Genomic DNA, 57,671 nt, shown 5'->3' on the forward strand with positions numbered 1-57,671 from the left:
AGTGCCGCCTGCAATACCAATAATAAGCATAATTGTTCTAAAAGCCCCCTAGTTTATAAGCCCATCAATTCCAGTATTGTATCACAGAGAAGCATGAAAAACATCCGGACGGCTGCTGAGATTATTTAGGATGCCAAATGCTTTCTTGTTCCTGCTGTAGAGGGACTTGAATACTTCGAAATAGATGTCATAGGTAGCTTTATTCCGTGGGTTTGGCTTGTAAGTTGCTTGGACAGTCACCAAACTTTTGGCTTCATGTATACTTGGGATCATACCTAGTCCAACAGCTGTGACAAGAGCTGCACCTATGGCGCCGGCATTTTGAGGGCTTTCCACCGTCTCAATTTCTCGTCCGAGAATATCAGCAAGAATCTGGCAGGTGAGAGGAGCTAATGCGCCGCCCCCAACAAAGCGGATCGTCTTGGACGTCTTGATTTTCCGGTCCTGTGATTCTAGCTGCCACCTGAGATGGTAACAGATTCCTTCGAGCACTGCATGAATCAGCTCGGTCTTGCCTGTATCAATGCTGATGTTGAAAAATAGTCCCCGAGCGTTCGAATCCTCAAACGGGCAGCGATTCCCGTGCAGCCATGGTGTGAAAATGACGCCGTTACTTCCGGCAGGCACGTCTTTGATCGCATGCATCATGTAGTCATACAAGCTCCGGTACATTGTCTCCTGGGTTTCGGAGATTTGTTTTTTCTCCAGATAGATTCCGATCTCATCCAAGGCAAGATGATTCTTGACCCACTCCAAACATTTGCCTGCTGTCTCAAGCTCACAGAAATAATGATAACGGTCAGGGATGGCTCCTACGATTGATGCAATCATATTGGTTGTATCAATTAACTGCCGGTTGACGACAGTGGAAACCCAGCCCGAGGTACCAAGGTAGATATGGGTGTCTCCTTCAGCTACAGCGCCAGCTCCAACACCAATCAGCGCAGCATCTCCACCTCCGCCAAATACCGGTGTCCCTACCGAGAGTCCAAGTTCAGCAGCGGCTTGTGTGGACAAAGTTCCAACCTGTTCAGTTGACTTTATGACCCTTGGGAAATGATTGATCTCGACGCCAAACATTTTACACATTTGCTTACTGAACGTCTTTCTTCCTTTTCTCGAATCATATAACAAGGTTGCATAGGCACTATCTTCCGTCATAACGAATTCACCCGTGCATTTATAGAGGAGATACTCCTTTACATCCAGCCACTTGTACACCTTGCGGAACAACTCTGGTTCATTACGCTTTACCCAGGTATACTTCCAGACGGGGTCCTTCACACTAGCCGGGACAGCACGTGTAATTGCAAGCGACCTGGCAAGCTTAAAGACGTTAACGCCTGCTATCTTCATGCCGTGCATGATACCTTCTCGATGCTCTTTGGCTGCACGGGTATCCATATAACTCATCGCTTTGCGAATGGGCTGACCTTCACGATCAACGAGGATCATCCCTTGCATCTGAGCGCAGAAGGAGATACCTCCAATCTGATCAGCTGGAATAAGGCTGTCCTGAAGAACTTGCTTGGTCGTATGCTGCATGGCGTTCCACCAGTCGGCGGGATCCTGCTCAGCGCCTCCGTTATCCAGGATAGAGAGCTCATAGCTAAACAAAGCGCTCGCGACAAGCGTAATCAAATCCGTAAGATGATAGAGACAGGTTTTGACACCAGAAGTTCCTACATCATAAGTGAGTACATAAGTACCCATAGCTTGCACCTGCCTTTACATAGGCTGATTGTTCCCCAAATTCCTGGTGGGAACCGGTAAGGTGGATTCCTTAATCCGGAAGGTAATAGGAAGCATGATGATGGTTAAAAGCACAAACAGAAGCATCGGCCAGACAATCGTGCCCAAAGCATCATTTAGCACTTCGAATAAGTAAACAAAGGCGATGCCGGATACCTGCCCCATCAATAAAATCATGCCAAGAGATGTTCCTTCCTGGACGGGATAAGCAACCTCCGAACCATGCTGGAACAAGATTGGTGCTACGCCCATAATCATAAAGCCTGCAATTCCGGCGATGATGGACACTAGAACAGGCTGATCAACGAATGTAAGACCAACATAGGAGGGGATCAGTATGGCGATAGCGGAAACAAAGAATGGTACTCGAATCCGGTATCGATCCGATAGAATGGGTAGAACAACAGCCCCTATGATTCCGGCAACGATAAATACGGCTCCAACTAAGCCGGCTTCTTCGGATGTAAATCCACGTGGGATAAGAATCGTTTCAAGAAGCGTTAATATGGTGTTGAATATGCCAATGGAGATAAAACTGATCAATAGAATAAGGACGTAGCTTTTGTTTGCTATTAGAAGTCGAATCGATTCGAATCGTAAAACCTCTTGCTTAGCAGGAGAGTCATTGGTGAGGGGAGCGGGAGGTTTCAAATTCACAAAGGCAGCGGCCAAACAGGCGGCTAGGATTGCGAAGCTGGCAAACCACTTGAAGAGTGTGGGGATGCCGGATGATTCTGCAATCGCAGGTGCTATGGCCATTGGAACAATAAATCCGATATATTGAGCTAACGTCAGAATGCCTGCTGCCGTTGACCGGTCTTTAAGCGGGAACCAGTCGGAGGCTACCTTAGTCGCTATATTGAGAAGAAAAGGCTGACCAATCGCCAGAATAAACTGCATGATCAGAACGAGTGTGAAATCATCTGCGAAAAGAGCACGAAGCGTTCCAAACACAGCTGTTATACTTGCACCGATTAACAAAGAGGCTTTGTAGCCCCATTTATCAATGACCCAGGAAGCGGGCAAAGAGAACAGAATGAACATCATCATAAAGCTCATGGAGCATAAAGTGATGGACATGCTGCCTACTCCGTAGAAATCTTCTGCAAGACTTGAAATTGGCGCGAGCGAGAGCCACATCATTTCGGTTGATACGATGATCGGTACGATCGATAAAAGAATGATCCATTTCATGAGTGAATGATCGATTCTTTTAATATAAATTCCACCTTTCTTAGCGATTGTTTACGATGTAAGAATCATCACAATTAGCCAGAAAGAGGTCCATTTGTGTGATCATTCTTTTTAGGAAGTTATTGAAGCTTGCTTCGAATATTTCTTCAAATAAACGAATCGCATTAAGAGGCTTTCCAAGTAATGAATAGGCTTCACATGACCAAGCAGCTTAGCTCCGACATGGGCTTTGCAGTTTTTCTCAAGAACCATAAGTATCGCTAGGGCATCGTCACGTGTACTGCCGCAGCATAATGCACCCATACCGCGGATTAAGACAGCCGACGATCTCTTCAAAGCAGCAGCAGCCTCTGCAGGAGAGAGGTCAACACTTCTTGCTGAAGTTCCAATGAGCTGAGCAAAGTCATCCAGCAGTGGCTTTAAAGGCTGTGCCGTATGGGAAAAGGCGATAACCTCCGGACTTCCGCTCCATTGGATATGATGAATGTGCTTATGTGCTCGATAGATTTGCTGGTATACCCATGCCTCCTCAGGCATTGTGCCGTCCAGCTCATCGTAACGGACCTGAATCTCGGAACCGGAGTCATCGAAGAGAACGAAACCGTCTTCCAATCGACGACTATGATAGAGCTGATTGTCTGCTGAAGACTTCGATTGCAAGTTAGCAGATTGACCAAGTCCAAGGGCAAAGCAGCTTAACTGGGAAGCATTTGCTTCTGGCTCACCACTTAAGCTTTTATAAGTATCATTGATATATTGTCGGCAAGCTTGATCCAGCTCAAGTGCTACTTCGAATGCTTCTTGATCGTCAGCGCCGTAACAGACCGCACCGTGATTTTTCATAATAACCGCTTGGTTCACGGAGTGAGTAAGCGCCTTGGCAACGTTACGTTGAAGCTTCTTTGTACTTGGGAGTGCATAGGCTCCGCATTGGACTTTCCCCGCAAGCAGGCCTTCTTCAATAAGGATCGCATCCACATCGCAGGCACTGATAACAGAAGCGTATTCTTGATGTGTATGAATGACGAAATTAACTTCTGGAAAACGTTTATACACCTCGGCATGAACGCCTTTCTCAGAGGAAGGCTTGATGCTGCCGCTGTAGCTGCAGTCAGCGATCTGAATGGTTACAATATCTTCTGGCCTCAGAGACCGGTAATCCCGGCCGCTTGGTGTAATGACGAACTGCCAGCCATCGATCCGATGGCTGACGTTGCCCCATGTACGGGCGATTAATCCTGTTTCCATCAGCTTAATTCCTGCTTGAATGACGCGTTGCTTGGCTTCTTGGACAGCGGTCATGGTCGTCTCCTTACTCCTTAAATCAAGGCTACATTTTTGAAAATATGATCGAAGCGGACCAGTACATCATCAATCATTTCTTCCGTATACGCTCCACTTGTGTACAACCGGCTGCCTGCGAGGGTTACAAGGCCTTCGGCCATATAAGCCGCGCCCATATGCTCCATTTCTTTTTTTCGCTTAGATGTCTCGGAGAGCACCCTCGGAATTTGCCAAGGCTTCGACCAGTTGATGGAGAAATGCATTGTACCTACCGTTTCGAGGTGACAGATCGACCCTTGATTAAAGGCGACAAACGGCAGCTTGTATTTGCTGATCAGGGTTTGCAGTCCTGCCGTCAGCCGGTCGGCCATTTGGCCTGATCTTTGGATGGCATTCGTCCGCTCAATCTCGCAAAGCGTATAATAACCGGCCACGCAGCTCAGTGGATTGGCAGCCATCGTACCTCCCACAAGAGCTTTCTTATACTTGCTGCCAGCTTCAATACCTGCGGACAAATATTTCATATATTCCTTCTTGCCGCCAAGACCTCCAGCTCCCGGATATCCACCGGCAACAACTTTTCCAAAGATCGTAAGATCCGGTGAAACACCATAATAGCCTTGGGCACCTGACATGCCGATTCGGAATGCGGTAACGACTTCATCAAAAATAAGAAGAGCGTCGTATTTGCGGCATAGCTTTTCTACGCCTTTATTGAAATCCAGATCAACTGGCCTTGTGCCGCTTTCCGGGCCAACTGGCTCAATCAGGACGGCTGCTGTTCCGCCGCGAAGCTGGTTGAAGCGAAGCTTTCTTTCCAGGTCGTTAAGATCATTTGGGAAAAACTCCTGCGTATGCTTGAAGATGTAGCGAGGAACGCCATGCGCCTGAGTCCATTTGGAACCGGGAATTCGGATCCCGTAAGCAAGCTGGTCGCTCCAGCCGTGATAGGCACCGCCCATTTTAATAATCTTTTTCTTCTTGGTCGCGAGGCGTGCTACACGAATGGCCGCCATGCAAGCTTCCGTGCCGGAACCTAGCATACGGAACATCTCGACGCTATCGATGCTGTCTGCAATTTTTTTACCTAATTTATATTCATACTCATGGAATAGTCCGGTGGAGGGACCGCAATCATTAAGAAGTTCGATGACCTTCTCGCGTACTTCGGGCGGGTTGCTGCCCAGTACCGTAGGACCGCCTGCCTGCAGAAAATCATAATAACGATTGCCGTCAAGATCATAGAGGTAGGCACCTTCGGCCTTTGTGAATACGAGAGGGAACGGATGATTAAATGCTAAATTATGCTGCACGCCGCCGGGAATAATCTCCTTAGCAACGTCTATCATTTCCTTCGATTTCGCACATTTGGCTTCAAAATAATCTCTTTCGTACTGCTTTAATGCTTCCGGTTTGATTGAATAAATAGGTTTAGAGATGAGCTGATCGAGCTGGCTCGTCACTGCCTTTACATCAGGATAGCGGGAAATCGAAAAGATCCGTTCCATAGTACCCTCCTCAAAAGAATTGCGCTTTTGGCAATTCTTACTTCGTAAGCATGAGCTAAAGAATTTCTGCTTTTTGAAATTCTTGCATTACATGAGATTAATTTTGAGAAAATTATGAAATTACTCACAATTCAAGTATATAGGCACAGTTCGAAAGAAGGAACCAGTTTAGGTAATATCTATCAAAAATATTTAATAGGATTAATGCTTTTCTCCTAAGACGGAATTCACTAAGACAGGATTATAGTTATTTTTTGCTTTTCTTTTTGCGGAGGTACCTTCATAATTGAAATAAATGCCATTTTTATAAGTAAAGAGGGTGTTAGTGTGCGAGGGATATTAATTAGCGTTCTATTATTGCTATCGCTATTAACAGGCTGCAGCAGCAATCAGACGGATGTAACTGCATTTAAGGATCAAAGGGAAGATCGTGTTAGTCTGTTTACTTCACTTAATTACGAAATTATTAGAGATAGGCAAAGTATAAATGAAATTGATCACGTCAGTGATTCATTAAAGAATCCGGTTATGATCCGAGTTTTTTTAGAGATAACTAATAAAGGAGAACAAACCGCTAAGTCTATTAAGATTAGGCTCAATGAACCGCTTCCCATGAAATATGTGCAGGGATCGGGAAATGAGGGGAATACGAACGGTATTCTGAAGAAAAATGAATCATATGAGTATTACATCACATACACCTTCGCAGACGAAGCAGATTTCAAGCAATTTCTTAATGAAACAACTTTAAGCGTTCTATGGCAAGAAGAAGGTTCGGAAAATGAAATAACGCTTAATCTGCCTAGCAATCCGATTAAAGGTGAAAAGGATTAGGGGTGATAGGAGTGTTTCAACTTAGACAAGTAAAGGAATTTACGGAGCAAGTCGTCTCCGTTGTTGCTCAATGTGTATATAACCCTACAGAAGAGAAAATGAACGGGATCATTCAACTATATAAATCGGATGCTAACCGGGTGTTATATGCTTACGATGATGGCAGCCGTATTGCTGCGATTATTGGTCTTTTGATCAAACCTGAGGAGATAGTTATTTTACATATTGCAGTAGATCAAGGGATGAGGGGTAAAGGCTTTGGCCGTGCTTTACTCGATGAAGTGATGTCGTTGTATGAGCTGACAACTTTGAAAACGGAGACGGATAAAGATGCTGTAGGATTTTATCGCACTTGCGGTTTTCGTATTGAAAGTCTTGGGGAGCTCTATCCTGGGGTTGAGCGGTTCTTGTGTACTAAGCTCAGACTGGATTCCATCCAGTGTACTGAGGTTATTTCATCTGAGTAACTAGCTACATTGTATTGCGTACAGTATAATCTGCCGTCTAGAGTTACTAGCAGACCAATTAGGTGAAATATACTGTAGAGAATACAACGTAGACTAAGATCGACACCAATCAACTATTATTCTGCTGTAGTGAATACAACGCAGCGCATCAGAACAACAAATCTTACTGTCCAAAAGGCAAAGCCTGCACTAAGTCCGGTGCAGGCTTTTATTTTTTATTTAACTAAGCAATTTACGCTTCAACACGGCAACTTGCTCTTCCGTTATACCAATCAAGAGCAAATACTTTTCTGCGGAACCATAACGGTTGTACAGATGCTCGAGCATCATGACCATATTATCCGGAGCGCTGCCCATGAAGCGTTCGAACATCTCTATCGCTGCGGCATCTGCGTTGCCTAGATGCTTCTGGCGCATTTCATCGACCATAGGTGCGAGACACTCTGCTGTCAGGCTATAGTCATTAATGATCGTTTCGTGAGGGACTTGAGCGGTATCAAGAAGCAAGGCGGAGACAACACCGGTCCGATCTTTGCCTGCGGTACAATGGAAGAGTGAAACAGCTTCAGCTTCGTGTGCGAGGTGCTCGAACACCTCACGGAGTTGAGGTTGGGATTTATCCAGCATGTCTACATAGAGCTCACCCAAGCTTTGGACATGCAGGACGTCTGGTGTAGCAGGGTTGATCAGGCTGACATGATGGTAAGCGACTTTTTCGGAAGCTGCGAACACGTTAGGATCTTTCTCCAGCTCCTTCGTATGGCGCAAGTCGACAATCAACTTGACCTGTTGGTCCAGAACATAACGTTGGTCGGCTTCGGTCAGCTTGTGAAGACCATCGGCCCGGAAAAATCTTCCCCACTTAGTCATTTGTCCGTCCTTTGTTTCATAACCGCCAAGATCACGCATGTTATAGGCGCCATCCAGCTTAACTACTCTATTCTTTTGAGATTCATAAATGTTAGTTGTCATTTATCTAATCTCCTTTGTCATCTCCTTAACTTCAATTTAAGTATGCAACTTGTATGTAAGTTGTGTGTAATAGCGAACTTAAGTATTTGTAAATACAACTCAAAAAAACCGGAGGCCATAAGGCTTCCGGTTTGATCATTATGAGAAGGTTATTTCAATAATCCACCAAGAATAAACTGCTCATGGACATCCGAATATTGCTCGGTGACGGCAGCTTTTGCTGCGGTGATGTCACCGGTCTTGATCGCCTCATAAATCCGGCGGTTCGTTTGAACAGAGCGGCTTGGTTGGTATTGTGGATATTTTTTGCGGTAAGAGACGGTATGGAATACATATCTGCCCCGGTAAAGCTCCATAATTTGCAGCATGCTCTCATTATGAATGGTCCGAAGGATGGTCTCAGTGAAGAGCAGGGTGCTGTTATAGTAACTGTAGAAATCACTTTGCTCCATAGCTGCCTGCTGCTGTTCGAGGTATTGGCTCAGTGTTTCCAGATCGAAGTTAAGCTGGCGTTTCACAGCGGTATCCAGTACGAACAGCTGCATCGAGACGAGTACTTCATACATTCCGCTGAAATCATGAGCAGATACTTCCTTCACCATAACTCCGCGTCCTCGAAAGGATCCAACTAGTCCTTCCCGTTCTAACAAGGAGATGGCTGCGCGGATAGGCGTCCTGCTCATGCCGAGAAGTCCAGCAAGCTCATTCTCGGACAACATGGAGCCGGGCATATATTCCGCACGCATAATTCGTTCACGTATTTCACGATAAGCAACGGTTTCCAGAGAAGTAGAAGACATAGTGATATTTTCCTTTGTCTGTTTTAGTTTAATAGTAACAAAACCTCTATGTCTTGCAAACACTTTATAACAGAGGATTTTTCCCAATTGCCTCTTGCGGTCTTATTGTATTACTGTCATAATACAGTCATAGCATGAGGCAGGTGATGGAGTTGCTGACATTTCAGGATTTACAATTAAATAATAAAATGCCGGTCTACGTGCAGATTGCCTTGTATGTAAAGAGACGCATTTTGCTCAAATGGGCGGTGTCCGGCGATAAGCTTCCTTCCAGGCGGGATATTGCAATGCAGTTGAACATTAATCCAAACACGGTCCAGAAAGCGTTCAAGCTGATGGAGGATGAGGGCTATGTTCGAACGAGCAGTACATTAGGAAGTGTTATTTATCTGGATGATGAGATCTATGGCCGTATTGAGTCAGAGCTTACAAAGGAAATGGTGGCGGAATTTATAGCACAAGCTAAGGAAGCGAACCTTTCGTTTAAGAAAACAGTTGAGCTGATTAGTGAGCTTTGGGAATAGGCTTTTTATACATTCATTGTATTAGTGCATTAATACAGGAGGTGCAGGAAAGTGAAAGGATTTTACCGGCTTTTAAATATTCAATTTGCGTCGATGCTGCCTGTTTTATTGATTTTGACAGCGGGGATGCTGCTTACGCCATATATGCTGCTGCAATCCGAGGTTGCGCATTTGAATGAGACTTCGATGCATCCGCGGTTTGAAAGCTTGTATTATACGTCCGGATGCAAGACGGCGTTATATGTATTTATAGCTGCGTTCTGCGTTTATTTCCTGGTGAAGCAGTATAACGCGTATTGGGGGAGCAAGAGCATTTATACGTATTTGACCTTGCCAGTGAAACGAGAAGCGTATTACTGGAGCAATCTGCTGTCTTTTATCATAGGATTACTGCTTCTTCTTGCTGCTCATCTGGTTGCGATAAGATGGGGGTATTCCGCTGTTGTTGATCATATCGGCAGCTACGCCGACGGCAAGTTCGTCATGCATAACGGGTTGTTTCTGGCTTTTATCCGCTCGAACTTCCTAAAGCTTATATTACCGTGGAGCATTAGCGGATGGTTCGCGTCGATCAGCGTATTTCTCACAGCGGCTATCGGCTTATATTACGCATTCCTCTGTGAGCGCAGCAGACGGCATTGGTTCATTATCTTCGTATTTGCTGCGGGCTTGATTATGCGGCATATTGTGAATGCTCAGATATCCGCTCCTTCCTCGGACTGGACAATTGCAAAGCTATACACATACAGCATTATTCTGTTGATAATGAGCGGCTTCTTCGTCTGGCATAGCATACGGCTAATCCGGAAAGGAGTTATCTCTTGATGCAGGCGTTATGGAAGAAATCAGCAAGTCACTTGGCGCTTCCGGCGCTCGTAATTGCGCTGCTTCTTATTGGATTCCAATTCATGAAAGTCGATGCGGACCGGAATAAAGGAACTTTTTATTTAAAGGATCATCAAGGAGACCGTTCGGCGCTAGCGGATGTAACAATTAGCGGGGAACTAGGGGATGGATTTCATAAGTCGTCGTTCTATCTGGAAAAAGGTAATGTTGTAACGCGAACGCAGGTTTACGATCCACCTCGTGAAGTCTGGTACAACAATCTTTCTCTTGATAAATTAAAAGGGAATCTCCGGTATGATCTCATATACCAGCCGTCTTCCATTACGGTAAGAGATCCTAAAGATTCTAATTCCTATTGGACGGCATCTGTTATGCCTAATATTACCGAATATAATGATACGGGCCAACCGAAACGGGATAACACTAGTGCTTATACAAATAGGCTTGAATACGGACTTGCAAAAATAGGCGATCAGGATTTTTTTGTAGTGCCTTCAACGAATCATTATGTTGGAATAAGCGGTATTTATAAATTGAATTTTATAGATGCCAGAAGCAATCCAGGTGAGACACCTCCGTCGGAAGCCCTTGTCACTTTCAGTTTGGATAAGAATAAGGAGCCATCTCCGTCCGAGATTCAGGTGCTTGGCCTCGAAGCAGTTGGCGACAAGCTTGCTCTGATCCTGGAGGAGGACCAGAGGCTCGTTATCCGAAGCTATGACAGCAAGAGCGGGAAGCTCTTAGGTGAGGTGGCGGCTGATGATTTTACAGTTTCCAATGCTTATTTGGCTGAGTCGAAGAGAAAGTTTAATGAATCGTATGAAGCCTATTCTGACGTGCAAAACAATCGATTGAGTATCGCGTTTATGAGCGGTTATGAACAAGGACTGGTTCAAAAAATCATTTGGAGTTTTGACTTGTCAGATGGAGTGAAGCTGTTGGATGAAACGGAGATCACCTACAAGGACCTTAGGGTAAATGATAAACGTAATATGGAATCCATCCATTATCTGAATGGCAAGCTCTATGTCATTTATAGCAATCTGGAACTGGGAGGGAAGACGGATTATGATCAGTTTGTGTTCGATCCCTATCAGCCCAAGAAGCTCATTATACAAGTTTACGAAACGCATAAGCTTCTTTATGAAGGAGAGCTTGTAACCGATCATAATGATGACCTTATAAGCCTTCAGAATTATAAACGGGACTCCTTCACCTATGACCCCGTGTACAACCGAGAGTTCGAGCATATCGTTGTTCAATCGATTAAGTAAGGGGAGGCGTTTATAATGATGGATAAATTAAATAAGCTGTCCCGCCATCTTGCCATACCCTTTTTCCTGGTGGCTCTGCTGCTGATTGGAGTTATCGTTTTTCTAAACCATACGCATCAGAATGCGGGAACTTTATATGTGAAGGATCATTCAGGAGACCGTTCAGCGATCGATCCGATCATAATATCAGGAGATATCAGTGATCAGTATGCAAGTACAAGTTTTGAAATCTCGAAAGGCCAATTAAACAGGCATACAGAGGTGTCTGATCCTCCTGCTCTTATAACGGATCATTATAAGTACATCCAAGGATGGAAAAAAAGAATGGACGGACTTGATTATCAGGTTGAAGGCGGATATACCTACTCTGTAACTTATATTGGTGGCAGGAAATCCTCTCTCATCAATACAGGATTAGTGTTTCAAAGCGAAAATATTTACTCCAATTCATTAGAGCGTGGACTTGCCAAGATTGGCGATCATGTGTATTTTACTGTACCAACATCGGCTGAAACTACAGGGACAAACGGCATTTATGAACCTTCCTTTGAAGAAGACGGAACGACTCGGACTGTTGCTGAATACAGCCTTGACCAGAATAAAGATGGTGGTTCTCTTGAAGTGTGGGGGCTTGAGGCAGTGGGGGATAAGCTAGCCCTTATCCTTATAGAGAATGGGCATCCTATCGTGCAGGGCTACGATCCAGATAGCGGGCAGCTGCTCGGTAATATCATGCTTGATCAGACGGGTATCAAATATTCCGGCCAATATGAAGCCTTTAATAATGATCAGATTTTGAATCTTGTTTTTCAGAAGAAGTCCGTCACGGACTTTAATATCCGTGCTCATAAAGCAGTATGGAGCATTGATTTTAATAGCGGTATGAAGGTGATTGATAAGACAAATCTGGATTATGAAACGAATGGGCAGGATAATTTTCGCAGCCGGATGACGATGCACTACCAGGGCGGTCAGCTTTACGTTGTTTATACGTCAACGGAGCCAAGGCCGAATGACCAATATTATGCTGACAGCTACCTGCCGATTCATTTGCTCATCAGGGTGTATAAGGATGATCAGCTGTTATATGAAGGCGAAATTGATTCGGACCTGAATGATGACTTCATCAATACGACTAACATTCCATATGGCCAGTCATTTGACATAAATTCGGATGATTACCGTATGTTCGACCATCTGAAGATCCAGGCAAGAGAGGAGGAGTAGCACATGCTCGAACTAAAGTATGTGGAGAAATCGTTTGGACAATCGCGGCCTATTCTGCATGTGAGGGACCTAAGGATTCCTAGCGGAGAGATTGTTGGCGTTCTAGGCGAGAACGGTAGTGGGAAAACAACATTACTTAAGGCTATAATGGGCCTTGGCGAAGTGAAGTATCGCGACATTGCAATTAACGGGCGGCCGGTTCAGGAGCAATACGACCAGCTTGCTTTTATTACGGAAGAAGGAAGCTACATCCCGAAGCTAACCCCTCTCCAGTATGCAGATTTCCTAGCGGCTTTTTATCCAAGATTTGATCTTGTGTACTATAATAAGCTGCTGAAATTTTACGAGCTTGAACCAAACAAGAGAATAAGGACGTTCTCGCGAGGGCAGAAATCGAAGCTTGAGATTAGCGCGGGTATGGCGAAAGGCGCCAAATATATTCTGATGGATGAGCCGTTCCTTGGGAAAGACATGTTCACCCGACGGGACTTCCTGAAGCTGATGATTGGCAACCTGAAGGGCGATGAGACGATTCTGATCGTGACTCATCACCTCGATGAGATCGAAACGGTCATTGACCGGGCACTTATTATGTCGAGGGGCCGAATTGAGGCGGACTTCTACATGGATGACTTGCGTGAGCAAGGCAAAGACCTGACCGCTATTATGGCGGAAAAAGCAGGCTATAAGCCGGACCGTTACAAGACCGTTCTTGAGTAAGAAACAGGAGTAGCGTTTGAACGCTGCTCCTGTTTTTATGCTAAGCTTAACGATGCCGCATATTCTTAAGCTTCTGTTTAGCGGTTTAATAGGCATTCTTAACGATGTGCGATATCGTTAAGGATCACTTTTTGGCCAGATAATAAGGTGAATGAGCCTTTTTGTGTTCCTTTACGATATACGACATCGTTAAGGTTTTAATTTTCTGTTTAATCTGCAGTCTTAACGATGCCGTACATCGTTAAGCAATCTTTTCAGTGAATGAATCGAGCTTTGCAAATAGACTAAGTGTCGAGCCAATCATGGTTTAATCTCAAATATCGAATCAATAACAAGAGGCAGATTGTCTCGTAAGGAATTAGCACCCATAACGGAGCGGCTGTGAATGCCGCTGTCCCCGAATACTTCCCGCATGAGATCGGAACAGCCATTCAGTACGAGGTGATGTTGTTCGAATGCGGGATCCGCATTAACGAACCCCTGCAATTTAACCACTCGAGCTACGAGATCCAAGCTGCCTAAAGCCTGCTTCACAACAGCAAGAATTTCAATTCCCGCACTTCGGGCAAATTGATAGCCTTCCTCTGTGGAATAGGCTTGTCCCAGTTTACCTTTTGGTTTCCCTGATGGACCTTTCCCAGCTACAAAAAGCAGAGAACCCGCGATTACGCAATTGGTGTAATTAGCAGCGGGATCACTGGCTTCAGGAAGGATAATTCCTAGATCTCTTAATCGTTCTTCAATGCTTGTACTCATTATGTACAACCTCCAATTTTTACTTCACCTGTCCAATAGACAAGCTTAGCTTGTAGTTCCCAAACGTTAATAACTCATCTAGAAAATCATTCAGCTCCAGCTGTGAGCCTACGCGTACCCGCATCCAATAGCAGCCTTCTCCGCTGACCCGATGAATCTCTAATACATTGCTGTTTTGCTTAGCGAAGGTCTGAAAGGCTTGATGGGCGGTGCTTGATTTCATAAAGACGGTGACAAAGGCATGAACGGTCAGGCCGATTTTGTTAGGATCCCAACGAACGGTTGTGCCTTCAATAATGCCAAGATCCTGGAGTTTTCGAACACGAGCACCAACGGCTTGGCCGGTCAGATGAACATGTTCTCCAATCACTTTGTGAGACTGGCTGGCATCTGCAATTAAACCGTTTAAGATCTGAATATCAATATCATCGATTCCGTATTGATTTGACATGTTATAGGAAATCCTTTCATTGTGAAAATAATCGAGGCCTTATTGTTTCATGAGGTTATTCGTGCTAGATGAACCTTATTTTATAATTAAGATAGACTTAAAGGGAAGAGAGGTTTTACAAATATGAAAATTCAATTGATTCGACATGCCACCTTATGGCTGGAATACGCAGGAGTACGGTTGCTCGTGGATCCCATGTTTAGTGAAGCTGGAGTGAATCCGCCAATCAACAACTCGACGAATGAGAGGCGCAATCCGCTTGTGCCGCTGCCAATCTCTAAGGAAGAGCTGGTGAAGCCGGATGCTGTTCTCGTCACGCATCTTCATCAGGATCATTGGGACACTGCTGCAGCAGAAGCACTGCCTAAGTCTACGGTCATATTTTGTCAGCCTGGTGATGCTCACAGCATATCAGACCAGCATTTTTCTTCTGTTACAGAGATTGAGCAGTCGACAATATATAAAGGCATCACAATTTCAAGAACAAGCGGCCAGCATGGTACAGGTGAGATTGGACAAAAAATGGGGAAGGTGTCCGGATTTGTCCTTCAAGCAGAAGGACATCCGACCCTTTATATCACTGGTGACACGATTTGGTGCGAAGAGGTAAGGCAGGCGCTGGACGCCTTCCGGCCGGATGTGGTGATTGTCAACGCTGGTGGTGCACAATTTGCTGTAGGGGAACCGATTACGATGAATGTTGAAGATGTTATTCGCGTCTGCAGCTATGCGCCTTATTCCAAAGTTATCGCGGTTCATATGGATACAATTAATCACTGCTTGGTGACAAGAGAGGATCTCTCTCGTGCATTGCAAACTGAGGGATTGATGGATCAGGTTCTGATTCCAGCCGATGGTGAAAGTGTGATTGTAGATAAATAATCGGCAATAACTTGGTTAAAAGCTTCCGGTACGTCTGCATTTGCACAATGGCCTGCTCCCGGGATCGTTACAAGCTGTGAATGGGGCTCCAACTGGTGAAGTAAACTTAAGGCTTCATGAATCAGTTCCCGGTCATGCTCACCCACAATTAGGAGCATCGGATACGGCATGGGCTTCCATCGATCGGTAAAGAAGGAGCCCATACCGCCCATTGCCTCGAATGACCGCCGCTTGAAGTGCCGGATCCCTTGCTCGAATAATGTACGTCCTCGTTCTGTTGAACAGGATACGCGAAGAACATATTGTTTGAACTTTGTCATGGAGAATAGGATGTAGCCAATCCATTTAAGGGCTTCGGCTTGCTGCTCTTTTTTGATCCGCTTATTGGCTTTATGTATGGAATAACCTCCGACAATGATAACTGATTGTGTCTGCTCCGGATAGCGGTCTGCAAAAGCTTGTGCGATCAGCGAGCCAAGCGATACACCAAGGAGATGACAGGCTTCGATCCGGTGGTCAGCCAAAATACGGCTGATGACAGCAGGTATATCTCTCATAGTAACCTTGGATTTGACAGAAGCTCCAGCCCCATGCCCAGGCAGATTAATAAGGATAAGCTGGTAGTTTTCTTGCAAAAAAGAAACCTGTTCATGAAACAAGGTATAGTCCGCAAATGCAGCATGCAGCATAACAATCGTTTCTTTACCCTCATTGCTGCTTATGAAATAGGGGAAATCACCATGCTGTTCATACCTGCAAACGTCTTCCCTTAGCATCCCAATTTCACCCTCTTTTCGGAATCTATTACGATCTGACCTTATAACTTACGCTGGTATGCAAGCCGTCATGCCAAAAGAAGCCTCCAAGTAAAGTGAACTTGGAGGCTTCTTCGATCCTTTTATAAATCCCGTTCATTGGCGCCTATCGCGAGAATCTCCCGAATATCAGATTCGGTAAGTGATGACAGCTGCTCTTCACCAGGCTGGATGATGTCGTCGATCATATTTTTCTTCCGCTGCTGAAGCTGGTACATCTTATCTTCAACCGTGCCATGAGCAGCAAGACGGATAACCTGAACAACCTTGGTTTGTCCAATTCGGTGAGCACGGTCTGCGGCTTGCTGCTCGACTGCAGGATTCCACCACAGATCGTATAAGACTACCGTATCCGCACCAGTCAGATTAAGTCCCGTGCCGCCAGCTTTCAGAGAAGCGAGGAAGATATCCCTCTCACCATCGTTAAATCGATTGCATAATTCGACTCGCTCAGAAGCTTTTGTACTGCCGTCGAGATAAAAGTATGGTATACCTTGCCGGACAAGCTCTTTGCTGATTAGACCAAGCATCTGTGTAAATTGAGAGAAGATCAGCATCCTTTTGCCAGTGCTTCGGCATTCCTCCACAATCTCGAACAGCTGCTCGAACTTGGCTGAGCTGCCTTCATAGTCCGTTACGAATAATGCAGGGTGACAGCAGATTTGGCGAAGTCGAGTAATGCCCGCCAATATTTTGATCCGGTTCTGATGGAAGCTGCGATCATTGTCCAGATGCTTGACTGTTTCCGTACGCAGCTTAGCCAAGTACGAGACGTATAATTTTTTCTGCTCCGGCAGTAAATTCGTGGCCTGCATGGTTTCAATTTTATCGGGCAGCTCCTTGAGCACGTCGGACTTCAAGCGGCGAAGCAGGAAGGGACGTGCACGGCGGGAGATGCTTTCTCGGGGCATATCCGAAAATACTTTACGGGCAGGGAACAGCTCCGGAAAAATAGCTCCAAAGAGTGACCATAGCTCCTCCACCTTATTCTCAAGCGGTGTTCCGGTTAACCCGAAACGGTGTTTGGCTTGAAGAGCTTTTACCGCTTGTGCAGTTTGAGTCGTATGGTTCTTAAACGCCTGAGCTTCATCTAATACGACCGTATGATAGAAGCGCGTGACATACAGATCAATATCCCGCCGCAAAAGGGGATAGGAAGTGATAATGACATCGACACCTTTTAACGATCTTAGCTTAGCCGCCCTCTCTGGCCGTGTTCCATCTGCAATAATGACGGAGATCTCTGGAGCAAAGCGCTTCAGCTCGCTTAACCAGTTGTACATCAGTGAAGCTGGCGTAACAATGATGGCTGGCTGATCAAATTGTCTAATCTCCGGTAATACGGACAGCAGGAAAGTAATGCTTTGAATGGTTTTACCCAGTCCCATATCATCGGCCAGAATGCCGCCCATTCGGTAATGAGCAAGTGTCTTCATCCATTGGAAGCCGTATTTCTGGTAATCCCTCAGCACGTGTTGAAGGCTTGCAGGAACCTCGAACTCCAGATGATCCGGATTACGGATATGGGCAAGCAGCTTACGGAATGATTTGCCGAGTTGAATAATTCTTCCGTCATTCTCCATGTCCGCAAGATGCAGTCCTCGTGCAAGCGGGATGCGGAACGTGGTGTTGTTCAGCTCCGAACGCAAGAAGCCTGTTTCATTAATAATCCTTGTGATAGCTTCATATTCTTTGCCCTCCAGCGGCAGAAAAGCCCCATCTTGAAGGCGATGAAAGCGGCGTTTCTCCACAATAGAGCGCAGCACACTACGGATTTCATTATCCGATATACCCGTCAATTCGAATTTGAACTCCAGCCAGTCTGTTCGTTCATCGACTTCAACTTTTAAGCTAGGAGGCGAGTTAGGGACAACTATCCGTGTCTTAACAGCCGTTGTTGCATGGATCTGAAGTAATTTTTCCAGCTTTGGAATGGTATGCCGCAGGAACTCGAATTCGCTGTCTTCATCCTGCATGTAGTAACCAAGCTCGGTTGTAACAAAACCACTTTGGTCCATGATATCTAGGATCTGATTTTCACGATCGCCATCTCGTAGTAAAATCCGGTCGGTGTTTTTATAATCAGTGTTTGCCGCCAGAGGATTGATCCTGATATCCCCGTATTGAAACTCTACTTCGGCTAGAAGTCTTTCCCGGACACGGTCCAGATACAGTTTAGCCTTTAGAGGTGTCTGCACGATCCGCTCCGATACACTTCGCGTAACTTGAACCTGCCCAATCTTCATCAGCTCGGGAACAACCTTCTCCATAAACGGTTCGATTTGCTCCGAGGAAATGATGACATGCTGCCTGCGGGAGGCATCCAGCATATTTTTGAGATCCGCTAGTCGTTTGCAGGCATCTGGGGACAGCTTGATGATCCGGCCTTCGCTGAGAACTATATTGTAGGCGGACAAAACAATAATCTGGTCAAGTCCTTCGACCTCGAGTTGAAAGCCATTCCCATCATGATCGCCAAATTCAAAGCGGATAGGAATGGTTTCATCACTAATCTGCAAGCCGGCGGTGATGGTGCCCTCCTGATCAATCAGTACGGATGGGCATGAAGCAAGAAGCGGCAGCAGGGCTGTCCAATCTGCAGGCGGAATCATGAGCATTCGATCGGCATTTTTCAGACGAGCTCGCCCAGGTAATGGCTGTGCGCCCTCCTGGTACAGCGCTTCATTCCTGCTGATCCGGGCAAGTTCATTTAGTACAGCATGATCTTCTGTCCTGAAACAATGCTCTGCCGGGTTAAAGGTGAAATGCTTGGAGAATGTTCGAGTGACATTCAGCGCCATACCTTCGATAAAAGCCCGGATATCCGGTACGACATACAATCTGCCAAGACCAATTCTAAGCTCTATCCCGATTCTATAATTTCGGTAGCCGCTCGTGAAGATCACACAAGTAAACTGAACTTCAACAGGAGTTCGAGTATCTCTAACGTATCTTGTGCGGCTGATGAGCGAAGGCTGTTCACGATCATGGCTATTAAATAAGTCTAGAATGCTGTTTGACAACAGCTGGTCGCTTGCAGATATGCGGGCGAGATTAAGAGCCTCTTCGGGCAGTTCTGGCAGTTCCAATAGATGCAGCAGCATAGCAGCAACATGCTCGCAATATTTGTCTTCAGGGTCAAAGTCCGGACAAGTGCAGGTAGCGATAATCTCACCACGGCTGCTCGTTGCGGTTACGATTAGATCGCGATTCGTTCTGACATTCGCCTCACAGAAGGGTTTGTCCGGATCATAACGCAGAATGGTTACACCGCCGGACTGCCAGATTGATTCCCCTTCTTCAAAAGCAAATCTGCCGCACAATACCCGGACATCATCATCCGTATATTGAAAGCTCATCGTTATAGAATCCTTTCTTTTGGCTCGGTTATTTGATGCAGCAAGCGAAGCAGTTGACCTCGATCTTCTGGCGATAAAGAAGCTAGTACGATATCGGCAGATTCGCTCATGGCGAGTCTGGCTTTTTGTATAAGTGGCGGAGCAGTCTCGGATAGCTTGATAAAAGTCGCTCTGCGATCATCCGGATCCGGAATCCGAACAATCAGCTTCTCTTGCTCAAGGGCATCCACGAATTGGGTAACCGTACGTGGTTTAATACCAAGCTTGGCAGCAATCTCACTCATTCGGAGTTGTCCAGCCTCGGATACAGAGACGAGAAAGCGCAGCCGCGGTCCTGACAAATAGTCTGGGATATCCAGATCTGTTAGATGTGATTCAAATTGAAGATGCAGCTGATGGGTGGTTCGGAGCAGCGTTTCCAATAAGAGGCCTGCTGCAGGTACTGATTCGGATGTAGGCATAAATCCTCCTTGACTTTAAACAAGCAAAATATCTATACTCACTATATCGAAAAAATACTGAGTATACACAATATGTGTTAGTTCTGTAGTTTGATTTTACACGAATCCTAATGTTTCATCAAATATTTCGAATAGGGAGGATGTTCAAAGATGACCCAAATGATGCAGGCGATCCGCTATCATGAGCATGGTGGAGCGGAGGTGTTGCGGCTGGAGCAGGCTCCTCGGCCATTACCGCAAACAGGTGAGGTTCTTATCCGTGTTGTAGCAGCAGGTGTACTTCCGATCGATTGGAAGATTCGTAAAGGCTTGTTCCCTATGCCTGTGAAGTTCCCGGTGATCCCAGGCACAGCATTTGCAGGTATTGTTGAAGAGGTAGGGCCGGATGTGAGCGGTCTGCAGATCGGGCAGGAGGTATTTGGCAGAAGTACGAACGGGACCTATGCCGAGTATACGACAGCTCCAGCAGAATCTATTGCACTTAAGCCGGTATCTATCAGTTTTGAGGAAGCAGCGACTTTATCGGGCGGAGCAACAACAGCATGGTGTGCCATTAAAAATGCAAATGTGAAGCCGGGTGAGCGTGTTCTTATTCATGGCGCTGCCGGAGGGGTAGGGCTGTTCGCTGTACAGTTCGCCAAATCGCGAGGTGCGTATGTAATTGGGACGGCTGGGCCGTCGAATATGGCATATATTCGTTCCATCGGTGTAGATATGGCTATTGATTATACGGCGGCGCCTTTTGAGCAACAGATTGAGGAGAAGGTGGATTTTGTCCTGGATACGATTGGTGGACAAACGCTTGAACATTCCTGGGAGGTTGTGAAGCATGGAGGTGCTCTTTTGACGATTGCAGGTCAGCCGCCGCTTGAGCAGGGACAAGAAGAAGGTGTTCGTGTTCTTCGTTCAGCGATTGCAGCGAAGCAGGATTTAATTGACATCGCAGAGCTGATGGACAAGAGAATCGTCCAAACAGAGGTTCAAGCTGTATTTTCTCTTGGTGAGGCAGAGCAGGCACATATGAAGTCGGAAAAAGGTCATGGTCGAGGTCGTATTGTTCTTCATGTTGGTAATAAATAGATGCTTTTTATAAAACATATACAAAATCCGCGTATCTATGAGATTGCGCGGATTTTTTTATAGGCAAAACTATATTTTCTACGCCATATTCTTTAATTTATGTAGTTTACGGCAAGCGATTTCGGATTAGAATGAAAGAGATAAATTAGAATGGAATTCGTAATGCGCGAAAAGGAGAACGTGATCATGACAAAACCTAATGAACCAATTGTAACGCATATTTTTACAGCAGATCCTTCTGCGCATGTATTTGAAGGTAAAATCTATATCTATCCTTCCCATGACCTGGATCATGACGGCCCAACGAACGATAACGGCGATCAATATCAAATGGAGGATTATCACATCCTGTCTATGGACGATGTAAATTCCCCATGTGTTGATCATGGTGAAGCTCTTCATGTGAAGGATGTACCTTGGGCTTCGAAGCAAATGTGGGCGCCAGATGCGGCCTTCAAGAACAATACGTATTACTTATATTTCCCTGCTAGAGACAAGGATGGAATCTTCCGTATCGGTGTAGCGACGAGCAGCACTCCTGCTGGACCTTTCAAAGCAGAAGAAAACTATATTCCAGGCAGCTTTAGTATCGATCCGGCTGTTCTCGTGGATGAAGATAACAAGGCATATATCTATTTCGGCGGACTTTGGGGCGGACAATTGGAGAAGTGGACAACAGGCGAGTTTGTAGCTGACGCTGCTGATCCGGATGTGAATGGTCCTGCGCTTGGACCTCTTGTTGCAGAATTGAGCGACGATATGCTTACCTTCAAGAATAAGCCTACTGAAATATCTATCGTTGATGAGGAAGGCAATCCGCTTCTGGCTGGCGACGAAGAACGGAGATATTTCGAAGGTCCTTGGATGCACAAATATAACGGCAAATACTATTTGTCTTATTCTACAGGTTCGACGCATAAGCTTGTTTATGCGATTGGCGATACTCCGCAAGGCCCGTTTGTCTATAAAGGAACGATTCTGACGCCTGTTCTCGGTTGGACAACTCATCACTCCATTGTGGAGTTCCAAGACAAATGGTACCTGTTCTACCATGATGCATCGCTGTCCGGCGGTGTTGATCATAAGCGCAGTGTGAAATTCACTGAGCTTAAGTATAACGAAGACGGAACAATTCAGACGATTACTTACAATAGCTAATAGGGAAAGCACGAAGCATCTGCTCCGTGCTTTTTTGTTATAGAAATTGGAATATATAAGTTTAGAGATTATACGATCGTTATTCCAGCACTTGCATAACCGGCTACTGTTGTTGCAACGTCAATACCTGCTGTAATACTAGCTGAGAAGACCAGAAGCAAGCGGGTGCCAGCCGTTACAGGAATAGATAATCCGGTTGTAAGCCCTGAAGAAATGGAGCCTAGGCTCAGGATGCCGCTTAAAGGAGGAGCCAAAGTAACAAGGGCACCTGGAACAGCTGTAAAGGTGTTATTTGGTACTGTCGATTGGAAGAGCTGAGCAGTTAGCGTTATTGTCGAGCCAACAAGTGATAATCCTGCTGTTATGCTGAAGTAAGCGGCTATTGATGTTATTGTTCCAGCTCTTGGCGCTGAGAAGGACATATTGAGCAGTGTCCCTGCAGCTCCCGTTAAATCAATCGTTCCTCCAGCGACGGTTACGCCGGCAGCATTATTTCCGAATCCGATTAAAGTGGAAGTGTTAAGCAATCCGCCAAGAACGGTTGTTAGTACAGCAGGTGTCCCTGAAGCAAATGGAATGATAGCGCCAGATCCGGCAGCACCTGTAGCTCCCGTGAGACCAGCAACGCCAGTGGCCCCGGTTGCACCAGCAACACCAGTAGCTCCAGTGACACCCGTCGCCCCAGTAACGCCGGTCACGCCAGTGACACCCGTCGCTCCGGTAACGCCGGTAGCGCCAGTATCGCCCGTATCGCCCGTCGCTCCAGTAACTCCGGTAGCGCCAGTCGCTCCAGTATCGCCCGTTGCCCCGGTAACTCCAGTCGCTCCAGTATCGCCGGTAGTGCCAGTGTCGCCCGTCGCCCCAGTAACTCCAGTCGCGCCAGTGTCGCCCGTCGCACCGGTAACTCCAGTCGCGCCAGTGTCACCTGTCGCACCGGTAACTCCAGTCGCACCAGTGTCGCCTGTCGGACCAGTAACGCCAGTAGCTCCGGTCGCGCCAATGTCACCCGTCGCGCCGGTAGCTCCGGTCGCGCCAGTGTCACCCGTCGCCCCAGTAGCTCCGGTCGCGCCAATGTCACCCGTCGCGCCGGTAGCTCCGGTCGCGCCAGTGTCACCCGTCGCCCCGGTAACTCCCGTCGGGCCAGTGTCGCCTGTCGCCCCAGTAACTCCAGTCGCGCCAGTGCCGCCTGTTGCACCAGTAGCTCCGGTCGCACCAGTGTCACCCGTCGCCCCGGTAGCTCCGGTCGCACCAGTGTCACCCGTCGCGGCGGTAGCTCCGGTCGCGCCAGTGTCGCCCGTTGCTCCAGTAGCTCCGGTCGCGCCAGTGTCGCCGGTCGCACCAGTAGCTCCTGTCGCGCCAGTGTCACCCGTCGCACCGGTAGCTCCGGTCGCGCCAGTGTCGCCCGTCGCACCAGTAGCTCCGGTCGCACCAGTGTCACCCGTCGCCCCGGTAGCTCCGGTCGCACCAGTGTCACCCGTCGCGGCGGTAGCTCCGGTCGCGCCAGTGTCGCCCGTTGCTCCAGTAGCTCCGGTCGCGCCAGTGTCACCCGTCGCGCCAGTGTCGCCAGTAGCCCCGGTGTCGCCAGTAGCTCCGGTAGCCCCGGTGTCGCCCGTCGCACCGGTAGTGCCGGTGTCGCCAGTAGCTCCGGTAGCCCCGGTGTCGCCAGTAGCACCGGTAGTGCCCGTAGCTCCCGTCGCCCCAGTAACTCCAGTCGCACCAATGTCGCCTGTTGCTCCCGTCGCCCCAGTCAAGCCGGTCGCACCTGTACCTCCAGTAGCGCCAGTTGCTCCAGTCACACCTGTCGCCCCAGTATCTCCAATGCCCGTCGCCCCAGTTACGCCCGTCGCGCCAGTAGCCCCAGTGTCGCCCGTAGCTCCGGTTGCTCCAGTCGTGCCAGTAGCGCCAGCTCCCGTGGCTCCAGTCAAGCCAGTAGCGCCAGTGCCACCCGTCGGCCCAGTAGCTCCGGTAGCGCCCGTCGCACCAGTAGCTCCGGTAGCGCCCGTCGCACCAGTAGCTCCGGTAGCGCCCGTCGCACCAGTAGCTCCGGTAGCGCCCGTCGCGCCAGTATCACCAGCGCCCGTTGCACCTGTTGGTCCAGTCGCCCCTCCGGCGAGTTCTAAATAATCGGGTGATGACCCAGGGATTCCTGAAGGTCCTGCTACAAGCGCTAAGTAGGTGCTTCTGTCAAAGGCGACAACTTGGCCTTGCGGATATAGCGGAGAGTTAACCGGATTAAAAACAGTAATGCCAAGCAAACCTACACCCGTCGCCCCGGTTGCCCCCGTAGGACCTGTTGCACCAACGGCTCCATCAGCTCCATCAGCTCCATCAGCCCCATCAGCCCCCGCAGGTCCTTGCGCACCAACAGGTCCCGCAGGTCCAGCAGCGCCGGCCGGACCTGCAGGACCTGTAGATCCAGTTGCTCCCGAGGCTCCTGCTGGTCCAACCGGTCCAGCAGGTCCGACGGGACCCTGAGGTCCTGGAGGTCCAGTGGGACCTGTACCTCCCTCCGTGCTAAGCGTAGGTATAACAATTGCAAGCTGACGAGCGATTGTACGAATTTGACCAATGAGGGCATCTTTTTCTGGCGGCGCTATAGCAAACAGCAGACCATATGCTCCAAGTATATTTACCAAGTCTTGAATAAGCATAACAGTGCCTAGCGGGGAGAAAGGCGTCACCTCAACGAGTGTAATCAGATTCTCGAACAGGCCAAGCAATGTTGCTTCTTCCGTCACAGTAAAGTCAATTTCCAATACCAGCGCCCGTAGCTCAGTCAATATGGTATTGAGCTGGGAAACCCGACTTGATGTAGGGTTTGCAAGTACATTTGGTAGCAGGTTTGACAGGTCAGTGAGCAGATTTCGTAAAGCACTTAATTGTAGAGCGGTAATCGGTATTGAACCATTTGCCATCCTCATTCACTCCTCAAATTAACAATGCTGCGGGATAGGCCGATAGATCGTGGCAGCGGTGAGCAGCCTCCTTTCCTTTCATCTCATCGCTTACCTGAATAATGGAATAATGAAAAATATGTTCCATAAATTAGTAATATTCTTTATCTATGAAGTAAAAAGAGGGCAAGTCCATCGAAAGGCGTCGATTGCTGGCGGAATAACTCTAAAGGAGGAGTGTGGGGGCTATGGTTAGCATTAGTCTTTGTCTCATTGTGAGGAATGAAGAGGATGTTCTCGCTCGCTGCCTGGATTCGGTAAAAGGAATTGCGGATGAAATCATCGTAATAGATACGGGATCAACAGATGAGACCAGATCGATTGCTTCTTCTTATACCGATAACGTATATGACTTTGAATGGATAGATGATTTTGCTGCAGCGCGTAACTTTGCGTTTAGTAAAGCGACTTCCGAATATATTTTGTGGCTGGATGCGGACGATATTTTTCTGGAGCTGGATCAGATCAAGCTGCTGGAGCTGAAAGCAACTCTTTCCTCTGAGGTAGATACCGTATCGATGTTCTATTATTTGTCGCAGGACGAGAACGGAATGATCACGAGCAGGCTTCGCCGCAATCGATTAGTTCGAAGAGACCGTCAGTTCCGTTGGCTAGGTGCTGTTCATGAGTATTTAGAGGTGTATGGGGTCTCGCTTGTATCAGATATCGCCGTTACACATGCCAGCACACGACATGATAGTGACCGAAATCTGCGTATTTATGAGCAGCGGCTGGCCAAGGGGGAAGAATTCAGCCCAAGGGATTTGTATTATTATGCAAATGAGTTGAAGGATCACAGTCACAATGAGAAAGCTATCCAATACTATAATCTTTTCCTTAGTACAAAAAAAGGCTGGGTAGAGGATAATATTGCGGCATGCGGGAAGCTGTCGGATTGTTACGCTGCTGTGGGAAATCAGGAGTCTGCAATGGAATCTGCGCTTCGCTCCTTCCAATATGGCAGTCCACGTTCCGAAAATTGCTGCCGAATTGGCTATTATCATCTTCAATCTGGCGCTTACGAAACGGCGGCGTACTGGTATAATACGGCCCTGCATACTCCCAAACAGGATGAGGCATGGTCCCTGCAAAATACATCCTGTTCCACCTGGCTACCTCACCTGCAGCTTTGTGTTTGTTACGATAAGCTTGGCCAATGGCTGAAAGCTTATGAACATAACGAGATTGCCCGGGCTTATCGCCCGAACCATCCATCCGTTCTACATAATAAAGCGTATTTGGAAGGGGTACTCACACCTTTGCAAACGCTAGAGAAAGCGATCCTTTAACGCCGGGACTCCCGGTGTTTTTTTATGCTTTCCGCAGGCCACTCCAGGATAATTGGCGAATCTCAGACGCGGTTCGACCTGTTGCTTCTTTAAGCTGTCTTGCAAAATGATGGGAAGTCTTAAATCCACAGCGCGAAGCGATTTCGGTAATCGTAAGACCAGTATTGTTCAGCAATTCGACTGCTTTGTTAACGCGGTAGCTCCACAAGTATTGAAATGGTGTGGTCAACTCATATTGCTTAAATAGCCGGACCAAATGCTCTGGCGAAACATTCGCGGAAGCAGCTATATCTTTTAAAGCTACGTCTTCGGCATAATGCTCCTGAATCCAGGACAATGCAGAGTAAATGGCAGGATGCTTCTCCCTCTGCTGCAAGACCCGCTTTGATTCAATTGGGTACAGATGTAAGGCCGCGAGACCAAGCTGGAGTAAGAGAGGATCACTTGCGGATGTATCCCGCTGTAAGCGAAGAATGAGATCCGTTAGTCGGTTCATGTCTTCGGTTAGCGGCAGGCATTCGGGTAATAATTGGAGTGCTTTCCGTTCCTCCTCATCAAACTCGGGTACATGTACGGCAATCCAGCGATGCCAGGTATCTTCGGTTTTGGAGAAAACAAACTGTTCTTCATGACCGGGCAAAAGAATCACGACATGACCAGGCTGGGCATGAATTTCCCGGCCGTCAATGGATACGGACATTTCTCCGGTGTAGAGCATAACGAGCTGGATATCCGGCTGGATGCGTGGACCAAACTTTCCGCCAGGCGGATATACAACGGAGCCTGCTACTGTTGATGTCACGATCATGGAATCACCTCTTGTCTATATTCTACTGAAACGTAAAGTCGAATATCAATCACAGATACAAAAAGGCAAATGGCAGCCATTGTTCCAACCTAAGGAGGAGGAGTACGATAAAGCTATCGCTCGAGCAATAAATGATAAAGGAGAATGAACAGTGAATATAACGTATACAGCTCCTCTTACTCCCCTTTCGGAAGAACAAATTGAATTTTTTAAGGAAAATGGTTATCTGTTATGGAAGAAAGGTATGTCCAGCGATCTGATTGATGCCTTTAACGGACACATCTATGATATAAGAAATGAATCTCCAATGCCGGAATGGGCGGCATGTGAGGAGAGTAAGAAATATTCCCTGCGACTCTTTAATCCGCATAAGCATGACAGCATGTCCAGACAGCTGATGAAGCATGCGATTGTACGCGGGGCACTGGCGCAATTGATGGGGAAAGAAGCGGTTTGCGTGCAAAGCATGTATTTCTACAAGGAACCAGGTTCCCCCGGACAGGCCGCTCATCAGGATTACTACTATATTAAAAATGATCCCATGACGATGATCGCCGCGTGGACCGCCATGGAGGATGTCGTTGATATCGAGAATGGCTGCTTATGGGTAATGCCGGGCACGCATAAGCTCGGTCTCCTGCCGCATGGAGCTGTGAAAAATATCGAAGAGCATGAGCATTGGACCGAGGAGACAGAGGGCGTGGATACAACGAAGCAAATACCGGTCATCATGGAGAAGGGTGATATCCTCCTGTTCAGCGAGCTGCTCATTCATTCTTCGAATAAGAATAGAAGCACAGACAGATGGCGCCGATCCTATGTTTGCCACTACATTCGAGAGGATTCACATGTCCTCCATCGGGAAGATCTCCGTCAGAAATATCCACTATATTAGGAAGCACGGAAGGGAGCTGGAAAGCTCTCTTCTTTTTATGTATAATTAGTTCACAACCGTAACTGTTTACAAACATAACTAATAAGGTGGAGTGGCTGTTGGATTCAAATGCGAAAGAGATGGATATATACCAATCGTTTTTTAAAATAGCACGTCAATTAAAAAAGCTGGCTTTTCAAAGTGCTGCTGATTTAGGCTTAACGGTTCACCAGATCAACATTCTGGAGTCCGTTCGTTTGAATCCGGGTCAGAAGCAAAAGGATTTAACGGAGAAGCTTGTTTTTGCGAAAAGCAGGGTCAGCGTTTATATCGACCAGCTTGTGGAGAAGAGGCTTGTCCTTCGTGAGCCTTCCGAGCAGGATCGGAGAGAGATTCAGCTGTTTATTACGCCTGCCGGAGAAGAGTTATGTCAGGTATATAAACAGGAAGCAGCGTCGTATAAGGCGCTGAGCGCTGCGCTTGCACATTTGCAGAAGGAAGACGTTGACCGGCTTTCTGAACTGCATCAGCAAATTTTGGAACATTTATGAACGGAGGGGTCCAGCAATGTCCAAAATGTATGGAGGACCTGGAGGAATGGGGTTTAACAAGCTGAAGTTCGATGATGGGGCTAAACCCAACATTACAAAAGCTATGCTTGCCCGTATCGCCAGTTATTTTATCCCTTATTGGAAACAGACGATTATTGTGCTGCTAATCCTGCTTGTTTCCTCGGGGCTTGGCCTCTTGCCTCCGATCTTTATTCAGCATATTGTGGATGATGCCTTGCCTAATAAAGATATGGGGCTGCTTGTGGAGCTGGTGCTTATTTCACTTGCTGCTACCGTAGCTTCAGGCTTAATTGGTGTGCTGCAGAGCTATCTGAATTCCTATATCTCGCAAAATATTGTCTATGATATGAAAAATCAGATGTACCGGCATTTGCAGCAAATGCCGCTGCAGTTCTACTCCAATGTGAAGCAAGGCGAGGTCATTACGAGAATGACGAGTGATATCGCCGGGATTCAGGGGGTATTCAGCAGTACGGTAGTCAATTTTTCCAGCAATTTATTTATATTGGCGACAACGCTTGGTACCTTGTTCTTCATGAACTGGAAGCTTGCTATTCTGGGCATGCTTGTTGTTCCGCTCTTTATTATGCCAACTCGGAAAATGGGTCGTGTCCGCTGGAATATTGCCAAGCAGACCCAGGAGAAAATGTCTGATCAGAACCATATCATCCAGGAAACGCTTAGCATTAGCGGATACCTGCTGATGAAGCTGTTCACGAAGGAACAGAAGGAATTTGACGGCTTTACAACAGTTAACGCCGAATCGACTCGCCTGCAAATTAGAGAATCGATGGCTGGCCGCTGGTTTATGATGGTGCTGTCTACTTTTACAACTATAGGGCCTATGTTGATCTACTTATATGGGGGTTATCTTTTTATACAAGGCGAGATTACGATAGGGGCTATCATCAGCTTTGTCGCGCTTCTTGGCCGAATTTACGGTCCAGTGGGTCAGCTAACGAACTTGTATGTCGATATTAACCGGTCGGTTGCATTATTTGAACGGATTTTTGATTATTTCGATATGGAGCCGGTTATTGTGAACAAGCCTAAAGCTCTGCCGGTTAATATTTCAAGACAAGACATTGTGTTTGAGGATGTAGGCTTTGCCTATCATAGAGATAAACCAGCACTGCAGCATATCTCCTTCACCGCTGTGGCTGGTACGATGACAGCCCTTGTTGGGCCAAGTGGAGCGGGGAAAACAACGATTACGAATCTGCTGCCGCGGCTGTATGAACGTTCTTCAGGGAGTATTCGGATCGGCAGTACGGATATATACGATATGACGCTGGAGTCGCTTCGATCGCAGATTGGACTAGTGACGCAGGATAGCTATCTTTTTAACGGGACCATTAGAGAGAATCTGATGTATGCCAATGATGGAGCATCGGAGGAAGAGATGGAGAATGCATGCAAGGCTGCCTATATTCATGACTTCATAATGGGTCTGCCTGATGGCTATGACACAGTAGTTGGTAATCGGGGGATGAAGCTGTCGGGCGGTGAGAAGCAGCGTATTTCCATAGCAAGGGTGCTTCTCAAAAATCCGGCGATTATCGTCATGGATGAAGCAACTTCTTCGCTTGATACGGTATCCGAGTATTATATTCAGAAGGCGATGAGTGTCCTGCTGCAGGATAAGACGAGTATCGTTATTGCACATCGGTTGTCCACCATAATGGCGGCGGATCATATTCTGGTCGTGCAGGATGGGACGATTGTAGAAGAAGGAAAACATGACGAGCTGCTCGAACTGGGTGGGGTATACAAAGATTTACATGCAAAGCAGTTTGAGCGGAAATCATTCACTGAAAGTCCATAACGATAAGATGAGGTGTTGTATGAGCGTACGGATTGCTTTATTGCGAGGGATAAATGTCGGTGGTAAAAATAAAATCAAGATGGCAGATCTGAGAGAAGCGCTGATTTCTATAGGCTTGTCTGATGTTCAGACCTATATCCAGAGCGGGAATATCTTGTTCACCTCTGATGAGGATGAGGCAGCACTTCGGCAGCGTATCGAGCAGCAAATTGACAAAGTGTTTGGCTTGTCGATCAGAGTAATTATGAGGACGGCAGATGAGATGCGCGCGATTGCTTCCAGCTGCCCCTTCACGGAGAAGCAAATTGCAGATGCGGCAGCAAGTGCGCAAGGTGAATATTTGTATGTGTCGATGATGCATGAGGAACCAACCCTCGAGCAGATTGAGAAGCTCCGCACTTTCGAGTCGGAAGAAGAGACATTTGGAAGCACTGGGCGGAATCTGTATCTTTTGTTTAATCAGAGCGTCCGTAATTCCAAGCTTGCAGTAAAAGCGGACAAGCTTGGCGGTCATACGACTGTCCGCAATTGGAATACCGTTAATAAGCTTGTCGCTTTGGCGGATGCGATGGAAAAAGGTGTTTAGTACGTGTAGCAGCTGGTGTAGTCTTTAATGTCTACGTTACGTTGGATTACGTACAATGAAAAATACCGTGTAGGCTGTATGGTGGCGGTATGTTGGATTCTATCCAGTAATATCGTCACTGCAGGATGGGAAGTGTTTATAAGGTGTTAATTTAAATGTACGGAATCCAACGTAGCGTACATATTTCGCGTTGAGGTAAAATTCTATTGTACAAAATCCAGTCTGGTGCTGAAGAAGAGCTAGACTTTGGTATAGCATGCATGATAAAAAAGCCTCCAATCCCAACACAAAATTTGGATTTGGAGGCTTTTGATGTTCTTCGCCTATGTCTCCGTCATTACTCCGCCGTTTACGTGGAGCACTTGGCCCGTAACATAGGAGGAGTCGTCGGAGGCGAGATAGATATAAGTTGGAGCCAGTTCGAACGGCTGGCCGGCACGTTTCATCGGCGTTTCAAGACCAAACGTTTTGACATATTCGGCAGAGTAGCTGGATACGATAAGCGGCGTCCAGATTGGACCGGGAGCTACCGCATTCACTCGTATGCCGCAGCTTACTAGCTGGAGCGACAAGGAGCGGGTGAAGGAGACAATTGCTCCTTTTGTGGAGGAATAATCCACAAGTAAGGGGGCACCTGCATAAGCGGTAACTGATGCCGTGCTGATAATGGAGCTTCCCGGTTTGAGATGGGGCAGGGCTGCTTTGGTTAAGTAGAAATGAGGAAAAATGTTCGTACGGTACGTGTCCTCTAGCTGTTCATTTGTAATATCCAGAATACAGGTTTGCGGGAATTGCACGCCTTGATTGAGCACCAATATGTCAAGACAGCCATAGCATTCCAAGGTCTGGCGAACAATTTCTGAGGAGAACTCCGGCTTCCTTAAATCACCTTCAATCAGCAAACAGCGGCCTCCGTATTTCTCAACCATTTGCTTTGTCGCAAGTGCGTCTTCTCTTTCGTAGAGATAGACAATCGCCACATCAGCGCCTTCTTTGGAAAAACCGATGGCAACCGCACGGCCAATTCCGCTGTCACCGCCTGTAATGATGGCCACTTTACCTTTCAGCTTACCGCTGCCCTTATATTCGGGGTTATCCGAAATAGGTGTAGGATTCATTAAATACTCAAGACCAGGCTGCTGATCTTGATGCTGGGGCGGGAAAGTAATGGGAACTTGCTTACATTTTGTCTCCTGACTGTAATAAGGATAAATCGGGATCATTTTGTTCCTCCAAACAAACCAAGTTACTACAGGATATTCACCTAATCCTTGGAAGGTGTTATGTTTGCCTATACATCCCATTGGGTATTCACATACGCTAACGCATGCATTAAATTACTTTTTTAACAAAGGAGTAATTTCAAATGACAAAATCGAATCGGGGATTTTTCCCTCAAGGTGGCGGATTCCCACCGCCTCGCCCGCCATGGGGCTGGCAGCCGCAGCCATGGGGTTGGCAACCACCTCGTCCACCATGGTGGGGCTGGGGGCCGCCACCGCGTCCGCCATGGGGAGGTCCATGGGGGCCTGGCGGTCCTGGAGGACCTGGACAATGGCCTGGCGGACCAGGAGGACCTGGTCAATGGCATGGTGGACCTGGAGGTCCAGGTGGTCCTGGTGGTCCTGGCGGAATGCCGGGCGGACCAGGCGGAATGCCGCCAGGACCAAGGAGTAACCGAAATAAATAAGTAATAGAGGTTGCCATGATAGGCAACCTCTATTTTTTTGTGCAACGATTACGGAACATACTTCAGCGTCTCTTTCGCGAAAGCAATCCATTCACGCGTGGCATACGACAGGTAGCTGTCCCGACGCCAGATCATGGCAAGATGCCACGGAATGATTGGTGAGATTAGCGGGATGACCCGCAGACGTTTCTGATCTAGTTCCTTACAGACCGCTTCAGGCAGGAGAGCAATGCCCAAATTCGCCGCCACCATTTCGCTGATAAAATCCCACTGCGTGCTTTTGTACACGACATCCGGCTGGAATCCAAGCTTCTCGCATTCCTCAATAATCCGGTCATGCAGCGTAAAGTCTTCATGGAACAGCAGGAAGGGCTCTTCCTTTAACGCAATGAGAGACACCTCGTCCCGATTCGCGAGCTTATGCGAGGGAGGGATAACAAGCATCAGATTTTGGCGTAAGAAACAAAACGATTCAAACTTTTCCTCATTAGTTGGCAGTAAAATAACCCCGATATCCAGTTCCCCTGAGCCTACATCGGCTTCAACTTTTTTGGCTCCATGCTCGAACAGCTGCATCGTAATTTTGGGGTATTTCTCCCGAAACTTTCCGATAATGCGAGGGAAGAAAGTAACGCCTACCATCGGAGGAAGGCCAATTCGGATATGGCCCGCCTTCAGCTCCATTAATTCGGACAGGCTGGAGTTCATATTGCTGAACGACTGGACCATTTGCTGAGCTTGCGTCAACAGAATAGAGCCGGCATCGGTTAACGCAATTCTTTTTCCGGTACGCTCGAACAAGACGACGCCAAGCTCCTCTTCGAGGTTTTTGATCATTTTGCTAATGGTCGGCTGAGTGATATAGAGGGATTGAGCTGCCTTCGTGAAGCTTTGCAGGCGGGCAACCTCAACAAAATATTGTAAATGTCGGATATCCAATCGTAAACTTCTCCTTATCCATAGATAAATGGAATGAAAAACATTCTGTAAATGTATTTTACCTATGATAATGGCTACTGTACACTTCCATTAAAGGGAGTTGGCTGTTATGCGTTTCTTATCGAAAATCATCATTCAAATCTTGTTCTTTATAGTATTCTCATGGATTATGAACCGGCTTGTCCTAGGGCTTCACATACCGGTCCCTGGCAGTATTCTAGGCATGATCTTATTGTTTGTAATGCTTCAAATGAAGATTATTCCCCGCAAATATATAGAATCCGGTTCGGATTGGCTTATTGCTACGATGCTGCTCTTTTTTATCCCGCCTGCCGTTGGAATAATAGGGTACCGTCAGCTCATCCTTAATGAAGGTGTCCAGATTGCTTTAGTTATTGGATTAGGGACAATTATCGTTATGTTGTGCAGTGGATTGGTTGCTCAGCAGGTTGCCAAGCGGAAGGAGGGCTCGCGGTTATGATAATTGCAGCAGTAAGCTTGCTTATTACGATCATTGTGTATGTAGCTGCAAAAAGGATTTATAAGCAAAAAAGTCATATGCTCTTATCACCAATTATACTTACGCCAGTCGTGCTGATCATCCTGCTGGTGGTCACGAGAACCAGTTATGATGATTATAATGCCGGTGCACATTGGCTGTCTGATATGTTAGGCCCCGCAACAATAGCTTTTGCTATTCCGCTGTCGAGACATTATGATCTGATAAAGAAACATGCAGCTCAGATTATTGTGAGTGTATTAGCGGGATCAGCGACGGCTGTCGCATCCTCCTTATGGCTTGCAAAAGGATTAGGCTTAAACGATAAAATAACATACAGCCTGATTCCTCATTCTGCAACCACACCTATTGCGATGAATGTGTCGCAATCGATCGGAGGGATTCCGACAATTACGGCTGTTGCGGTGATGATTACGGGTATTTTCGGCTCAATAATTGGTCCGCTTATGATACGTCTGTTCCGGATTAGAAATGCTGTTGCACAAGGTGTGCTGCTTGGTACAAGTGCACATGGAGCCGGTACATCCAAGGCATTTGAGCTGGGTAGCATTTCCGGTACCGTATCCAGTGTGTCCATGATTTTAGCCGCCGTTATAACGTTATTCTTGACGCCACTTGTGCTGGGGCATTAATGCTGCTATTGTTACATCCGAAAGGGAGAATTCATGTGCAAAAATTATCGAAACAACAGACCGTTTTCCTTATTATATTTCTGGTTTTGGTCTGGGGTATTAATTGGCCCTTATCCAAATATGCGTTAGATTACATGCCGCCTGTACTGTTCTCCGGAGTCAGAACTTTACTAGGTGGTGTGCTTCTCCTTGTTGCTGCGATTCCTAGATACCGCCGTTTACGGTTTAAGGAAACTTGGTTTATTTATGTGGTATCTGCTATCGTCAATGTTGTGCTGTATTATGGTCTGCAAACGATTGGTATTCAATATTTGCCTGCCGGATTGTTCTCGGCGCTCGTATTCTTGCAGCCGGTTCTTGTAGGTATTTTCTCTTGGTTATGGCTCGGTGAGCTTATGAACGGGTTGAAAGTGACGGGTCTTGTTCTGGGCTTTGCTGGTGTGGGGGTTATATCTAGTGGAGCAAGCGGCGCATCCGGCCATATCTCCATTGCAGGTGTTCTGCTCGCACTTGGATCTGCGCTATGCTGGGCGCTTGGCACCATCTATGTGAAGAAATCCAGTGCTAAGGTAGACAATATATGGTTAGTTACCCTTCAGTTAATGATCGGCGGTTTATTCATGACAGGACTTGGTACTGTGACGGAAAGCTGGTCGGATGTGGAATGGAGCGGCGGGTTTATCGCCAGCCTGTTATTTATTTCGATCTTTGTTATTGCACTTGGCTGGCTTGTCTTCTATAAGCTGATGGATTCCGGGGAAGCGAGCAAGGTAGCCTCGTATACGTTCCTGATCCCGCTTGTAGCGATCTTGATCGGAACGATATTCCTTCATGAACCGTTTACCTTTACCCTTCTGATCGGGCTTGTATTCGTACTTTGCAGTATCTACATGGTGAACCGGCCACGCCGCCTGCAACGTTCTTCTGTATAGAAAAATGAACAAATAAAACCGCCTGGGAGGCGGTTTTATTTGTTCATTTGGATAAATTGATGATCATGAATATCCAGCATTTCATAGGCTTTGCCGACCATATCCCGGTCCCTCTCGAAAAGATGGGTCGCTTTATCGTATATCCCGCTGAATTTCGCTACATGATTTAATTGCTCAACCATAAACTCTGAATTACATAGAACAATAACCTTCTTACTGTAAGCTGTAAGCTCTTGCTGGAACTGTACAGCTCTTTCTGCAACCTCTGGTGAGTAGACAACGGGCTGGCCATCAGAAGTGATCATGCCGCGATGATCAACCAACACATCGAGCTCATCTTTACCAAAAGCGGAACAGATCCCAAGGACGATGGAGGACATGTATTCAACATCCTGCTTGCCGGAAGCTAATCCATTGACCTGGAAGGAGAGTAGTTTCTTGTCTGGATCCAGCGTATATTGAACTCTATCTTTAAAAGGGATGATAAATTCTTTAGGTTGATAGGCTTGAGTAAGAGAGAAGCGTTCAGTTGAGAACAGATACGCTACTGTAATTTGGAGCGCAGCGGCTATTTTCTCAATGTTCAAGATACTGACATTTCGCTCACCGCGTTCAACTCCGCTTATGTAACTCCGATCCAATCCGGCGCGATAGGCGAGATGCTCTTGCGACATGCCGCTCCGGGCCCGTAACTCTTTAATTCGTAGTCCAAACTCGAGGCGAATATCCATAAACAGGACCTCCAGAATCTAGTAGTCTACTTTGAGATTATCTGCTATGTGACTTAAAGTCAACAGACGTATAGGAAGAATCGAGATATCATAAAGTGAAGCTCAAATGAAGTACATATTCGTAGGAGGATTCTATGCCACTTATCCAAGTGCGAGAGATCTCGATCAACTATCAGATCTATAATGCCAATTCTAAGATGGAAACCATTGTATGTATACATGATTTGGGGCATAACCAGGATGTATGGGAGCCAATCCTTCCTTATATCCAGCAGCATTATCGGGTTGTTGTGCTCGATCTGCGCGGACATGGCAACACAGAGAGAGGTACAGAGCAGCTTAGCTGGGATTTATTTATACAAGATTTGTTCCAGTACATTATCAATGTAGAGCTTGGTCCTGTTCATCTGATGGGCCATGGCTTCGGCGCCACATTGGCGGTAAAATTCAGCCTCCAGCATGCAGATCTGGTGAAAAGTCTTATTTTGCTTGCGGTTCCTGCCTTTTTGCCAAGGGAAACGGTCGACTCCGTCATCCAAAGCCGCAAGCAGTTGACGAGCAATGGGAATATGCTTACACTTGCGGAAAGTATGGTGCAGGGGATTTCCAAGCTGCCACCTGACAGCTCATTATTTAAGAAGATGATAATGGCTTATATGTCAGTCCAGCCGGAGACGTATTTTGCAGCTCTTGAATTGTACGCAGGAGCCGGGACGAATGAGGATTTTGCCTCACTCTCTCATCCTACACTAGCCTTGGTTGGTGCCGATGATTCCATCTATTTATCGTCTACTGCTTTATCATCGCAGCTTCTGATGCATTCGTCAGTAATCGTTGTTCCAGAAGCAACAAATATGTTGTTTATCGATCAGCCTCAGTTCGTATCAGATAAGGTCTATGATTTTATCGAGAATCCTTCCGAGGTACTGACGGATTACGCATCCTTTGAATGTCATGTCGCGAAGTATGTAATGCAATACTTTAACGATGCCTTCGAAAAGGTATTAACGAAAAAGGCGGTACAGGTATAACACCTGTATCGCCTTTTTTAATAGAACAGTCCGAGAAGCAAAAATGCTTTTGGGACTGATTAATTTATTCCTATCATTTTTGCTAACCTTAACGATGTGCGACATCGTAAAGCTGCACCAGCATAATAGCCTTAAACAAGATAAGGAATTATTTGACAAAACGGCGCATTCTGTTGTAAAAATATACTAATACAATTTTATAACAAATTGCGATGATGAAGAGAGTAAGCATAACGAATACTCCAGAGAGCTGATGGATGGTGCGAATCAGTGTAGGGATTATACCGAAGTGGGCTTCTGAGCATCCAAACCGAAAGTTAAGTTGAGTAGGCTTTGGCGAAAGTCTCGTCGTTACAAGAGACACGTATTCAAACCTTGAGTAGGTTTCGATACGTTAAAGTGAGTCCGGATCTACATTCGGGCTAATTAAGGTGGTATCACGGGGTTTCTCGTCCTTTTCAGGACGGGAGCCCCTTTTTTATTTATATCGAGGAGGGATAGGATAACATGAGCGACAAGATCGTATTAACCGGAATTAAGCCAACGGGGCAAGTCCATGTAGGAAACTACATTGCCGCAATCAAGCCAGCTTTGCAGATTGCCCAGAATAGCCATTGCACCGCTTTATATTTTGTGGCGGACTATCATGGACTTACGTTCATTCAGAACCGGGAATCATTTAATGAACTTTCATACGGGATTGCCGCGACATGGCTGGCATTAGGTCTGAATCCGGAGAAAGTCATTTTTTATAGACAATCGGATGTACCGGAAATCTTTGAGCTTAGCTGGATCCTGTCCTGCCTTGCACCAAAGGGACTGATGAATCGTGCTCATGCCTATAAAGCTGTCGTTGATAAGAACGAACAACTGGGACTCGATATGGACGCTGGCGTTAATATGGGGTTGTTTACGTATCCGATTTTGATGGCGGCGGATATTTTACTGTTCCAAACCGATGAAGTGCCGGTCGGCAAGGATCAGATCCAGCATGTAGAGATCGCGCGAGATCTTGCAGAAGCTTTTAACAGAAATTATGGAGAAACTCTTAAATTACCTAGCTATATCGTGGATGATCAAACAGCGGTTATTCCTGGATTGGACGGCCGGAAAATGAGCAAAAGCTACAACAATACGATCCCATTGTTCGAATCAGCTGCGAATTTGAAAAAATTGATCAGCAGAATCAAAACAGACTCCACCGCTCCTCATGAGCCTAAAGATCCTGATTCGTCGAATATTTTCTTATTGTACAAAGAGTTTGCATCAGCGGCTCAAGTAGAAGAGTTAAGAGACAATTTCCATAGTGGTATCAGTTGGGGAGACGCTAAGCAAGAATTATACCAAGTCATGAACGCGTACTTGGAGCAGCCGCGGGAAAAGTACCATAAACTTATGGCTTCTCGAGATGAGATTGACGAGATACTAAGTGCAGGAGCCAAGAAGGCAAGGGCGATGGCTCAGCCATTGCTGGAGCAGGTTAAACACAAGATTGGGCGGTATAGGTGAAATATATGTTAAAATATAGCTTCTAAAATAGAAAGTGCCTCCTATCCAAGAGGCACTTTTTTATCTGCTAAATTAACTTGAGATGAGAGAAACTGCTATTTCCTTCGTTATATAGAGTGTGTTGGTTTTATAAATAAAGGAGGACCGTAATTGAGATCGAATGAGGATAACTTTATCCAACGGCTGCAGCGTAAAAAAGAAGATGCATTAGAGTTCATCATTGATAAATACTTACCGCTTATAAAAGGGGTAACTTATAAGGTGCTTTCCCCTTTGGATAACGATGGCATGATAGAGGAATGTATCAACGATATTTTTCTTTCTGTATGGAATAATTCGAGTAAATTTGATGGAGACTCCACTGATTTTAAAAAATGGATTTGTGCGGTTGCTAAGTTTAAGGCTATCGATTACTACAGACGGGCCAGTAAAAAAGTGGAGTTTACCTCAACTGATGTGGAGCGCCAGCATGGGATGTCGGCAGAAGATGAACTTATTATGAGTGAAAATAAAAAGGAACTCATCCAACTCATTAATTTGTTAGAGCCAGTTGATCGGAATATCTTTGTTATGAAATTTTTTCTGGGTTTAAAGACGGACGATATATCCAGCAAACTTGGTCTGACCAGAGCCTCGATAGACAATCGAATCTATAGAGGGAAGAAGAAACTTTATAACAAGGTTAATCCTGGAGGTCAAATATGATGAAGGATATCTATGAATTAATAAATGACATGGACATAGATGAGAACGAATTTGAGGAAATGGAAGCAAGTGAATTAGAACGAACTAAAGTTAAAAGAGTAGTAATGTCCTCTATTCGCCCACGGAAAAGACGATGGTCAAGGAATGCTACGGCAGCTCTTATCTTAGCTGGTTTATCAACTGCCTTATTTGGGATGACGTTCCCCGCTTACGCTAACAGCATCCCTGTAATCGATAATATTTTCAGATTTTTGGATGTGGGAAGATCGGGGCTTTTTGATCACTATAAGGAGTATTCCAGCGCAATGAACATGGCAGAAGAAAATAACGGGATTAAAATCACTATAAATGATGCGGTATTTGACGGCGAAACCGCATTTTTAACTTATTCTTTAGAGAGTAATCAGGATTTAGGGGCTCATCCTATTGTGCACAGTTTATTTGATATGAAGGGTGCAGATGGTGTAGCGGGCAGCAACCAAATATCTAAAGTAGGAAATAACAAATATGTAGGCTTAATGACGGGAACCAGCTTTAGTCAGGATAAGGATCGAGAAACTGCAAATATCAAATGGAATATTGAGACTATATGGAAGCAAGACAGTAAGGAGGAAATAACAGGGGATTGGAATTTTTCGCTGAAACTAAAGGCAACCGAAAGCAGCACACAACGGATTGATCGCAGTATAGAGCACGACGGCGTTACGGTTCATCTTGATAAAATAACGGTCACACCAATATCTTTTATTATTTATTACGATCAAGTGGTTAACCAGAAAGTCAGAGCAAAGTGGGACGCCGTAGATATTGGAATAAAAGTGAAAGATGATTTAGGGAATCCTTATTCAGGTCAAGGTAATGGAGGTGCAGGGGACAAAGAGGGATATAATATGAGCTGGAGTAAAACATTTGAGAAATTAGACCCTAAGGCAACGAAGCTTATTATTACTCCTCAGCTTTCTTTCTATAATCATACCTCTGATAATCATGGTTCAGTGGAAATGACGAGAGAAGGATCGGATACAGAAAGCACGGTACAACAGAGAAAAGATAATGAACAAGAAGAGGTTATACTAGAAGATATCATTGTTGAATTAAAGAAGTGATAAAATAAACAAGCAATCAGACGAGCCGCTGGGCTGTATCAGATTGCTTGTTTTTTTAATACAACCGATTCTTATATCCATCATCAAGCCTTGCAGCAATGACTTCCGGAGTTGCTCCGTCAATCTTCGCATGCTCGGAAATGATCTTAGCTGGCGAAGGCAGCTGCTCTTTGTTTAACCATGTTTCGGGCTTCCAGAGCTGTGAGCGGAAGAAGGCTTTGGCGCAGTGCAAATAACATTCTTCAACCTCAACAATAATTCCGATTAGAGGAATTCGTTCCTTTACAGCCATCAGCTTCAGGAGCTCCATATCTTTCGTAATAGATGCACGGCCATTTATTCGGAGCGTTTCGCCGAGACCAGGGATCAAAAACTCCATACCAATATGAGGATTAGACAGAATATTGCGTAAGGTATCGATTCTTTTGTTACCTGGACGCTCTGGGATTACGAGATGCTTGTCATCCAGGACATGTACAAATCCGGGGGCATCACCTCTAGGTGAGACATCACATTTACCATGAGAATCAGACGTTGAAAGGAAAACAAAAGGTGATTTATTAATAAAGTCCCGACAGTTATGATCAATTGCAGGAATAACCTTATGCTCAACCAGCTCGCTTGGAAAACCAATAAGTGATCGAAGTTCAGCTTCCGTATGAATCATTTGGGTTCTATCTATTCCTATCAAAAGCAGCCACCCTTTCTTTACGTAAATAATATTAGATAATTTTACCATGTAGAGAGCGTGAGGATACAGTCAAACATTGCCAAAATATACGTTGCAAAGTTTATTCTGCCTGCTTGGATGGCGATAATGGAAAGAAAGACATTGCGAAGCAGCAAGAAGTTGTTAAATTTAAAAGTTTAATGACCAAATAGTCAAGTCTGATGATGAATTGTGTGTTACTATAAAGAACTGAAGGATAAATTACATGGGGTTGTCAACGGAGCAAGTTAAGGATAACGTTGTAATATCCGGTAATTATAAAAGTGAAATATTTAAAGAACGGATGGGATCATTTGAGTCAACGTGGATTTAACAATGAATTGCCTGAGAATTATGATGAATTAAAAGCAGCAGCTAATCGATCTAATTGGAGAGAACGTCTGGATGCAGTCGAAGAGCTGGGCCAGTCGAGCCATCCGAAAATCATCGATGTACTAACGCATAGATTGAATAACGATTCCGTGTACACCGTTCAAGAAGCTGCTTATCGTAAGCTTAAGGCATTTGGTGAGGATGTTCAGCTGCCAGCACAGAAAAAAGGCGATCCGATTAAAGGAACCGCAAAAATCCTGATTCGTATTAAGAAAAGCTTGCCAGAAGGTCATTCTTATGAAGAGTTTAAAGAAAAGCTAAGAAAAATGCGACTTGATGTGTATGATGCCTATGATGGTGTCAAGGGCGCAGACTTTGATAACTGGCTGGAATCGACTTGGGCATCTTTATCCAAAAGATAGGTTAGACAAAAACGAAAAGGAGTGTTTATTTGAGAAAACAAAAACCGATGTCGATGGAAGACCTGTTGAAGGATCTTCAAGGACAAAAAAACATGCAGGAAGACCCGAACAATATTTCATTAGACAAATTGTTTAATGGATCGTTTATGAGAAAGCATTCGAGTTTCGATAGTTTTGCGGAGTTTCTGGAAAAAGGTAACTTCCAAGCTTCGACGCAAGCTGAAATTAATAACATCCATGAGGAATTGTTTGATCGTCATGTAGCAAGAGAAACGAAATTTAACAGCTGGAAATCGATGCTGGATACAGCAAATTCGGAATACAAGCCTGTTAACTAAGCAGTAATTCAAGAATAAAAGGATCGAAAAGCCCATCGCTTTTCGATCCTTTTTTATGTTCCGAACATCCTAGATCTTATAACCGAATATTAGGGATAGTTCATTGCATGGCACTCTTCTACTATGGATTTAAGCGTTTACAACCGGAAGGGGAGTTTACGGTATATATCGGTGGTAACTCCAAGGAAGTGCAAGGTGCACTGTTCGAATTAATGGAATAGGAATAGGTCAAGCCGATCCATCAGGATCGGCTCTTTTTATTTGGACCAATAAATGAATTATGAACGCTGTCCCTCAGTTCGGCTTCGGTACTGCCGCGGCGTACAGCCGTAACGCTGGCGGAACACGGTATTGAAATAACTAAGGCTGTTAAACCCTACATCAAGGGCAACCTCCATAATTTTCGCATCGGACTGCCGAAGGCGATTGGCCGCCAGTTGTACGCGGTAATTATTCATGTATTCGATTGGACTTTTTGTTGTTATCCGTTTGAAAAATCGGCAAAAATAAGATTCGCTCATTCGCGCAAGCTCAGCAAGCTTTTGCAAGGGGATAGGATCGGCGTAATGCTGCTCGATATATTCGATTACAGTCTTTAGCCTTTCAATCCGATACCCTTCCTGCTCAGGCTTTGCCCGGGCAGCCGTTCCGCCGAGGTTGATCAGCCTAGATATAATGCCATACAGCAATCCTTTAATCGTAAGCTCCGGAGCCATTAGACTCATACGATTAACGGCAAACAGTTGATCCAACAGGATCAATAAATCATACATGTTTCCAGGCTCTCGCCGCAGATGAACAGGTACATCATATCTTCTCTCCAATACAGGAGAAATATAACGGTCAAATAAATAATCAATTGATCCGCTGTTGAACAAGCTGGAATGAAACACGACAGCGGAGAAGGAGCATGGCTGATCTCCAACAACATACCCTGAGTGCAATTCCCCTGAATTTACGAAGATCGCTTCGCCGGTCTGAAGCTCGTAATCATTCATATCGACGCGAAATACAGCCCTTCCTTCCGTCACCATCAGAAGCTCCAGTTCATCATGCCAATGCAGGTCGAGCAGTGGTGCATCCGGTGGGCAAGTGATGTCATACAAGCTTACCGGATAGATCGGATTGCCATGTTTTCGCGCTTCTTTTAGTCTTGATTTATCCATTTATAAGAACTCCTAACGATTCGGACGACAAATGTCAAAATCGTGATAATAATGGGCAATATTTAGGCAGAGTTAAACAAGATAAGACAATATTATTATAACATAACCGCTTACAAGGTACGAGAAGCTACTAAGTGGGCAAACTTATGCTGGGAGGTTCAATTCAATGAAATTTACAGATGGTTATTGGCAAATTCGCGAAGGCGTAGAGATGCAGCATCCGGTAGATGTACGTGAAGTGAAAGAAAAGAACGGCAAGCTGACAGCTTACTGTGCAACGAAGCCGATTAATATTAAAGGGGATACGCTGAACGGCACCCTGCTGACAGCTGAGATCAGTTCTCCGATTCCAGACGTTATCAAAGTACGCTGGATCCATCATGCGGGCGTTAAACAAATTGGCCCAGAGTTTGAAATTAACGAAGATGCTAACCATAACGTTACTGTTGAAAGTGACGAGCAGTACACAATCCTGACAAGCGGCGGCCTGCAGGCTCGCATTCGCAAATCGCCATCATGGGGCCTGGAGTTCCACCAGAATGGCCGTAAGATGACAGGCACAGCGCATAAAGCCGCTGCATATGTGAAAGACGAAGGTAAAGCTTACTTCCGCGAAATGCTTGATCTTGGTGTTGGCGAGCAAGTATACGGACTTGGCGAGCGCTTTACGCCGTTCGTCAAGAACGGGCAAGTTGTAGACTCCTGGAATGAGGATGGTGGTACAAGCTCTGAGCAAGCTTACAAAAACGTACCTTTCTATCTGTCCAGCGCAGGCTATGGCGTATTCGTTAACCATCCGGAACGCGTATCATTTGAAGTAGGTTCTGAAGTTGTATCGAAGGTAGGCTTCAGCGTACCAGGCGAGTATCTGGAATACTTCATCGTTGGTGGTAAAACATTGAAGGACGTTCTTGACAACTACACGAAGCTGACTGGTAAGCCAGCATTGCCGCCGGCATGGTCGTTTGGTCTTTGGCTGACTACGTCCTTCACAACGGATTATGATGAAGCGACAGTTAACAGCTTTATCGAAGGAATGGCAGAGCGTAATATTCCGCTTCACGTCTTCCATTTCGACTGCTTCTGGATGAAAGAATATGAATGGTGTAACTTCGAGTGGGATGCAGATATGTTCCCGGATCCAGTAGGTATGCTTCGCCGCTTGAAAGAGCGCGGACTTCGTATTTGCGTATGGATCAACTCCTACATCGCTCAGAAATCGCCATTGTTCCAAGAAGGTATGGAGAACGGCTACCTCGTTCGCACGAAAGATGGAAGCGTATGGCAATGGGACAAATGGCAAGCGGGGATGGGCCTTGTTGACTTCACGAACCCGGATGCCGTGAAATGGTTCAAAGGCCATCTGAAACGTCTGATGGACATGGGCGTTGATTGCTTCAAAACAGACTTCGGCGAGCGGATTCCAACGGATGTTGTTTACTTCGATGGCTCTGATCCGATGAAGATGCACAACTATTACACACAGTTGTATAACAAAGCGGTATTTGAAGTGCTTGAGGAAAACCGTGGTAAAAGCGAAGCCATGCTGTTTGCACGCTCGGCTACTGCCGGCGGTCAACAATATCCAGTTCACTGGGGCGGCGATTGCTCTGCGAACTATGACTCGATGGCGGAATCCCTCCGCGGCGGTCTGTCGCTTGGTCTTTCCGGCTTTGGCTTCTGGAGCCATGATATTAGCGGCTTCGAACGGACAGCACCACCAGACATCTACAAACGTTGGGTTGCCTTTGGTATGCTCAGTTCGCATAGCCGTCTGCACGGCAATGAATCGTACCGTGTACCTTGGCTGTTCGACGAAGAGTCCGTTGATGTGCTTCGTTACTTCACCGAGCTTAAGAGCAGCTTGATGCCATACCTGTTCAATCATGCGGTTGAAGCAACGGAGAAAGGACTGCCAATGATGCGTGCGATGGTTCTGGAGTTCCCTGAGGACCCAACTACTCATTATTTGGACCGTCAATACATGCTGGGTGAAAACCTGCTTGTTGCTCCAATCTTCAATACTGAAGGTACGGTTAAATACTATGTACCAGCAGGCAAATGGACAAGCTTGATCGATGGCACTACAGTTGAAGGCGGCAAATGGGTAGAAGAGCATCACGGTTACAGCTCGATTCCATTGCTTGTTCGTCCAAACACGCTTCTTGCGATTGGCAGCGACAACCAAAAGCCTGACTACGACTATGCAGATAACGTTACGCTGCACCTGTTCGAGCTTGAAGACGGTGCAACAGCTACTGCCGTTATCCATGATCTGAGCGGTAAGCCGCAAGCAACTGCAACAGCTGTTCGTACAGGAAGCACAATCGAGATCAGCTATGAAGGCACAGGCAAGCCATGGCATGTTGTTCTGCGCGGTATCGAGCAAGCAGCTTCAGTTGAAGGTGCAGGCACACAAACAAGCCAAGAAGGTTTGAAGCTTACGCCTCATGGACAAAAGATTATTGTTAACCTGTAATTGAATCACGACCAGCCGCTTACTCAATAGAGTAAGCGGCTGTTTGCGAATTCGCTTTATTCGTATAAAAAAGCCCGGAAGGCTTAAGGCTCACGCCTTTCACACTTCCGGACTCCATATTATTTACCGAAACGGAACCAGCCAAGCTTGGTTTCACCTTCGCCTTGTACAACCAGATACACGCTGTGGTGACCGGCGGCTTGCTCAATAGAGCAGGATGCCGTCTGCCAATTCGCTGTACCAGCTTGCAATGTGCAGCTTCCGGTCGATGGACCATCTGGCGCATCCAATCTAATCTCAATGGTTACGGCGCTAACTGCCTGTGCTCTTACTTCAAAGAAGCAGACTTCTTCGCCAAACACGGCATCATCGTAACGGAGCCATGCACCGGAAGCTGTAGTTGCAGCGCTGTCGCCGCCTTCTGTGTTGTCGCTGATGATAACATTGGAATAGTCATCATAGTTCACTGCAGCAGTTACTTGGCACAGATCACGAGGTGGGATCGTTTCGCCAGCAACACTTAATGTTCCTTCCAAGCGGATATCGCCGGAGGATGCACCAACGAGGAACGCATAATTACCTTGCTCGACGCACATTTTGTTTCGTGTTACGTCCCAGAATGCCAGCTCGGAACGGTCCAGCTCGAAGCGGACTTCAGTCGATTGACCAGCAGCCAAAGCCATTCTCTCGAACGATTGCAGCTGTCTGAGCGGACGTTTAACACGTGAATCAAGAGCTCTCGTATAAAGCTGGACAACCTCTTCGCCGTCCACATCGCTGACATTCGTTACACGGAAGTTTACCGTAATCGAATCAGCGGACTGTTCAACGTTAAGAGCTTCATATTGGAATCGGCTGTACGACAAGCCGTGACCAAATGGATAAAGTGGTTTGCCTGCAAAGTACTGATAAGTGCGTTCGCTTTTAATAATATCGTAGTCCATAAACTCGCCAAGCTGATCCGTTGATTCATACCAGGTCATGTTTACGCGTCCTGCAGGATTGTAGTCGCCGAATAAGACATCTGCAAGTGCACGGCCAAGCTCTTGACCTGCGTGTGACATATAGAGGATTGCTGGAATGTTTTGTTGAACCCAAGGTATCGCAAATGGATAGCTGCCAACAATAACTACAACCGTATTTGGATTCGCGGCATGCACTTCACGAATCAATTTTTCTTGATAAGCAGCAAGTGTTAAGTCAGGACGGTCAATGGTTTCTTTGCCGTTAATGAGCGGGTGGTTACCTACAACAACGACAGCAACCTCAGCATGACGGGCAGCTTCTACAGCTTCCTCAAGGCCGTCGGTTTCTTTTACTACTGCGAATGGATCGGCAATAATAGCATCGCCGTCTTGTACTTCAAGAGCACCGGTCTCGGCGTTAACCGTAACAGGACGGTTGTTCCAAGTGGTGAAGGTTACAACATTCTCATCTTGCTGAGGGCGAACATGGAACACTTCTTTCGTGAACCATTCCCAAATATGCTCAGAGGATGCTGTCACTTTCTCATCATCCGTTGATAAATACAGCTTGTTGTTCTCCGCAACGATCGTATGGCTGTCCCAGCCCCAGTCCGTTGTCTCGAACAAATCTGCTGAGCTGGATGCTTGTGAATTAGCAGCAAGTGGATTATTCTCGCCATCTGTGACCGTTATGAAGCGGCCATTTTTAAGTGATTTCAGCTTTACACGATTGCTTGCGGTAGCAAGGCTTACGGTTTGCTCAGGACCATTCATTTTGGCTTTAATGCCTTCAAATGGTGTAATGGCATATGGCATCAAGCCGCTGTACCAATCGCGGTATACAATGCCGGCAAGCGGGCCGATAACCGCAACCTTGGACAATTTATCCGACTGCAGCGGCAGGATGCCGTCATTTTTAAGCAGCACAATGCTTTTACGGACCGAATCCAGTGCAAGCTCAGCATGTTCAGGCTTCATAATAACGGAATCATCAATCGCCGCATAAGGGTTGCGGGATGCAGGATCAAATTCGCCAAGGCGGAACCGGACACGGAACGTATTGCGAAGCGCGATATCCAGGTCGTTCTCCGTTAACATGCCATCTGTAAGGGCGTCACGGATAGCTTGCTTCGAGATCGGATGATCATCGGTAATACTGTCTACACCAGCTTTGATGGTCAGGGCTACAGCTTCCTTATACGTATCCACGTATTTATGATCATTCACTGTGCCAAGTACATCGCCCGCATCACTGACAACAAAACCGTTCATGCCCCATTCCCGTTTGACGATTGTATTTACGTCAGTATTAAGGTTGGCAGGGACACCATTCACAGAGTTGTAAGCCGTCATCATCGACAGTGCTCCACCTTCTTTGAATGGAATTTCGAAGGCTTTCAAATAGTATTCATGCTTGTTGCGTGGATCCAGGCTGACGGAGCATTCACCGCGGTTAATCTCGTTGTTGTTGCCGATAAAATGCTTAAGCGAAGCGACTGCTTTCACATAGAAAGGATGGTCGCCTTGAATACCTTGAGTGATTGCAGCTGACAGCTTGCCAGTCAGATGTGGGTCCTCACCGTAAGCCTCTTCGGTACGGCCCCAGCGCGGGTCACGTTCCATATCGACAGTAGGCGCCCATAAGGTCAGACCGTTATGTGTAGGATTCTGGTGATAGAAGCCGCGGGCTTCATCGCCAATCACGCTGCCGATTTGTTTCAATAAATCTTTGTCCCATGTACAAGCAAGACCAATTGGCTGAGGGAATGTAGTTGCTTCGCCAAGCCATGCCATACCGTGTGCAGCTTCGGTTCCGTGCTTGTATGCTTTGACGCCAAGATGTGTGATCTCGTCCTGGTATTGGCACATCAGATTGATTTTTTCCTCGAGTGTAAATCGATTAACCAAATCATTAACACGCTGCTCAAGTGGCAGGTCGGGGTTTTGGAATGGATAATTCTGAGTCATTAAAAAGGTCAGCTCCTTTAAATTGTAAGGGGTTTCAACGATTCTAACATGCGGGAGTTCCAGTTCATACCCGAACAATTGGAGATAAAATCCCTGTACAATTAGCGTTTAAACGCCTAGAATGTAAACGCAATCAAATTTTCTGTTCTGGTGACAGGGGGCTGGCAAGATGTTTCATATGTTCTCACACCTGCTTAATAATGTGAAACTGAGAACAAAGCTCATCCTATCCTGTATCGTAGTCCTCTTCATTCCAATTCTCATTGTTGGCGTGTTCCTGACTAACGAGCTGCGCAATATGGCGCTGGATAATGCGATGGAGCAGACACATACAAACGTACAACGCGTAAAAGCAAGAACGACTGAGCTGATGAATGTCGCTTATGACAGTGCCTATCGTTTGGAAAATAACGGACGGCTGGAGACCGTTACGAACCGCCGTTATGAATCCACCTATGAAGTGGTAGCCGCTTACCGGGAGTACACCGACTTCAATGAGATCCGCCAGCAGCATGATGAAGTGGCGAATATCCGGTTCTATATGGAGAATCCAACGATGCTCAATAACTGGGACTTTATCCAGCCGGACAAGTCCATTAAGGAAGCGGCTTGGTATAAGAACGCATTGACACCCGGAAGTGGGGTAAACTGGTATTACCTTGAAGACGAGCGGGATAAACGGAATTATCTGAGTCTGGTGCGCGAGATTATTTTTGCAGACAACAATACAAGTGGTGTCCTCGTCATTACTTTAAATATGTCGATGATGAACAGTATCTTGAATCAGGAGTCCTTTGAGACCATGATTGTTGATGATAATAACCAGATTGTTGCGGCTAACAGGACAGGGAGAACCGGTAAAACGCTGCAGGAAATTGATTTCGAGCAAAGTATTGTACAGGAGAAAAGCGGCATGTACTCGGCGGATATCGACGGCCAAGCTTCTCGCGTACTGATTGAGCCTCTTGTACCGGAATCAAGCGGCAACACGCTTCGGATCATCTCGGTCTTCTCTGTAGATACCATCGTGAAGGATGCCAATCACATTAAATCATTGGCGTTTACGGTTATTTCAATCAGTTTGATTATCGCTATATTTCTCATTATCGGGGTATCCACCATTATTACGAAGAGGATGCTTCGGTTAAGCAAGCATATTACGAAGGTTGCGACAGGCAAGCTGGATATCGTGATGGAAATTGACGGCAAGGATGAGATTGGCCAGTTATCCCGGCAATTTAACTCCATGGTATCGAGCATTAATGGTCTGGTAGAAGAAGTGCAGGAAACGAACAAGATGAAGAACCTGCTTGAATCCAAGCAAAATGAAATCAAGCTGAAAATGATGGCGAGCCAGATTAATCCCCATTTCCTGTTTAATGCGCTGGAATCGATCCGGATGAAAGCTCATTTGAAAGGGGAAAAGGAGATTTCCCAAGTTGTCCGTCTGCTCGGCAAGCTGATGCGGCGTAGTATTGAGGTGACGCAGCGCATGACCTACCTTGCTGACGAGATGGATATTGTCCGTTGTTATTTGGATATTCAGAAATTCAGATACGAGGATCGTTTATCCTACGAGCTTCATATCGATCCGATTGTGGAGAAAGTATCGATTCCACCTCTGATCATTCAACCGCTGGTTGAGAATGCCGTAATTCATGGCTTTGAGAATAAGGCGGAGGGTGGCGTTGTGATCGTTCGCGCAACTAGTGAAGGTGATCTTGTCCGGATCGAAGTGATTGATAATGGGGCAGGAATGACGCAGGAGAAAATCGATAGTGTAGCTGACCAATTAAGCGAAACGGAAGACGCTGAGAACAATAGAATTGGACTACGTAATGTTCATCTTCGGCTGCAGTTGACCTACGGCCAAGAGCATGGCCTTCAATTCGAGAGCGAACCAGGTATAGGGACAAAGGTTTCCTTTACCTTACCTTTTGGGGAGGATTTATATGTATAAAGTATTACTAGTAGACGATGAACCGATGATCCGCGAAGGTCTTCGCACCTTGCTCGAATGGGAGAGCCTTGGCTACGAGGTTGTAGATACGGCAGCTAACGGAAAAGATGCTCTTCGCAAATGCGAGCAGTATGAGCTGGATCTCATTATTGCCGATATCCGAATGCCGGAGATGAACGGGCTTGAGCTGATCAGGACCATTCGAGAAAATGGCGGCAATATGCATGTGCTGATTTTAAGTGGTTATGCAGATTTCGAATATGCCAAGCAGGCTATTGTCCAGCGTATTGATGGCTATTTACTTAAGCCCGTAGATGAGGATGAGCTGATTGACTATTTGAATTCCTTGAAGAAAGAGCTGGATATCGAATATGAAACGCGGCAGAAACAGCAGGATATGCGTCAAGGGAATGTAGAGGAGGATTTGAAGCAGCTCCTTGCTCAAGGCAGTTTAGGCAATGTGTCACAGCTGCAAACATCCCTTGATTGGAAGGAGTACGAACTGCTCCTGATTAAAACGCATGAACGAAGTGAAGAGGATATGGCAGGACATGCCCAGATCAAGCGCAGACTCTCCGAACGGGTTGAGCAATCCGGGGCAGGACTGGCCATTGGGATGGAGCCTTACATGCTAATCTTGTTGAACAAAAGCCTGGACAATGAGGCCTTCTGTCGTGATGTGTATGCGATTATTGCCGATGCCTGTGAAGAGCATGCTTCTGACTTTACGGTCGTGTCAGGCGGTAAGGCAGCTGCTGGTATAGCTGATCTCCCAGGTGCTTATCAGAAAGCGCTGGAACGGATGAAGTTTAGGTTCTTCCTGGAAGGCGGTAAGATCATGCAGGAGGATATTCTGCAGCCTGTAAGCATCTACGAAACCAAACTTGACTGGACGGGGACTGCAGAGAAACTGTATCTGGCTCTTGAAATTGTGAATAGGGATGCTATCCGACAGCTCATCGAAGAGTCCGCCGAAGCGATGAAGGCGATGGGATTTGGAGAAGCTGAGATTAAGGCTGCTTTTGTAGAATTGGTATCGGTTGTTCTCGATAAGCTTGCTTCCAAGCGCCCGGAGCTTCCGGTCCGTGAATACCGTCTACGGATTCCTGAGCTGTACCGTGAATACCGATTCAACTCCCTTACTAGACGGGTCACCGCGATTATCGAAGAGATTGCTGATTCCCTTGATAATACTTCGGCGGACAAGCAAATCAAGCGTATGATCGATCTCATTCACCGGAATTATAAAGAGAACCTCAAAATGGAGACGCTTGCCGAACTATTTAATTACAACAGTGCTTATCTCGGCAAGCTGTTTAAACAGGTTACAGGGGAAAACTTCAACACGTATCTGGATAAAGTACGAATGGAACAAGCGAAAATATTACTTGAGCAAGGGCTTAAGGTCTATCAAGTCGCGGAGATGGTTGGTTATGCAAACGTCGACTATTTCCACAGCAAATTCCGCAAGTATGTAGGTTCTTCACCGTCTGTTTACAAGAAGAAAGAATCCTAGAACGAACGCATGTTTTTCTCTCCCCTGAGAAAAACATGCGTTTTTTAGTGATTGAATCCGCTTACACTAATTTTTATATGATTTTATGCCAAATCCTTTGGGTACCGGAATCTGCCATGAATCCGTTATCATAAATGCATAAGGCAGGAGGGATACCGATGAAAGCGGTCACAACTAGCGTTCAACAGCAGACGCGCAAGTTAAAGAGAGAGAGAAATTTTTGGAGAACAGCTATCCGTAACAAATACTTATACATGATGTCGTTGCCTTTCATAATCTGGGTATTCGTATTTAGTTATTATCCATTATGGGGCTGGACAATGGCCTTCCAGAAGTACAAGCCAGCCAAATCATTTGGCGAGCAGGATTGGGTAGGCTTCGATCAATTTAAAACGCTCTTCCAGGATGATACATTCTACTTAGTTATGCGAAATACACTTGCGATGAGTTTTATGGGGATTATTGCAGGCTTCGCAGTACCGATTATATTCGCAGTCTTACTTAATGAAGTTCGGAGTATGGCGTTCAAACGGTTCGCCCAAACGATCTCATATTTGCCTCACTTTGTATCCTGGGTCGTTGTTGCGGGCATCGTGACTAAGATGCTGTCCGCTGATCATGGCACAGTCAATGAGATTCTCATGTGGCTTGGGCTCATCGATCAACCGATTCAGTTTTTAGCACATGGCCATTACTTCTGGGGAATCATAACAATCTCTGATGTGTGGAAAGAGATGGGCTGGAATACGATCATCTATCTCGCAGCCATTGCAGGCATCAGCCAAGAAATGTACGAAGCAGCAAGAGTAGATGGAGCAAATCGTATTAAACAGATATGGCACATTACTTTGCCAGGTATTCGTTCAACGATTGTCATCCTGCTAATTATGTCGATTGGTCACTTGATTCAAATCGGCTTCGAGAAGCAGTTCCTGCTCGGCAACAATCTCGTTCGTGATTACTCACAAGTCCTTGACTTGTATGCACTTGAATATGGATTGCAATTGAGTCGTTATTCGTTTGGTACAGCGGTTAATATTTTCAACTCGGTTGTTAGTATCATCCTGCTGTTTACCGCTAATGGATTGTTCAAAAAAATTACTAAAGAAAGCATCATGTAAGGGGGAGTGCAACCATGAAAACAAAAGGACTATTGGGCGGCGCGCCTCTGTCAGACCGGCTACTAAGTGTAATCGTATATGTATTCGTGATTTTCGTTATGATCGCCACTTTGTATCCGTTCCTGAACGTGTTTGCTCTTTCATTCAATGATTCTGTAGACAGTGTAAGAGGCGGTATTACGATCTTCCCACGTGACTTCACTTGGGAAAACTATAAAGTTATTTTCTCCTTCAGCGGCTTGATTACCGGATTCAAGATTTCCGTACTCCGGACAGTAGCTGGTACGGTGGTTGGTCTGATCAGTGCCTCCATGCTCGCGTTTACGCTGAGCCGGCCGGATTTCCAGGGACGTAAATTCGTCTCGGTCTTCCTGGCACTGACCATGTATGTATCAGGCGGATTAATTCCAGTCTACTTCCTGATTCGTGACCTGCACATGATGAATACATTCTGGGTGTATATCCTTCCAGGTCTCGTAAGTGCCTTTAACGTATTCGTTATCCGTTCCTTTATGGATGGAATCCCGTTTGCCCTGCAAGAGTCTGCCAAGCTTGATGGTGCAAATGATTTCACAATCTATTGGCGCATTATTCTTCCAATGTCGAAGCCGGCGCTTGCAACAATCGCATTGTTCCTGGCCGTTGGACAATGGAATTCCTGGTTCGATACCTATCTGTACAACGGTTCGAGCGAAGCCTTAACAACCTTGCAGTTCGAACTGATGAAAGTACTGCAAAGTACGACATCAGGTAATAACGTGGACATCCATAATTCGAACATGACACAAATGATGTCTACTGTCTCGCCTGAATCCGTAAAAATGGCGATTACCATCGTCGTTACCGTTCCAATCCTGCTGGTCTATCCTTTCTTGCAAAGGTATTTCGTCAAAGGGATGACATTAGGCGCCGTAAAAGGTTGATCTAATGATTAGAAGTGGTATTCCTGGGGAAACCCGTTAATACAATATGGATTTCATAAATATATAGGAGGGTTATTTTATGAATCAAATCAGCAAGTGGTCAAGCCTCGCATTATCAACTACATTGGTTGCAGGTTTGCTGGCTGGATGCGGCAGCAATAACAATAATGAAGACAATGCAGCTAGCCCAGACACAAGCAGCAATACAGGCACGGAGTCGGCTGCACCAGAAGATACTTCGCCGCTCACATTGACGTATTACAGTGAAGATCCATCACCGAACTGGGCGAACATGCAGGACGAAATCGGTAAAAACCTTACAGAGAAAACAGGTATTACTCTTGATGCAGAATTCGCAGTAGGTGATGCGGTTCAAAAATCGTCCCTGATCGCGGCAAGTGGTGAATATCCGGATCTGATCAGCGCTAAACAAAGTATCGCCAAATTTGTTGACGCTGGCGCTGTACTCGATTTGACTGATCTTATTGATAAATATGCTCCAAACCTGAAAAAGCTGTTTGAAGGTAATATGAGCCGTCTTCGTTACAGCGATGATGACCATGCGATTTATGTCATTCCATCGTATAACGGTATTGGACAGGAATACTTCAACGCTGGCGGCGGCTTTGAGCTGCAGCACCGTGTTGTAAAAGAGCTGGGCTACCCACAAATCCGTACAGTCGCAGACTATGAGAAAGCGATTAAAGACTATCTTGCTCTTCATCCAAAAGATGAGAATGGCAACCCGAATATCGGTCTGACACTGAATGCTGATGACTGGCATATGTACATCTCGGTAACAAACCCAGCATTCCTTGCAACTGGCGGTTCGGATGATGGCGAGTTTAACATCAATGTGGATACACAAGAAGTAACGTACCACTTCCGTCGTCCAGAAGAGAAAGAATACTTCAAATGGCTGAACCATATGAACGCTGAAGGCTTGCTCGATCCAGAAAGCTTCGTTCAAAAATACGATCAATACAAAGCGAAAATCGCTTCGGGCCGTGTTCTTGGCTTGATTGACCAAGATTGGGATTATGGCGACGGCGAGAAAGCTCTGAAAGCAGAAGGCAAATTCGAGTATGGCTATGGCCACTATCCGGTTACAATGTCTGAAGACATCAAAGAAGCATCGTTCTGGCCAACAGGCTTCATGGCGGGCAGCGGTGTAGCGATCTCCGTAGACAATCCGGATCCTGTTCGTACAATTAAATTCCTTGACTACCTTGCTTCCGATGAAGGCCAAGTGCTTATGAACTGGGGTATTGAAGGCAAGCATTACAATGTCGTTGATGGCAAACGCGTTATTCCACAAGAAGTTAACGATCGCAAAATCAATGACGCAACAAACTTCACTAAAGAAACAGGCATTGGTCTTTACAACCTGCTGAGCGGCCACTACGGTGACGGCGTAAAAGATCCAAGCGGCAACTACTACACAACAAACTTCCCAGAGCAAATCGAAGCTGGCTTTAACGATGTAGAGAAAGAAGTTCTTAAAGCATACAATTCGACAACTTGGAAAGATCTGTTCCCTAAAGAAGAAGAGTTCAAAATTAAGCCTTGGGGTGCAGCTTGGAACATTCCAGTTCCTGGCGATAGTGAAGCAGTAGTTATCGAGAAGAAACTGACTGATATTACTTGGAAACGTATTCCTGAAGTAATCTTGGCTAAACCAGCAGACTTTGATAAAATTTGGGATGCATACCAACAAGAGTTGGTTAAGGCTGATGTAGAAAAAGCAGAAAGCATCCGTGAAGATCTGGTTAAAGCACGCGTTAAATTGTGGAACGAATAATACGGTTGTAACGATGAGAGAGCCCGATTAATGCGGGCTCTCTTTGGCATCGTAATGGATGGAGGATGAACGATGGGCGGAGAGATAGTGAAGGATTGGAAGCTTTGGTATGAGCAACCTGCGGCAGTATGGGAAGAAGCGCTGCCGATTGGGAATGGACGTATCGGCGGGATGGTATTTGGCGGTACAGATACGGAACAGATATTGTTGAATGAAGACACCTTATGGGCTGGTTTTCCACGAGATCAGATTAACTATGAAGCTCAACGTTATTTGGCTAAAGCACGGCAGCTCATATTTTCCGGGAAATATGAAGAAGCTGAGGCGTTAATTGAATCGACCATGCAAGGGCGAGATGTAGAGCCGTATTTGCCGCTTGGAGGTCTGTCGATTATTCGGCTTGAGGATTCGGATATTGCTTTATCGGATTATCGTCGTGAGCTTCAACTGAATGATGGGATTGCATCTGTTAGCTATCGTGATGGGGAAGTAGAGGTTCGTGGTGAATATTTCGTTAGTACGCCAGATCAGGTGCTGATAGTGAGATACAAAGCTTCTGAAGGTACGATGAACCGTGATCTTGCTTTGGATTCGCTGCTTCACTATCGGATTGAGCAGGCTGAAGATGACGTATTGTGGCTCATTGGACAAGCACCAAGCCATGTGGCAGGTAATTATCATAAAGATCATCCTCTGGATGTTCTCTATGAGGACGAACTTGGACTGCCGTTTGAAATCCGCCTTCAAGTGGAGACAGATGGGTCATTAAGTAACAGTGAGAGCGTTCTGCAAGTTCGTAATGCCACTTACTTTAATGTGTATTTGGCTGGAGAAACAGGTTACGCAGGCTACAACATGTCTCCTGATCATAAAGCATGCTCAGTACGTTGTACTGATCGGCTT

The 57,671-nt window shown here is 46.1% G+C and carries 52 protein-coding genes and 1 other annotated feature (2 of these 53 running past the window's edge); of the genes, 32 read left to right on the forward strand and 20 right to left on the reverse strand.

Going from position 1 to position 57,671, the window contains the following annotated elements:
- The 5 genes from udk to FHS17_RS18305 all read right to left on the reverse strand — a co-directional run.
- On the reverse strand, window positions 1-30 hold the 5' end (the start) of the coding sequence (gene udk / locus FHS17_RS18285; RefSeq protein ID WP_167279860.1) for a uridine kinase. The gene continues 579 nt to the left of window position 1, outside the view; only the first 30 of its 609 coding nucleotides appear in the window; the start codon lies at window positions 28-30; the stop codon falls past the left edge of the window.
- A gap of 51 nt (window positions 31-81) precedes the next feature.
- Entirely contained in the window at window positions 82-1,713 is a 1,632-nt protein-coding gene (locus FHS17_RS18290) for a xylulokinase (protein WP_167279861.1), read from the reverse strand.
- Between the two features lie 15 nt (window positions 1,714-1,728).
- The gene (locus FHS17_RS18295; RefSeq protein ID WP_167279862.1) at window positions 1,729-2,946 is read right to left on the reverse strand and encodes an MFS transporter; all 1,218 of its coding nucleotides are present in this window, start codon (window positions 2,944-2,946) and stop codon (window positions 1,729-1,731) included.
- Between the two features lie 111 nt (window positions 2,947-3,057).
- Window positions 3,058-4,248, reverse strand: coding sequence for a class II aldolase/adducin family protein (locus FHS17_RS18300; RefSeq protein ID WP_167279863.1), 1,191 nt, complete (start codon window positions 4,246-4,248; stop codon window positions 3,058-3,060).
- Window positions 4,249-4,265: 17 nt separating this feature from the next.
- Window positions 4,266-5,738, reverse strand: coding sequence for an aspartate aminotransferase family protein (locus tag FHS17_RS18305; RefSeq protein ID WP_167279864.1), 1,473 nt, complete (start codon window positions 5,736-5,738; stop codon window positions 4,266-4,268).
- Window positions 5,739-6,065: 327 nt separating this feature from the next.
- Between FHS17_RS18305 and FHS17_RS18310 the strand changes: the two genes are divergently transcribed.
- Window positions 6,066-6,572 (forward strand): hypothetical protein, encoded by a 507-nt coding sequence (locus FHS17_RS18310; protein WP_167279865.1) that lies wholly within the window; start codon window positions 6,066-6,068, stop codon window positions 6,570-6,572.
- Between the two features lie 11 nt (window positions 6,573-6,583).
- Complete coding sequence (locus FHS17_RS18315) at window positions 6,584-7,039, forward strand: GNAT family N-acetyltransferase (RefSeq protein ID WP_341805853.1); 456 nt, start codon at window positions 6,584-6,586, stop codon at window positions 7,037-7,039.
- Window positions 7,040-7,258: 219 nt separating this feature from the next.
- Here FHS17_RS18315 and FHS17_RS18320 read toward each other — a convergent pair whose 3' ends face one another.
- The gene (locus FHS17_RS18320; protein WP_167279866.1) at window positions 7,259-8,011 is read right to left on the reverse strand and encodes a tyrosine-protein phosphatase; all 753 of its coding nucleotides are present in this window, start codon (window positions 8,009-8,011) and stop codon (window positions 7,259-7,261) included.
- 149 nt (window positions 8,012-8,160) lie between these two features.
- The gene (locus FHS17_RS18325) at window positions 8,161-8,811 is read right to left on the reverse strand and encodes a GntR family transcriptional regulator (protein WP_167279867.1); all 651 of its coding nucleotides are present in this window, start codon (window positions 8,809-8,811) and stop codon (window positions 8,161-8,163) included.
- Between the two features lie 146 nt (window positions 8,812-8,957).
- Here FHS17_RS18325 and FHS17_RS18330 point away from each other — a divergent pair, with 146 nt between their 5' ends.
- Genes FHS17_RS18330 through FHS17_RS18350 form a run of 5 tightly spaced genes read left to right on the forward strand, consistent with a single transcriptional unit; the run spans window position 8,958 to window position 13,402 of the window.
- Complete coding sequence (locus FHS17_RS18330; RefSeq protein WP_243865422.1) at window positions 8,958-9,335, forward strand: GntR family transcriptional regulator; 378 nt, start codon at window positions 8,958-8,960, stop codon at window positions 9,333-9,335.
- 51 nt (window positions 9,336-9,386) lie between these two features.
- Window positions 9,387-10,160, forward strand: a complete 774-nt coding sequence (locus tag FHS17_RS18335) for a hypothetical protein (RefSeq protein WP_167279869.1) — start codon at window positions 9,387-9,389, stop codon at window positions 10,158-10,160.
- Window positions 10,160-11,455, forward strand: coding sequence for a hypothetical protein (locus FHS17_RS18340; protein WP_167279870.1), 1,296 nt, complete (start codon window positions 10,160-10,162; stop codon window positions 11,453-11,455). Before FHS17_RS18335 ends, FHS17_RS18340 begins: the two co-directional genes overlap by 1 nt.
- 15 nt (window positions 11,456-11,470) lie before the next feature.
- On the forward strand, window positions 11,471-12,682 hold the full coding sequence (locus FHS17_RS18345) for a hypothetical protein (protein ID WP_167279871.1): 1,212 nt from the start codon (window positions 11,471-11,473) through the stop codon (window positions 12,680-12,682).
- 3 nt (window positions 12,683-12,685) lie between these two features.
- On the forward strand, window positions 12,686-13,402 hold the full coding sequence (locus tag FHS17_RS18350; RefSeq protein WP_167279872.1) for an ATP-binding cassette domain-containing protein: 717 nt from the start codon (window positions 12,686-12,688) through the stop codon (window positions 13,400-13,402).
- A gap of 300 nt (window positions 13,403-13,702) precedes the next feature.
- Here FHS17_RS18350 and FHS17_RS18355 read toward each other — a convergent pair whose 3' ends face one another.
- Both FHS17_RS18355 and FHS17_RS18360 read right to left on the reverse strand, forming a co-directional pair.
- A complete protein-coding gene (locus FHS17_RS18355; RefSeq protein WP_167279873.1) occupies window positions 13,703-14,158 on the reverse strand; it encodes a RidA family protein in 456 nt (151 codons plus the stop codon).
- A 19-nt stretch (window positions 14,159-14,177) separates the two neighbouring features.
- On the reverse strand, window positions 14,178-14,609 hold the full coding sequence (locus tag FHS17_RS18360; protein WP_167279874.1) for an Lrp/AsnC family transcriptional regulator: 432 nt from the start codon (window positions 14,607-14,609) through the stop codon (window positions 14,178-14,180).
- 123 nt (window positions 14,610-14,732) lie between these two features.
- Between FHS17_RS18360 and FHS17_RS18365 the strand changes: the two genes are divergently transcribed.
- Window positions 14,733-15,491 carry an MBL fold metallo-hydrolase gene (locus FHS17_RS18365; RefSeq protein WP_167279875.1) on the forward strand — a complete coding sequence of 253 codons (759 nt, stop codon included), beginning with the start codon at window positions 14,733-14,735 and terminating at the stop codon, window positions 15,489-15,491.
- On the opposite strand, the gene FHS17_RS18370 is transcribed toward FHS17_RS18365, so the two are convergent.
- The 3 genes from FHS17_RS18370 to FHS17_RS18380 form a co-directional block, all read right to left on the reverse strand.
- Window positions 15,443-16,267 carry an alpha/beta fold hydrolase gene (locus FHS17_RS18370; protein WP_167279876.1) on the reverse strand — a complete coding sequence of 275 codons (825 nt, stop codon included), beginning with the start codon at window positions 16,265-16,267 and terminating at the stop codon, window positions 15,443-15,445. The genes FHS17_RS18365 and FHS17_RS18370 overlap by 49 nt on opposite strands.
- Window positions 16,268-16,389: 122 nt before the next feature.
- Window positions 16,390-19,665, reverse strand: coding sequence for a DEAD/DEAH box helicase (locus FHS17_RS18375; RefSeq protein ID WP_167279877.1), 3,276 nt, complete (start codon window positions 19,663-19,665; stop codon window positions 16,390-16,392).
- A gap of 2 nt (window positions 19,666-19,667) precedes the next feature.
- Window positions 19,668-20,126, reverse strand: coding sequence for a MarR family winged helix-turn-helix transcriptional regulator (locus tag FHS17_RS18380; protein WP_167279878.1), 459 nt, complete (start codon window positions 20,124-20,126; stop codon window positions 19,668-19,670).
- A 150-nt stretch (window positions 20,127-20,276) separates the two neighbouring features.
- Here FHS17_RS18380 and FHS17_RS18385 point away from each other — a divergent pair, with 150 nt between their 5' ends.
- Entirely contained in the window at window positions 20,277-21,206 is a 930-nt protein-coding gene (locus FHS17_RS18385) for an NADP-dependent oxidoreductase (RefSeq protein ID WP_167279879.1), read from the forward strand.
- Between the two features lie 186 nt (window positions 21,207-21,392).
- On the forward strand, window positions 21,393-22,364 hold the full coding sequence (locus tag FHS17_RS18390; RefSeq protein WP_167279880.1) for a glycoside hydrolase family 43 protein: 972 nt from the start codon (window positions 21,393-21,395) through the stop codon (window positions 22,362-22,364).
- Between the two features lie 68 nt (window positions 22,365-22,432).
- Here the strand turns inward: FHS17_RS18390 and FHS17_RS18395 are convergent, their stop codons facing one another.
- Window positions 22,433-25,279 (reverse strand): exosporium glycoprotein BclB-related protein, encoded by a 2,847-nt coding sequence (locus tag FHS17_RS18395; RefSeq protein WP_167279881.1) that lies wholly within the window; start codon window positions 25,277-25,279, stop codon window positions 22,433-22,435.
- Window positions 25,280-25,506: 227 nt separating this feature from the next.
- On the opposite strand from FHS17_RS18395, the gene FHS17_RS18400 reads away from it, so the two are divergent.
- Window positions 25,507-26,607, forward strand: coding sequence for a tetratricopeptide repeat-containing glycosyltransferase family 2 protein (locus FHS17_RS18400; RefSeq protein WP_167279882.1), 1,101 nt, complete (start codon window positions 25,507-25,509; stop codon window positions 26,605-26,607).
- 22 nt (window positions 26,608-26,629) lie between these two features.
- On the opposite strand, the gene FHS17_RS18405 is transcribed toward FHS17_RS18400, so the two are convergent.
- Complete coding sequence (locus FHS17_RS18405; RefSeq protein ID WP_167279883.1) at window positions 26,630-27,415, reverse strand: AraC family transcriptional regulator; 786 nt, start codon at window positions 27,413-27,415, stop codon at window positions 26,630-26,632.
- 151 nt (window positions 27,416-27,566) lie between these two features.
- Here FHS17_RS18405 and FHS17_RS18410 point away from each other — a divergent pair, with 151 nt between their 5' ends.
- The 4 genes from FHS17_RS18410 to FHS17_RS18425 all read left to right on the forward strand — a co-directional run bounded on the left by FHS17_RS18410 (window position 27,567) and on the right by FHS17_RS18425 (window position 31,272).
- Entirely contained in the window at window positions 27,567-28,310 is a 744-nt protein-coding gene (locus FHS17_RS18410) for a phytanoyl-CoA dioxygenase family protein (RefSeq protein WP_167279884.1), read from the forward strand.
- A 98-nt stretch (window positions 28,311-28,408) separates the two neighbouring features.
- Complete coding sequence (locus tag FHS17_RS18415) at window positions 28,409-28,840, forward strand: MarR family winged helix-turn-helix transcriptional regulator (RefSeq protein ID WP_167279885.1); 432 nt, start codon at window positions 28,409-28,411, stop codon at window positions 28,838-28,840.
- Window positions 28,841-28,856: 16 nt separating this feature from the next.
- The gene (locus FHS17_RS18420; RefSeq protein WP_243865423.1) at window positions 28,857-30,686 is read left to right on the forward strand and encodes an ABC transporter ATP-binding protein; all 1,830 of its coding nucleotides are present in this window, start codon (window positions 28,857-28,859) and stop codon (window positions 30,684-30,686) included.
- A 19-nt stretch (window positions 30,687-30,705) separates the two neighbouring features.
- Complete coding sequence (locus tag FHS17_RS18425) at window positions 30,706-31,272, forward strand: DUF1697 domain-containing protein (RefSeq protein WP_167279886.1); 567 nt, start codon at window positions 30,706-30,708, stop codon at window positions 31,270-31,272.
- A 323-nt stretch (window positions 31,273-31,595) separates the two neighbouring features.
- Here FHS17_RS18425 and FHS17_RS18430 read toward each other — a convergent pair whose 3' ends face one another.
- Window positions 31,596-32,495, reverse strand: coding sequence for an SDR family oxidoreductase (locus FHS17_RS18430; protein WP_167279887.1), 900 nt, complete (start codon window positions 32,493-32,495; stop codon window positions 31,596-31,598).
- Window positions 32,496-32,638: 143 nt separating this feature from the next.
- Between FHS17_RS18430 and FHS17_RS30310 the strand changes: the two genes are divergently transcribed.
- On the forward strand, window positions 32,639-32,962 hold the full coding sequence (locus FHS17_RS30310; RefSeq protein WP_208420448.1) for a hypothetical protein: 324 nt from the start codon (window positions 32,639-32,641) through the stop codon (window positions 32,960-32,962).
- A 48-nt stretch (window positions 32,963-33,010) separates the two neighbouring features.
- On the opposite strand, the gene cidR is transcribed toward FHS17_RS30310, so the two are convergent.
- On the reverse strand, window positions 33,011-33,901 hold the full coding sequence (cidR, locus tag FHS17_RS18440; protein WP_167279888.1) for a cidABC operon transcriptional activator CidR: 891 nt from the start codon (window positions 33,899-33,901) through the stop codon (window positions 33,011-33,013).
- Window positions 33,902-34,010: 109 nt separating this feature from the next.
- On the opposite strand from cidR, the gene FHS17_RS18445 reads away from it, so the two are divergent.
- Genes FHS17_RS18445 through FHS17_RS18455 form a run of 3 tightly spaced genes read left to right on the forward strand, consistent with a single transcriptional unit; the run spans window position 34,011 to window position 35,985 of the window.
- Window positions 34,011-34,382, forward strand: coding sequence for a CidA/LrgA family protein (locus FHS17_RS18445; protein WP_167279889.1), 372 nt, complete (start codon window positions 34,011-34,013; stop codon window positions 34,380-34,382).
- The gene (locus FHS17_RS18450; RefSeq protein ID WP_167279890.1) at window positions 34,379-35,053 is read left to right on the forward strand and encodes an LrgB family protein; all 675 of its coding nucleotides are present in this window, start codon (window positions 34,379-34,381) and stop codon (window positions 35,051-35,053) included. Before FHS17_RS18445 ends, FHS17_RS18450 begins: the two co-directional genes overlap by 4 nt.
- 35 nt (window positions 35,054-35,088) lie before the next feature.
- Window positions 35,089-35,985: an EamA family transporter gene (locus FHS17_RS18455; protein WP_167279891.1), complete on the forward strand. Its 897-nt coding sequence runs from the start codon at window positions 35,089-35,091 to the stop codon at window positions 35,983-35,985.
- A gap of 35 nt (window positions 35,986-36,020) precedes the next feature.
- On the opposite strand, the gene FHS17_RS18460 is transcribed toward FHS17_RS18455, so the two are convergent.
- Window positions 36,021-36,716, reverse strand: coding sequence for a helix-turn-helix domain-containing protein (locus tag FHS17_RS18460; protein ID WP_167279892.1), 696 nt, complete (start codon window positions 36,714-36,716; stop codon window positions 36,021-36,023).
- A 134-nt stretch (window positions 36,717-36,850) separates the two neighbouring features.
- Between FHS17_RS18460 and FHS17_RS18465 the strand changes: the two genes are divergently transcribed.
- The 4 genes from FHS17_RS18465 to FHS17_RS18480 all read left to right on the forward strand — a co-directional run bounded on the left by FHS17_RS18465 (window position 36,851) and on the right by FHS17_RS18480 (window position 41,067).
- Window positions 36,851-37,747: an alpha/beta fold hydrolase gene (locus FHS17_RS18465; protein ID WP_167279893.1), complete on the forward strand. Its 897-nt coding sequence runs from the start codon at window positions 36,851-36,853 to the stop codon at window positions 37,745-37,747.
- A 203-nt stretch (window positions 37,748-37,950) separates the two neighbouring features.
- Window positions 37,951-38,207: a binding site (T-box leader), on the forward strand.
- Between the two features lie 47 nt (window positions 38,208-38,254).
- Complete coding sequence (locus tag FHS17_RS18470) at window positions 38,255-39,256, forward strand: tryptophan--tRNA ligase (RefSeq protein ID WP_167279894.1); 1,002 nt, start codon at window positions 38,255-38,257, stop codon at window positions 39,254-39,256.
- A gap of 150 nt (window positions 39,257-39,406) precedes the next feature.
- Window positions 39,407-39,961, forward strand: a complete 555-nt coding sequence (locus FHS17_RS18475) for a sigma-70 family RNA polymerase sigma factor (protein ID WP_167279895.1) — start codon at window positions 39,407-39,409, stop codon at window positions 39,959-39,961.
- Window positions 39,958-41,067, forward strand: a complete 1,110-nt coding sequence (locus FHS17_RS18480) for a DUF4179 domain-containing protein (RefSeq protein ID WP_243865424.1) — start codon at window positions 39,958-39,960, stop codon at window positions 41,065-41,067. The genes FHS17_RS18475 and FHS17_RS18480 overlap by 4 nt, the downstream gene beginning before the upstream one ends.
- 55 nt (window positions 41,068-41,122) lie before the next feature.
- On the opposite strand, the gene FHS17_RS18485 is transcribed toward FHS17_RS18480, so the two are convergent.
- Window positions 41,123-41,734 carry a pyridoxamine 5'-phosphate oxidase family protein gene (locus tag FHS17_RS18485; protein WP_243865448.1) on the reverse strand — a complete coding sequence of 204 codons (612 nt, stop codon included), beginning with the start codon at window positions 41,732-41,734 and terminating at the stop codon, window positions 41,123-41,125.
- A 356-nt stretch (window positions 41,735-42,090) separates the two neighbouring features.
- Between FHS17_RS18485 and FHS17_RS18490 the strand changes: the two genes are divergently transcribed.
- Together FHS17_RS18490 and FHS17_RS18495 are read left to right on the forward strand one after the other, a co-directional pair.
- The gene (locus tag FHS17_RS18490; protein WP_167279897.1) at window positions 42,091-42,531 is read left to right on the forward strand and encodes a HEAT repeat domain-containing protein; all 441 of its coding nucleotides are present in this window, start codon (window positions 42,091-42,093) and stop codon (window positions 42,529-42,531) included.
- A gap of 47 nt (window positions 42,532-42,578) precedes the next feature.
- Entirely contained in the window at window positions 42,579-42,869 is a 291-nt protein-coding gene (locus FHS17_RS18495) for a hypothetical protein (protein WP_167280076.1), read from the forward strand.
- Between the two features lie 278 nt (window positions 42,870-43,147).
- Here the strand turns inward: FHS17_RS18495 and FHS17_RS18500 are convergent, their stop codons facing one another.
- On the reverse strand, window positions 43,148-44,035 hold the full coding sequence (locus FHS17_RS18500; protein WP_167279898.1) for a helix-turn-helix transcriptional regulator: 888 nt from the start codon (window positions 44,033-44,035) through the stop codon (window positions 43,148-43,150).
- 166 nt (window positions 44,036-44,201) lie between these two features.
- On the opposite strand from FHS17_RS18500, the gene yicI reads away from it, so the two are divergent.
- On the forward strand, window positions 44,202-46,514 hold the full coding sequence (gene yicI, locus FHS17_RS18505) for an alpha-xylosidase (protein ID WP_167279899.1): 2,313 nt from the start codon (window positions 44,202-44,204) through the stop codon (window positions 46,512-46,514).
- Window positions 46,515-46,633: 119 nt separating this feature from the next.
- Here the strand turns inward: yicI and FHS17_RS18510 are convergent, their stop codons facing one another.
- A complete protein-coding gene (locus FHS17_RS18510) occupies window positions 46,634-49,447 on the reverse strand; it encodes a glycoside hydrolase family 3 protein (protein WP_167279900.1) in 2,814 nt (937 codons plus the stop codon).
- A gap of 169 nt (window positions 49,448-49,616) precedes the next feature.
- Between FHS17_RS18510 and FHS17_RS18515 the strand changes: the two genes are divergently transcribed.
- From FHS17_RS18515 to FHS17_RS18540, 6 genes are all read left to right on the forward strand, one after another.
- On the forward strand, window positions 49,617-51,407 hold the full coding sequence (locus FHS17_RS18515; protein ID WP_167279901.1) for a sensor histidine kinase: 1,791 nt from the start codon (window positions 49,617-49,619) through the stop codon (window positions 51,405-51,407).
- On the forward strand, window positions 51,400-52,923 hold the full coding sequence (locus tag FHS17_RS18520) for a response regulator transcription factor (protein WP_167279902.1): 1,524 nt from the start codon (window positions 51,400-51,402) through the stop codon (window positions 52,921-52,923). The genes FHS17_RS18515 and FHS17_RS18520 overlap by 8 nt, the downstream gene beginning before the upstream one ends.
- A gap of 158 nt (window positions 52,924-53,081) precedes the next feature.
- Window positions 53,082-54,044, forward strand: coding sequence for an ABC transporter permease (locus FHS17_RS18525; protein ID WP_167279903.1), 963 nt, complete (start codon window positions 53,082-53,084; stop codon window positions 54,042-54,044).
- 14 nt (window positions 54,045-54,058) lie between these two features.
- Window positions 54,059-54,967 (forward strand): carbohydrate ABC transporter permease, encoded by a 909-nt coding sequence (locus FHS17_RS18530; RefSeq protein ID WP_167279904.1) that lies wholly within the window; start codon window positions 54,059-54,061, stop codon window positions 54,965-54,967.
- A 79-nt stretch (window positions 54,968-55,046) separates the two neighbouring features.
- On the forward strand, window positions 55,047-56,768 hold the full coding sequence (locus FHS17_RS18535; RefSeq protein ID WP_167279905.1) for an ABC transporter substrate-binding protein: 1,722 nt from the start codon (window positions 55,047-55,049) through the stop codon (window positions 56,766-56,768).
- A gap of 72 nt (window positions 56,769-56,840) precedes the next feature.
- A protein-coding gene (locus tag FHS17_RS18540) for a glycoside hydrolase family 95 protein (protein WP_167279906.1) crosses the window boundary here: on the forward strand, window positions 56,841-57,671 show its 5' end (the start). It continues 1,533 nt past the right edge of the window; the window shows 831 of its 2,364 coding nt (coding positions 1-831); it begins with the start codon at window positions 56,841-56,843; its stop codon lies off the right edge, out of view.

The organism is Paenibacillus lupini (genome assembly GCF_011761355.1).
Taxonomy (GTDB): Bacteria; Bacillota; Bacilli; order Paenibacillales; family Paenibacillaceae; genus Pristimantibacillus; species Pristimantibacillus lupini.

Bases quoted from the DNA above. Each gene is read 5' to 3' on its own strand.
- FHS17_RS18290 (WP_167279861.1), bottom strand. From the start codon at position 1,713: ATGGGTACTTATGTACTCACTTATGATGTAGGAACTTCTGGTGTCAAA.
- FHS17_RS18295 (WP_167279862.1), bottom strand. From the start codon at position 2,946: ATGAAATGGATCATTCTTTTATCGATCGTACCGATCATCGTATCAACC.
- FHS17_RS18300 (WP_167279863.1), bottom strand. From the start codon at position 4,248: ATGACCGCTGTCCAAGAAGCCAAGCAACGCGTCATTCAAGCAGGAATT.
- FHS17_RS18305 (WP_167279864.1), bottom strand. From the start codon at position 5,738: ATGGAACGGATCTTTTCGATTTCCCGCTATCCTGATGTAAAGGCAGTG.
- FHS17_RS18320 (WP_167279866.1), bottom strand. From the start codon at position 8,011: ATGACAACTAACATTTATGAATCTCAAAAGAATAGAGTAGTTAAGCTG.
- FHS17_RS18325 (WP_167279867.1), bottom strand. From the start codon at position 8,811: ATGTCTTCTACTTCTCTGGAAACCGTTGCTTATCGTGAAATACGTGAA.
- FHS17_RS18330 (WP_243865422.1), top strand. From the start codon at position 8,958: ATGGAGTTGCTGACATTTCAGGATTTACAATTAAATAATAAAATGCCG.
- FHS17_RS18340 (WP_167279870.1), top strand. From the start codon at position 10,160: ATGCAGGCGTTATGGAAGAAATCAGCAAGTCACTTGGCGCTTCCGGCG.
- FHS17_RS18345 (WP_167279871.1), top strand. From the start codon at position 11,471: ATGATGGATAAATTAAATAAGCTGTCCCGCCATCTTGCCATACCCTTT.
- FHS17_RS18350 (WP_167279872.1), top strand. From the start codon at position 12,686: ATGCTCGAACTAAAGTATGTGGAGAAATCGTTTGGACAATCGCGGCCT.
- FHS17_RS18355 (WP_167279873.1), bottom strand. From the start codon at position 14,158: ATGAGTACAAGCATTGAAGAACGATTAAGAGATCTAGGAATTATCCTT.
- FHS17_RS18360 (WP_167279874.1), bottom strand. From the start codon at position 14,609: ATGTCAAATCAATACGGAATCGATGATATTGATATTCAGATCTTAAAC.
- FHS17_RS18365 (WP_167279875.1), top strand. From the start codon at position 14,733: ATGAAAATTCAATTGATTCGACATGCCACCTTATGGCTGGAATACGCA.
- FHS17_RS18370 (WP_167279876.1), bottom strand. From the start codon at position 16,267: ATGCTAAGGGAAGACGTTTGCAGGTATGAACAGCATGGTGATTTCCCC.
- FHS17_RS18375 (WP_167279877.1), bottom strand. From the start codon at position 19,665: ATGAGCTTTCAATATACGGATGATGATGTCCGGGTATTGTGCGGCAGA.
- FHS17_RS18380 (WP_167279878.1), bottom strand. From the start codon at position 20,126: ATGCCTACATCCGAATCAGTACCTGCAGCAGGCCTCTTATTGGAAACG.
- FHS17_RS18385 (WP_167279879.1), top strand. From the start codon at position 20,277: ATGACCCAAATGATGCAGGCGATCCGCTATCATGAGCATGGTGGAGCG.
- FHS17_RS18390 (WP_167279880.1), top strand. From the start codon at position 21,393: ATGACAAAACCTAATGAACCAATTGTAACGCATATTTTTACAGCAGAT.
- FHS17_RS18395 (WP_167279881.1), bottom strand. From the start codon at position 25,279: ATGGCAAATGGTTCAATACCGATTACCGCTCTACAATTAAGTGCTTTA.
- FHS17_RS18400 (WP_167279882.1), top strand. From the start codon at position 25,507: ATGGTTAGCATTAGTCTTTGTCTCATTGTGAGGAATGAAGAGGATGTT.
- FHS17_RS18405 (WP_167279883.1), bottom strand. From the start codon at position 27,415: ATGATCGTGACATCAACAGTAGCAGGCTCCGTTGTATATCCGCCTGGC.
- FHS17_RS18420 (WP_243865423.1), top strand. From the start codon at position 28,857: ATGTCCAAAATGTATGGAGGACCTGGAGGAATGGGGTTTAACAAGCTG.
- FHS17_RS18425 (WP_167279886.1), top strand. From the start codon at position 30,706: ATGAGCGTACGGATTGCTTTATTGCGAGGGATAAATGTCGGTGGTAAA.
- FHS17_RS18430 (WP_167279887.1), bottom strand. From the start codon at position 32,495: ATGATCCCGATTTATCCTTATTACAGTCAGGAGACAAAATGTAAGCAA.
- FHS17_RS30310 (WP_208420448.1), top strand. From the start codon at position 32,639: ATGACAAAATCGAATCGGGGATTTTTCCCTCAAGGTGGCGGATTCCCA.
- FHS17_RS18445 (WP_167279889.1), top strand. From the start codon at position 34,011: ATGCGTTTCTTATCGAAAATCATCATTCAAATCTTGTTCTTTATAGTA.
- FHS17_RS18450 (WP_167279890.1), top strand. From the start codon at position 34,379: ATGATAATTGCAGCAGTAAGCTTGCTTATTACGATCATTGTGTATGTA.
- FHS17_RS18460 (WP_167279892.1), bottom strand. From the start codon at position 36,716: ATGGATATTCGCCTCGAGTTTGGACTACGAATTAAAGAGTTACGGGCC.
- FHS17_RS18465 (WP_167279893.1), top strand. From the start codon at position 36,851: ATGCCACTTATCCAAGTGCGAGAGATCTCGATCAACTATCAGATCTAT.
- FHS17_RS18470 (WP_167279894.1), top strand. From the start codon at position 38,255: ATGAGCGACAAGATCGTATTAACCGGAATTAAGCCAACGGGGCAAGTC.
- FHS17_RS18480 (WP_243865424.1), top strand. From the start codon at position 39,958: ATGATGAAGGATATCTATGAATTAATAAATGACATGGACATAGATGAG.
- FHS17_RS18485 (WP_243865448.1), bottom strand. From the start codon at position 41,734: ATGATTCATACGGAAGCTGAACTTCGATCACTTATTGGTTTTCCAAGC.
- FHS17_RS18495 (WP_167280076.1), top strand. From the start codon at position 42,579: ATGTCGATGGAAGACCTGTTGAAGGATCTTCAAGGACAAAAAAACATG.
- FHS17_RS18500 (WP_167279898.1), bottom strand. From the start codon at position 44,035: ATGGATAAATCAAGACTAAAAGAAGCGCGAAAACATGGCAATCCGATC.
- yicI (WP_167279899.1), top strand. From the start codon at position 44,202: ATGAAATTTACAGATGGTTATTGGCAAATTCGCGAAGGCGTAGAGATG.
- FHS17_RS18510 (WP_167279900.1), bottom strand. From the start codon at position 49,447: ATGACTCAGAATTATCCATTCCAAAACCCCGACCTGCCACTTGAGCAG.
- FHS17_RS18515 (WP_167279901.1), top strand. From the start codon at position 49,617: ATGTTTCATATGTTCTCACACCTGCTTAATAATGTGAAACTGAGAACA.
- FHS17_RS18520 (WP_167279902.1), top strand. From the start codon at position 51,400: ATGTATAAAGTATTACTAGTAGACGATGAACCGATGATCCGCGAAGGT.
- FHS17_RS18525 (WP_167279903.1), top strand. From the start codon at position 53,082: ATGAAAGCGGTCACAACTAGCGTTCAACAGCAGACGCGCAAGTTAAAG.
- FHS17_RS18530 (WP_167279904.1), top strand. From the start codon at position 54,059: ATGAAAACAAAAGGACTATTGGGCGGCGCGCCTCTGTCAGACCGGCTA.
- FHS17_RS18535 (WP_167279905.1), top strand. From the start codon at position 55,047: ATGAATCAAATCAGCAAGTGGTCAAGCCTCGCATTATCAACTACATTG.